This window comes from Klebsiella sp. DY2415, assembly GCF_026314315.1.
Lineage (GTDB): Bacteria > Pseudomonadota > Gammaproteobacteria > Enterobacterales > Enterobacteriaceae > Klebsiella > Klebsiella ornithinolytica.
This window is the reverse complement of the sequence record NZ_CP111115.1, coordinates 856784-914454: the sequence shown is the minus strand read 5'-3', so window position 1 is coordinate 914454 and position 57671 is coordinate 856784. Positions and strand designations below refer to the sequence as shown.

Annotated in this window: 54 protein-coding genes, 1 tRNA gene and 1 other RNA gene (1 of these 56 cut by a window edge); 27 read left to right on the top strand and 29 right to left on the bottom strand. The window is 57.5% G+C overall.

Annotation, left to right across the window (positions count from 1 at the left end; genetic code table 11):
* The first annotated feature begins 300 nt into the window (after positions 1-300).
* From fimA to OQV00_RS04345, 8 genes are all read left to right on the top strand, one after another.
* Entirely contained in the window at positions 301-849 is a 549-nt protein-coding gene (gene fimA, locus OQV00_RS04380; RefSeq protein WP_004867288.1) for a type 1 fimbrial major subunit FimA, read from the top strand.
* Positions 850-921: 72 nt separating this feature from the next.
* Positions 922-1461, top strand: a complete 540-nt coding sequence (gene fimI, locus OQV00_RS04375; RefSeq protein WP_032718216.1) for a type 1 fimbrial minor subunit FimI — start codon at positions 922-924, stop codon at positions 1459-1461.
* Positions 1462-1481: 20 nt separating this feature from the next.
* Positions 1482-2222: a fimbria/pilus periplasmic chaperone gene (locus tag OQV00_RS04370; protein WP_004867293.1), complete on the top strand. Its 741-nt coding sequence runs from the start codon at positions 1482-1484 to the stop codon at positions 2220-2222.
* 73 nt (positions 2223-2295) lie between these two features.
* On the top strand, positions 2296-4923 hold the full coding sequence (locus OQV00_RS04365) for a fimbrial biogenesis usher protein (RefSeq protein WP_015585805.1): 2628 nt from the start codon (positions 2296-2298) through the stop codon (positions 4921-4923).
* A gap of 10 nt (positions 4924-4933) precedes the next feature.
* Positions 4934-5464, top strand: a complete 531-nt coding sequence (gene fimF, locus OQV00_RS04360; RefSeq protein WP_015585804.1) for a type 1 fimbrial adaptor subunit FimF — start codon at positions 4934-4936, stop codon at positions 5462-5464.
* A gap of 12 nt (positions 5465-5476) precedes the next feature.
* Complete coding sequence (gene fimG / locus OQV00_RS04355; protein ID WP_015585803.1) at positions 5477-5980, top strand: type 1 fimbrial minor subunit FimG; 504 nt, start codon at positions 5477-5479, stop codon at positions 5978-5980.
* A 26-nt stretch (positions 5981-6006) separates the two neighbouring features.
* Positions 6007-6903: a fimbrial protein gene (locus tag OQV00_RS04350; RefSeq protein WP_054829215.1), complete on the top strand. Its 897-nt coding sequence runs from the start codon at positions 6007-6009 to the stop codon at positions 6901-6903.
* 28 nt (positions 6904-6931) lie between these two features.
* On the top strand, positions 6932-8380 hold the full coding sequence (locus OQV00_RS04345; protein ID WP_004867305.1) for an EAL domain-containing protein: 1449 nt from the start codon (positions 6932-6934) through the stop codon (positions 8378-8380).
* Positions 8381-8778: 398 nt separating this feature from the next.
* Here OQV00_RS04345 and OQV00_RS04340 read toward each other — a convergent pair whose 3' ends face one another.
* Positions 8779-9552 (bottom strand): LEM-3-like GIY-YIG domain-containing protein, encoded by a 774-nt coding sequence (locus OQV00_RS04340; RefSeq protein ID WP_044347349.1) that lies wholly within the window; start codon positions 9550-9552, stop codon positions 8779-8781.
* 553 nt (positions 9553-10105) lie between these two features.
* On the opposite strand from OQV00_RS04340, the gene OQV00_RS04335 reads away from it, so the two are divergent.
* Entirely contained in the window at positions 10106-11344 is a 1239-nt protein-coding gene (locus tag OQV00_RS04335) for an MFS transporter (protein ID WP_163980379.1), read from the top strand.
* Between the two features lie 163 nt (positions 11345-11507).
* On the opposite strand, the gene OQV00_RS04330 is transcribed toward OQV00_RS04335, so the two are convergent.
* Positions 11508-11780 carry a GNAT family N-acetyltransferase gene (locus OQV00_RS04330; RefSeq protein ID WP_004867312.1) on the bottom strand — a complete coding sequence of 91 codons (273 nt, stop codon included), beginning with the start codon at positions 11778-11780 and terminating at the stop codon, positions 11508-11510.
* An 11-nt stretch (positions 11781-11791) separates the two neighbouring features.
* Complete coding sequence (yjdI, locus tag OQV00_RS04325; protein ID WP_015585797.1) at positions 11792-12022, bottom strand: 4Fe-4S mono-cluster protein YjdI; 231 nt, start codon at positions 12020-12022, stop codon at positions 11792-11794.
* Positions 12023-12333: 311 nt separating this feature from the next.
* Between yjdI and OQV00_RS04320 the strand changes: the two genes are divergently transcribed.
* The 4 genes from OQV00_RS04320 to OQV00_RS04305 are packed head-to-tail and all read left to right on the top strand — an operon-like array spanning position 12334 to position 17024.
* Complete coding sequence (locus tag OQV00_RS04320) at positions 12334-12564, top strand: YtcA family lipoprotein (protein ID WP_369974010.1); 231 nt, start codon at positions 12334-12336, stop codon at positions 12562-12564.
* 6 nt (positions 12565-12570) lie between these two features.
* A complete protein-coding gene (gene mdtN, locus OQV00_RS04315; RefSeq protein ID WP_015585795.1) occupies positions 12571-13599 on the top strand; it encodes a multidrug transporter subunit MdtN in 1029 nt (342 codons plus the stop codon).
* A 9-nt stretch (positions 13600-13608) separates the two neighbouring features.
* Complete coding sequence (locus OQV00_RS04310; protein WP_266279887.1) at positions 13609-15546, top strand: FUSC family protein; 1938 nt, start codon at positions 13609-13611, stop codon at positions 15544-15546.
* A 5-nt stretch (positions 15547-15551) separates the two neighbouring features.
* Positions 15552-17024, top strand: a complete 1473-nt coding sequence (locus OQV00_RS04305) for an MdtP family multidrug efflux transporter outer membrane subunit (RefSeq protein ID WP_266280599.1) — start codon at positions 15552-15554, stop codon at positions 17022-17024.
* A gap of 29 nt (positions 17025-17053) precedes the next feature.
* Here the strand turns inward: OQV00_RS04305 and OQV00_RS04300 are convergent, their stop codons facing one another.
* A complete protein-coding gene (locus tag OQV00_RS04300; RefSeq protein WP_266279885.1) occupies positions 17054-19783 on the bottom strand; it encodes a LuxR C-terminal-related transcriptional regulator in 2730 nt (909 codons plus the stop codon).
* 197 nt (positions 19784-19980) lie between these two features.
* On the opposite strand from OQV00_RS04300, the gene OQV00_RS04295 reads away from it, so the two are divergent.
* On the top strand, positions 19981-20760 hold the full coding sequence (locus tag OQV00_RS04295; protein ID WP_004867328.1) for an acetoin reductase: 780 nt from the start codon (positions 19981-19983) through the stop codon (positions 20758-20760).
* 274 nt (positions 20761-21034) lie between these two features.
* Here the strand turns inward: OQV00_RS04295 and OQV00_RS04290 are convergent, their stop codons facing one another.
* From OQV00_RS04290 to actS, 5 genes are all read right to left on the bottom strand, one after another.
* Positions 21035-22588: a peptide MFS transporter gene (locus tag OQV00_RS04290; protein WP_104896459.1), complete on the bottom strand. Its 1554-nt coding sequence runs from the start codon at positions 22586-22588 to the stop codon at positions 21035-21037.
* A 571-nt stretch (positions 22589-23159) separates the two neighbouring features.
* Entirely contained in the window at positions 23160-23654 is a 495-nt protein-coding gene (locus OQV00_RS04285) for an HNH endonuclease (protein ID WP_266279882.1), read from the bottom strand.
* 121 nt (positions 23655-23775) lie between these two features.
* Positions 23776-24162: a VOC family protein gene (locus tag OQV00_RS04280; protein ID WP_004867336.1), complete on the bottom strand. Its 387-nt coding sequence runs from the start codon at positions 24160-24162 to the stop codon at positions 23776-23778.
* Positions 24163-24504: 342 nt separating this feature from the next.
* Positions 24505-24578 (bottom strand) — tRNA-Gly (locus OQV00_RS04275).
* A gap of 80 nt (positions 24579-24658) precedes the next feature.
* On the bottom strand, positions 24659-25381 hold the full coding sequence (gene actS, locus OQV00_RS04270) for an amidase activator ActS (RefSeq protein WP_064356672.1): 723 nt from the start codon (positions 25379-25381) through the stop codon (positions 24659-24661).
* Positions 25382-25612: 231 nt separating this feature from the next.
* On the opposite strand from actS, the gene idi reads away from it, so the two are divergent.
* Entirely contained in the window at positions 25613-26167 is a 555-nt protein-coding gene (idi, locus tag OQV00_RS04265) for an isopentenyl-diphosphate Delta-isomerase (protein WP_015585787.1), read from the top strand.
* A 116-nt stretch (positions 26168-26283) separates the two neighbouring features.
* Here idi and lysS read toward each other — a convergent pair whose 3' ends face one another.
* The 5 genes from lysS to xerD all read right to left on the bottom strand — a co-directional run bounded on the left by lysS (position 26284) and on the right by xerD (position 32403).
* On the bottom strand, positions 26284-27801 hold the full coding sequence (lysS, locus tag OQV00_RS04260) for a lysine--tRNA ligase (RefSeq protein ID WP_004867343.1): 1518 nt from the start codon (positions 27799-27801) through the stop codon (positions 26284-26286).
* A 9-nt stretch (positions 27802-27810) separates the two neighbouring features.
* A protein-coding gene (prfB, locus tag OQV00_RS04255; protein ID WP_099001586.1) for a peptide chain release factor 2 occupies positions 27811-28909 on the bottom strand; the annotation gives its coding sequence in 2 pieces (ribosomal slippage) (positions 27811-28833 and positions 28835-28909; 1098 coding nt in all).
* 122 nt (positions 28910-29031) lie between these two features.
* Entirely contained in the window at positions 29032-30765 is a 1734-nt protein-coding gene (gene recJ, locus OQV00_RS04250; RefSeq protein ID WP_015585785.1) for a single-stranded-DNA-specific exonuclease RecJ, read from the bottom strand.
* A 5-nt stretch (positions 30766-30770) separates the two neighbouring features.
* Entirely contained in the window at positions 30771-31484 is a 714-nt protein-coding gene (gene dsbC, locus OQV00_RS04245) for a bifunctional protein-disulfide isomerase/oxidoreductase DsbC (RefSeq protein WP_004867349.1), read from the bottom strand.
* Between the two features lie 22 nt (positions 31485-31506).
* Positions 31507-32403 carry a site-specific tyrosine recombinase XerD gene (xerD, locus tag OQV00_RS04240; protein ID WP_032718225.1) on the bottom strand — a complete coding sequence of 299 codons (897 nt, stop codon included), beginning with the start codon at positions 32401-32403 and terminating at the stop codon, positions 31507-31509.
* A gap of 177 nt (positions 32404-32580) precedes the next feature.
* Between xerD and fldB the strand changes: the two genes are divergently transcribed.
* Positions 32581-33102: a flavodoxin FldB gene (gene fldB / locus OQV00_RS04235; RefSeq protein ID WP_004867353.1), complete on the top strand. Its 522-nt coding sequence runs from the start codon at positions 32581-32583 to the stop codon at positions 33100-33102.
* A 7-nt stretch (positions 33103-33109) separates the two neighbouring features.
* On the opposite strand, the gene OQV00_RS04230 is transcribed toward fldB, so the two are convergent.
* Together OQV00_RS04230 and sdhE are read right to left on the bottom strand one after the other, a co-directional pair.
* Entirely contained in the window at positions 33110-33520 is a 411-nt protein-coding gene (locus OQV00_RS04230) for a protein YgfX (RefSeq protein WP_004867355.1), read from the bottom strand.
* Positions 33501-33767: an FAD assembly factor SdhE gene (gene sdhE / locus OQV00_RS04225; protein WP_004867358.1), complete on the bottom strand. Its 267-nt coding sequence runs from the start codon at positions 33765-33767 to the stop codon at positions 33501-33503. The genes OQV00_RS04230 and sdhE overlap by 20 nt, the downstream gene beginning before the upstream one ends.
* A gap of 296 nt (positions 33768-34063) precedes the next feature.
* Here sdhE and ygfZ point away from each other — a divergent pair, with 296 nt between their 5' ends.
* Positions 34064-35047: a tRNA-modifying protein YgfZ gene (gene ygfZ / locus OQV00_RS04220; protein WP_015585783.1), complete on the top strand. Its 984-nt coding sequence runs from the start codon at positions 34064-34066 to the stop codon at positions 35045-35047.
* A 121-nt stretch (positions 35048-35168) separates the two neighbouring features.
* Here ygfZ and trhA read toward each other — a convergent pair whose 3' ends face one another.
* Both trhA and yqfB read right to left on the bottom strand, forming a co-directional pair.
* Positions 35169-35828, bottom strand: coding sequence for a PAQR family membrane homeostasis protein TrhA (trhA, locus tag OQV00_RS04215; RefSeq protein WP_004867362.1), 660 nt, complete (start codon positions 35826-35828; stop codon positions 35169-35171).
* A gap of 161 nt (positions 35829-35989) precedes the next feature.
* Positions 35990-36301 (bottom strand): N(4)-acetylcytidine aminohydrolase, encoded by a 312-nt coding sequence (yqfB, locus tag OQV00_RS04210; RefSeq protein ID WP_004867365.1) that lies wholly within the window; start codon positions 36299-36301, stop codon positions 35990-35992.
* Between the two features lie 49 nt (positions 36302-36350).
* Between yqfB and OQV00_RS04205 the strand changes: the two genes are divergently transcribed.
* The 6 genes from OQV00_RS04205 to OQV00_RS04180 all read left to right on the top strand — a co-directional run bounded on the left by OQV00_RS04205 (position 36351) and on the right by OQV00_RS04180 (position 42288).
* A complete protein-coding gene (locus OQV00_RS04205; RefSeq protein ID WP_004867368.1) occupies positions 36351-37079 on the top strand; it encodes a MurR/RpiR family transcriptional regulator in 729 nt (242 codons plus the stop codon).
* Between the two features lie 119 nt (positions 37080-37198).
* Positions 37199-38632 (top strand): 6-phospho-beta-glucosidase, encoded by a 1434-nt coding sequence (locus OQV00_RS04200; RefSeq protein WP_004867372.1) that lies wholly within the window; start codon positions 37199-37201, stop codon positions 38630-38632.
* 134 nt (positions 38633-38766) lie between these two features.
* On the top strand, positions 38767-39126 hold the full coding sequence (locus OQV00_RS04195) for a hypothetical protein (protein WP_004867377.1): 360 nt from the start codon (positions 38767-38769) through the stop codon (positions 39124-39126).
* Between the two features lie 48 nt (positions 39127-39174).
* Entirely contained in the window at positions 39175-41184 is a 2010-nt protein-coding gene (locus OQV00_RS04190) for a protein-disulfide reductase DsbD family protein (protein WP_266279879.1), read from the top strand.
* Between the two features lie 2 nt (positions 41185-41186).
* Entirely contained in the window at positions 41187-41798 is a 612-nt protein-coding gene (locus tag OQV00_RS04185; protein ID WP_048024954.1) for a DsbA family protein, read from the top strand.
* Positions 41788-42288: a protein disulfide oxidoreductase gene (locus OQV00_RS04180; protein WP_266279877.1), complete on the top strand. Its 501-nt coding sequence runs from the start codon at positions 41788-41790 to the stop codon at positions 42286-42288. Before OQV00_RS04185 ends, OQV00_RS04180 begins: the two co-directional genes overlap by 11 nt.
* Positions 42289-42354: 66 nt before the next feature.
* On the opposite strand, the gene OQV00_RS04175 is transcribed toward OQV00_RS04180, so the two are convergent.
* The 8 genes from OQV00_RS04175 to OQV00_RS04140 all read right to left on the bottom strand — a co-directional run bounded on the left by OQV00_RS04175 (position 42355) and on the right by OQV00_RS04140 (position 52396).
* Positions 42355-43098 (bottom strand): SDR family oxidoreductase, encoded by a 744-nt coding sequence (locus OQV00_RS04175; RefSeq protein WP_044347388.1) that lies wholly within the window; start codon positions 43096-43098, stop codon positions 42355-42357.
* 59 nt (positions 43099-43157) lie between these two features.
* Positions 43158-46031 carry an aminomethyl-transferring glycine dehydrogenase gene (gene gcvP, locus OQV00_RS04170; protein WP_015585776.1) on the bottom strand — a complete coding sequence of 958 codons (2874 nt, stop codon included), beginning with the start codon at positions 46029-46031 and terminating at the stop codon, positions 43158-43160.
* A gap of 114 nt (positions 46032-46145) precedes the next feature.
* On the bottom strand, positions 46146-46535 hold the full coding sequence (gene gcvH, locus OQV00_RS04165; RefSeq protein ID WP_004867393.1) for a glycine cleavage system protein GcvH: 390 nt from the start codon (positions 46533-46535) through the stop codon (positions 46146-46148).
* A 24-nt stretch (positions 46536-46559) separates the two neighbouring features.
* The gene (gene gcvT, locus OQV00_RS04160) at positions 46560-47654 is read right to left on the bottom strand and encodes a glycine cleavage system aminomethyltransferase GcvT (RefSeq protein ID WP_015585775.1); all 1095 of its coding nucleotides are present in this window, start codon (positions 47652-47654) and stop codon (positions 46560-46562) included.
* 435 nt (positions 47655-48089) lie between these two features.
* Complete coding sequence (gene ubiI, locus OQV00_RS04155; RefSeq protein ID WP_004867398.1) at positions 48090-49292, bottom strand: FAD-dependent 2-octaprenylphenol hydroxylase; 1203 nt, start codon at positions 49290-49292, stop codon at positions 48090-48092.
* Positions 49293-49302: 10 nt separating this feature from the next.
* Positions 49303-50481, bottom strand: a complete 1179-nt coding sequence (gene ubiH, locus OQV00_RS04150) for a 2-octaprenyl-6-methoxyphenyl hydroxylase (protein ID WP_004867400.1) — start codon at positions 50479-50481, stop codon at positions 49303-49305.
* The gene (gene pepP / locus OQV00_RS04145; protein WP_015585773.1) at positions 50478-51794 is read right to left on the bottom strand and encodes a Xaa-Pro aminopeptidase; all 1317 of its coding nucleotides are present in this window, start codon (positions 51792-51794) and stop codon (positions 50478-50480) included. The genes ubiH and pepP overlap by 4 nt, the downstream gene beginning before the upstream one ends.
* Positions 51795-51817: 23 nt before the next feature.
* On the bottom strand, positions 51818-52396 hold the full coding sequence (locus tag OQV00_RS04140) for a YecA/YgfB family protein (RefSeq protein WP_015585772.1): 579 nt from the start codon (positions 52394-52396) through the stop codon (positions 51818-51820).
* Between the two features lie 166 nt (positions 52397-52562).
* On the opposite strand from OQV00_RS04140, the gene zapA reads away from it, so the two are divergent.
* The 3 genes from zapA to OQV00_RS04125 all read left to right on the top strand — a co-directional run bounded on the left by zapA (position 52563) and on the right by OQV00_RS04125 (position 53839).
* Entirely contained in the window at positions 52563-52892 is a 330-nt protein-coding gene (zapA, locus tag OQV00_RS04135; RefSeq protein WP_004867406.1) for a cell division protein ZapA, read from the top strand.
* Positions 52893-52933: 41 nt separating this feature from the next.
* Positions 52934-53117, top strand: a non-coding RNA gene (gene ssrS / locus OQV00_RS04130) — 6S RNA.
* Between the two features lie 122 nt (positions 53118-53239).
* Complete coding sequence (locus tag OQV00_RS04125) at positions 53240-53839, top strand: 5-formyltetrahydrofolate cyclo-ligase (RefSeq protein ID WP_015585771.1); 600 nt, start codon at positions 53240-53242, stop codon at positions 53837-53839.
* 1 nt (position 53840) lies between these two features.
* On the opposite strand, the gene OQV00_RS04120 is transcribed toward OQV00_RS04125, so the two are convergent.
* The 3 genes from OQV00_RS04120 to rpiA all read right to left on the bottom strand — a co-directional run bounded on the left by OQV00_RS04120 (position 53841) and on the right by rpiA (position 56648).
* Entirely contained in the window at positions 53841-54455 is a 615-nt protein-coding gene (locus tag OQV00_RS04120; RefSeq protein WP_032690801.1) for a DUF2238 domain-containing protein, read from the bottom strand.
* A 33-nt stretch (positions 54456-54488) separates the two neighbouring features.
* Positions 54489-55721 (bottom strand): phosphoglycerate dehydrogenase, encoded by a 1233-nt coding sequence (serA, locus tag OQV00_RS04115; protein ID WP_004867414.1) that lies wholly within the window; start codon positions 55719-55721, stop codon positions 54489-54491.
* Positions 55722-55988: 267 nt separating this feature from the next.
* Complete coding sequence (gene rpiA / locus OQV00_RS04110; RefSeq protein WP_004867416.1) at positions 55989-56648, bottom strand: ribose-5-phosphate isomerase RpiA; 660 nt, start codon at positions 56646-56648, stop codon at positions 55989-55991.
* 167 nt (positions 56649-56815) lie between these two features.
* Between rpiA and argP the strand changes: the two genes are divergently transcribed.
* Positions 56816-57671, top strand: the 5' portion of a protein-coding gene (gene argP, locus OQV00_RS04105) for a DNA-binding transcriptional regulator ArgP (protein ID WP_004867418.1). Its footprint extends 38 nt past the window's final position; only the first 856 of its 894 coding nucleotides appear in the window; the start codon lies at positions 56816-56818; its stop codon lies beyond the right edge, outside the window.

The window sequence follows — 57671 nt, the reverse complement described above, 5'->3', positions numbered from 1 at the left end:
TACCCGTCATCTCATCCGCCCTGACCTCGCCCGATGACCGACCTTCTTCAAAACAAAAAAACAGAAAATAAAACCAACAAACAATAAATAAAAAGAATAATAACCTAACAACAATCTAAAAAAACCAAAAAACCAGGTGTTTATCTCAATGAGTCAAAATGGCCCCAATTGACTCATCAGTTGGGCGAAAACTGCGCAGAGCCGGCAGTCGAACCATTCGGCTGATACATGGAATGCCTGGAAGGCACGACGACTGCCAATTTCGGTTCGTAATATCGACATTGTTTAAAGGAAAACAGCATGAAAATCAAAACACTGGCTATCGTTGTTCTGTCAGCCCTGTCTCTGAGTTCCGCGGCGGCCCTGGCTGACACCACCACGGTTAATGGCGGCACAGTGCATTTTAAAGGGGAAGTGGTCAACGCGGCCTGTGCCGTTGATGCTGGCTCTATCGATCAGACCGTTCAACTGGGCCAGGTTCGTTCAGCCAAACTCGCTACTGCAGGCAGCACCAGCTCTGCGGTCGGTTTTAACATCCAGCTGGATGATTGCGATACTACCGTCGCAACCAAAGCTTCCGTTGCATTCTCCGGTACTGCCGTAGACAGCAGCAACACCACCGTTCTGGCACTGCAGAACTCTGCAGCCGGTGGCGCGACGAACGTTGGCGTACAGATCCTCGACAGCACCGGTACTCCGCTGGCGCTGGACGGCGCAACCTTCGGTGCAGCAACCACGCTGAACGACGGCACCAACATCATTCCTTTCCAGGCTCGCTACTACGCGACTGGCGCGGCAACCGCAGGTACTGCTAACGCCGACGCAACCTTCAAAGTGCAGTACGAATAATTCACTCATCACGCAAGGACGCTGCTCGGGCCAGGATGGCCCGTTATCCACAACAGGACTGGGGTGATAACGATGCAAGGAATGAAATCTGGCCTGCTGTTTTTTTTACTGTCGCCGCTCGCGCTGGCCGGAAACCAGTGGAATGTGACGTTACCCGGCGGAAATATGCGCTTTCAGGGCGTCATTATTGCCGAATCCTGCCGCGTTGAAGCAGGAGACCAGCAGTTGACGGTCAACATGGGACAGATCAGCAGCAATCGGTTTCATTCGCCAGGGGAAGATACTGACCCTGTTCCTTTCGATATTCATCTCCAGGATTGCAGCACCGCCGTCAGTCAACGGGTTGGTGTCGCCTTTCATGGCGTCGCTGATGGCAAAAATCCGGACGTGCTCTCGGTTGGCGAAGGCCCCGGCATCGCAACCGGTATCGGCGTCGCGCTGTTCGACAAAGAAGATCGCCTGATTCCGCTCAACAGCCCACCGGGCGCCTGGTCACGACTGTATACCGGCCCCACCACGCTCCATTTTGTCGCTAAATATCGGGCGACCGGACATCAGGTTACCGGCGGAGCCGCAAATGCTCAGGCCTGGTTCTCTCTGACCTATCAGTAATTAACCAGCAGGCATACCGGATGCAGGACATAACGGCGAGTATAAAAGGGGAAAACGTGAGAAAAACACTGGGGATGACACGCTGCTTACTGGCGGGCTTATTGATGATAACGACCGCCGGTTTCGCTGCGCGTGCCGAAGCGGGCGTGGCGCTGGGAGCCACCCGCGTTATTTATCCCGCCGGACAAAAGCAGGTTCAGCTGGCGGTGACCAACAATGACGACAACAGCACCTATCTGATTCAGTCGTGGGTCGAAAACGCCGACGGACAAAAAGACGGGCGCTTTGTGATCACCCCACCGCTGTTCGCTATGCAGGGCAAAAAAGAGAATACGCTGCGCATAATCGATGCGACCAACGACAAGCTACCGCAGGATCGGGAAAGTTTGTTCTGGATGAACGTGAAAGCCATCCCCTCCATGGATAAATCAAAGCTTAGCGATAACACGCTGCAGCTGGCGATTATCAGCCGCATCAAGCTCTATTACCGCCCGGGGAAACTCGCGCTGTCGCCGGATCAGGCGGCAGAGAAGCTGACGTTTCGCCGTAGCGCCAACACGTTGACGCTGATCAATCCCACGCCCTACTACCTGACGGTGACCGAACTCAATGCCGGCACCCGGGTGCTGGAAAATGCGCTGGTTCCGCCGATGGGGGAAGCCTCGGTAAAAATCCCGTCCGACGCCGGACGCGACATCACCTACCGGACGATTAACGACTACGGCGCACTGACCCCACGGATGAAGGGCGCACTGCAATAACCACGGGGAAATAGCGTTCTCCCCTGAAATATAAAAAGAACTGACAGCCGGGCGACTTCGGACCGGAGGGACTATGTCACATCTGAAATATGGATCGGACCGCCTGGGTGCGCGGCGCCGCGCGTCGGGATCGGCTCGCGTCTTTGCCCGGTTCCCTTTTGCCCTTTTGCTTGCCATGCAGGCCTTTTCCGCGCAGGCGGAACTTTACTTTAACCCGCGTTTCCTCGCCGATGATCCTGCCGCAGTGGCGGATCTGTCGAATTTCGAAAAGGGTCAAGAGGTGCCACCGGGCACCTATCGCGTCGATATCTATCTGAATAACGGCTTTATGACGACTCGCGATGTCACCTTTAAGAGCGGAGAGAACCACCACGGTCTGGCTCCCTGCCTGACCCGCGGCCAGTTGGCCAGCATGGGCGTCAACACCGCCGCCGTTTCCGGTATGAATGCCCTCGCGGCCGATGCCTGCGTGCCGATGGCGGAGATGATCAAAGAGTCGACCAGCCGTTTTGACGTGGGCCAACAGCGCCTGTATCTGACCGTGCCACAGGCTTTTATGGGCAATCGTGCGCGCGGATATATCCCGCCCGAACTGTGGGATGACGGCATCACCGCCGGGCTGCTGAACTACAACTTTACCGGCAACAATGTCCATAACGATATCGGCGGCAGCAGCAACTATGCCTATTTGAATCTGCAAAGTGGCCTCAACCTCGGCGCCTGGCGCCTGCGCGATAACACCACCTGGAGCTACAGCAGCGGCGGCAGTTCATCGAGCAACGAGAATAAGTGGCAGCACGTCAACAGCTGGCTGGAGAGGGATATTGTTCCCCTACGCTCGCGCCTGACGCTCGGCGACAGCTATACCAACGGCGACGTGTTCGATGGCATCAACTTCCGCGGCGCCCAGCTGGCCTCTGACGACAATATGCTGCCGGACAGCCAGAAAGGTTTCGCCCCGGTCATTCACGGGATTGCCCGCGGGACGGCACAGGTCTCGATCAGGCAAAACGGCTATGAGATCTATCAGAGCACGGTGCCGCCGGGACCGTTTACGATCGACGACCTCTATGCCGCCGGGAACGGCGGCGATCTGCAGGTCACCATCAAAGAGACCGACGGTACCCGCCAGGTCTTTACCGTGCCGTGGTCAACGGTGCCGGTGCTGCAACGTGAGGGCCATTCGCGCTTCGCCCTGACGGCGGGGGAATATCGCAGCGGTAACGACCAGCAGGAGAAGCCGAAATTCTTCCAGGGGACATTGCTGCACGGCCTGGCGGCGGGCTGGACGCTGTACGGCGGCTCCCAGCTTGCCGACCGCTACCGTGCCTTTAACCTCGGCGTCGGCAAAAACATGGGCGAGTTCGGCGCCGTATCGCTGGACGTGACCCAGGCCAACGCCACGCTACCTGATGACAGCAAGCATCAGGGGCAGTCGCTGCGTTTTCTCTATAACAAATCGCTTAACGAAGTCGGCACCAATATTCAGCTGGTCGGCTACCGCTACTCCACGCGGGGCTATTACAGCTTTGCCGATACCACCTATAGCCGGATGAGCGGCTACGACGTCGAGACCCAGGATGGCGTTATCCAGGTGAAGCCTAAATTCACCGACTACTACAACCTCGCCTACAGCAAACGCGGCAAGGTGCAGGTCAGCGTCACCCAGCAGCTGGGACGCACCGCCACGCTCTACCTGAGCGGCAGCCATCAGACCTACTGGTCAACCGGCAAAGCGGACCAGCAGCTGCAGGCCGGACTGAACACTGCGGTTGACGACATCAACTGGACGCTGAGCTACAGCCTGACCAAAAACGCCTGGCAGCAGGGGCGCGACCAGATGCTGGCGGTCAACGTCAACATTCCGTTCAGCCACTGGCTGCGCTCGGACAGCAAATCAGTATGGCGCCATGCCAGCGCCAGCTACAGCATGTCGCACGACCTCGATGGCCGGATGACCAACCTCGCCGGGCTGTACGGCACGCTGCTGGAGGACAATAACCTGAGCTACAGCGTGCAGACCGGCTATGCCGGCGGCGGCAACGGCGGGAGCGGCGGTACCGGATACGCGGCGCTGAACTATCGCGGCGGCTACGGTAACGCCAACGTCGGCTACAGCCGAAGCGATGGCCTGAAACAGCTGTACTACGGCGTAAGCGGCGGCGTGCTTGCCCACGGCAACGGCGTCACCTTGAGCCAGCCGTTGAACGATACGGTGGTGCTGGTTAAGGCTCCGGGGGCCGACAACGTGAAAGTGGAAAACCAGACCGGGGTGCGTACCGACTGGCGTGGCTATGCGGTGTTGCCGTACGCCACCGAATATCGTGAAAACCGCGTGGCGCTGGACACCAACACGCTGGCTGACAACGTCGACCTGGATGATGCGGTGGTCAGCGTGGTGCCCACGCACGGCGCCATCGTGCGCGCAGATTTCAAAGCGCACGTCGGCATGAAGCTGCTGATGACGCTAACCCGTAATGGCAAGCCGGTTCCGTTTGGCGCCATGGTGACCTCAGCCAATAACCAGAGCGGCAGTATCGTGGCCGATAACGGGCAGGTTTATCTGAGCGGTATGCCGCTGGCCGGCAAAGTGCAGGTGACATGGGGTGAAGGCCCCGATGCCAGCTGCGTGGCCGAGTATCAGCTGCCGCAAGAGAGCCAGCAGCAGGCGTTGAGCCAGCTGTCTGCCGTCTGTCGCTAAGGAAGAAATGATGATGACCAAATCGCTGTATCTGCTGGGAGCCGTGCTGTCGCTGGCCATCGCCAACGCTTTCGCGGCCGACAGTACCATTACCATCAGCGGATATGTCCGGGATAACGCCTGCGCGGTGGCGGGTGAGTCAAAAGACTTTACCGTCGACCTGATGGATAACGCCGCTAAACAGTTCAACACCATCGGCGCGACAACGCCGGTGGTGCCGTTTCGTATCGTGCTGTCGCCCTGCGGCAGTTCGGTGACCGCGGTCAAAGTGGGCTTCATCGGCGTGGCGGATAACGACAACACCAGCTTACTGAAGCTGGACAGCGGCGCGTCGGCCGCGGCGGGCATGGGGGTGCAGATTCTCAATGGTCAGCAGACGATGCTGCCGCTGAACGCCCCCTCAACGGCGATCGCCTGGACGACGCTGACGCCCGGGCAGACCAATACCCTGAACTTTTATGCGCGGTTGATGGCCACCCAGGTGCCGGTTACCGCCGGGCACGTCAACGCGACAGCGACATTCACGCTGGAATTTCAGTAACCGGAGGTTGAGATGAAATGCATTCCCCGAGAATGGCTTCTGGCGGGCGCGCTGGCACTGGCCTGCTCTCCCCTACAGGCGGCCGATATCACGATCACCGTTAACGGCAAAGTGGTCGCCAAACCCTGTACGGTCTCGACCACGAATGCCACCGTCGAGCTCGGCGACCTGTATACCTTCAGTCTGGTCTCGGCAGGCGCCGCTTCGGCCTGGCACGGCGTGTCGCTCGATCTGAGCAACTGCCCCATCGGCACCTCGCGCGTCACCGCCAGCTTTAGCGGTACCGCGGACGCCACCGGGTATTACAAAAACCAGGGTACCGCCGGCAATATCCAGCTGGAGCTGCAGGATGACGGCGGAACCACGTTGAACAACGGCGCCACTAAAGCAGTCCAGGTCGATGACTCAACGCAGTCCGCCCGCTTCCCGCTGCAGGTCAGAGCATTGACGGTTAACGGCGGCGCCACCCAGGGAACCATTCAGGCGGTGATTAGCGTCACCTACACCTACGCCTGAATCAGGAGAGTAAGTTGATGAAAAAAATGATGACCCTGTTGACCACGCTGCTGCTGTTGGGCTGGTCGGTTAATGCCTGGTCCTTTGCCTGCAAAACCGCTACCGGGGCGACGATCCCCATCGGCGGCGGCAGCGCGAACGTCTACGTCAACCTGACGCCGGCGGTGAACGTCGGGCAGAACCTGGTGGTCGATCTCTCCACGCAAATCTTCTGCCATAACGACTATCCGCAAACCATTACCGACTACGTGACCCTGCAACGAGGCTCCGCCTATGGCGGGGTGCTGTCGAGTTTTTCCGGCACCGTAAAGTACAACGGTACCTCCTATCCCTTCCCCACCACCACGGAAACCGCGCGGGTCATCTATGATTCAACCACCGATAAACCGTGGCCTACCGTGCTCTATCTGACGCCGGTCAGCACCGCTGGCGGGGTGGCGATCACCTCCGGTTCCCTGATCGCGGTGCTCATTCTTCACCAGACCAACAACTATAACAGCGACTCCTATCAGTTTGTCTGGAACATTTACGCCAACAATGATGTGGTGGTGCCGACCGGCGGCTGCGATGTCTCCGCTCGCGATGTGACGGTAACGCTTCCGGATTATCCTGGCTCAATGGCCGTTCCGGTGACGGTTCATTGCGCGCAAAACCAGAATCTCGGCTACTACCTTTCCGGCACCACCGCCGATACCGCCAATTCGATCTTCAGCAATACCGCTTCGACGTCGGCGGCGCAGGGGATTGGCGTACAGATGACGCGTAACGGCAGCATCGTGCCCGCCAACAGCACGGTGTCGCTGGGTACGGTCGGCACTTCGCCGGTCAATCTGGGGCTCACCGCGACCTATGCGCGAACCACGGGTCAGGTGACGGCAGGTAATGTGCAGTCCATTATTGGGGTGACGTTTGTCTACCAGTAAGGGCTGCGCGACGCAGGCCTCCCCGCCGGTGGACTATATTCTTTCGCCCTGCGCGATAGCCGCCGAGGGGCTGTCTTCCCTGATGGACGACGGCGGCCTGCTGCGGCCCAGGCGCCTGTTCCCTCAGCTTCATGAGGCGCTGTTAATCCCCGATATTGTGACCGTCAGGCGTATCGTGGTTTTTTTACCCGACGATCCGTTCTGGCTGCTGCTCACTCTGCGGCAGGCGGGGCTGCTGCTGAAACACAGCGCCGTTCCGCTGCCGATGCTGATCCTCAGCCGCAGCCCGGCCAACTGGCTGTGGCAGACGCTGTTACATCAGGTCGGCAAGCCGCGCCATCTGGCCAGGGTACGGGCCGTCGCCTCTGATTTACCCTGTCGACAGCTGGCGGCGCTGCTCAGACCCGACGGCGGACAACGCTATCCCCTACTGGCGCAGCTGGCGTCTCAGGAGATGATTATCTGCGCTAAACCGGCCGCCGGCGTGACCAAACCGGAACTGAGCACCGCGCTGGACTGGCTGCGGGGATTCAGCATCAATCATCAGGCACAACGTCGGGGGCTTAGTCACAAAACCCTCTACACCCAGAGAAGCTCAGGACTGAAAAAGATGGTTGAACATCATCCCCATCTGGCCAACCGTTTTCCCGGTAGCCAGACCAAAGGACAGAAAACGAGCGCGGTTACCGCGCTCTCCGCTTTTGAACGCGAGTTCATCCATGCCATTCACTGCCGGCAAGTGTTTCCTGTGTTTCAGCCCATCACCGATGGCCGCCTGATGTTGCAGGGCATCGAAATGCTGTCGCGCTGGCGACGCAATGGCGATGTACTGTTGCCAGCCGAGTTTCTGCCGCAGATACGCTCGGAATATGCCTGGCTGCTGCTCACGGCATTCGTCCTGCAGGAGGCCGTGCAGAATATCAATCAATACCCGGGCGACTATTATTTCGCGGTTAACATCCCGCCGGTCATCGCCAACAACAGCAACATTATCCGGATGATGGAGGCGGCCCGTCAGCAGCTGCAGGAACCGCAGCAGGGTGAGAGGCTGGTACTGGAATTTGCCGAAACTGTCGATCTCAATCGTCACAGTAAAACGGGCGATACGATCGCCCGCTTACAGCAGCAGGGCTTTCGCATCATGCTTGACGACTGCTTTTCGCGCAGCAGCGTCCTGTTTCCAGTCCGCACCGTGCGCTTTAATGAGTACAAGCTGGATATCAGTATCGTCAACGATCTGCAGCGGGATCCCCACGCCCTGGCGCTGATCAAAAGCCTGATCTATTACTGCCAGCTTTCCGGTAGCCGCTGCATTGCCGAAGGGGTCGATAGCCTGGAAAAATTTAATATGCTGAAGGCGTTGGGCATCGATCGCTTTCAGGGCTATCTGATCTCACCGCCGGTCACTGGCGATAATCTGGAGGATCTTATTCAGCGTTTTTCGCCGGGACGCTATCCCACCAGCATTGCCGGGTAAATCCCATCCATTTTCAGCTCCGTCCAGCATGAAAAACCCGACCATCCGGGTCGGGATTCTCCATTAAACTTCAGCCCTGATATCAATTCAGATGGCTATGGCGAATCAGGGGTAAAACCCCTGGCTCCGGGTTCGGCTTCGCGGCGGGACTAACGGGCGTAATCCACCGGCTCTCGATGAGCAGCAGCGGGCCGTTGGCAGCGGGCTGGACTGCTCAGCCGTCTCCATTTCCCAGTATGGTTACCTGTCAGGCCGTTCAGCTGGTGAGATCGGCGGCACATCTCAAAGAGGCATTTGACGGTAGAGAGGATGAATCTGAGGGTTGGGTTGGTTTGAGCGACCAAAGGCCGCCCATGGGCGAAAAGTGACTATGAATAGAAATCAGCCCCATTCAGAAATCAAAAGCCAGGAGAATATTTCACAGGAGACATCGCACCTTTCTTTCTCAGATCATCCGGAATTTTTTTACCTAGGTAATGCTGTAATATATCTGGGGATGCTACTCTTCCTCGGAACCCAAAGCGGGATTTTTGAGTAGATTCAAACTCATCGTCTGCATCCCATGAAGGCATCTCAGGGAAATTCTCACGGGTAGATTTGAGCCACTCATCAGCCACATACACCCCCCTTACGATTCCTCTAACTGTAGCCAGTATAACTTCAGCCTTACGAGCACGCTCAACACTGACACGCCAGCTAAAACGAACAGCATCATAGAGGTCTACATCCTTTGAACTTCTGTTCACGGATATCATCAGGACTTTATGTTGAAACACGACTGTTTCAGGTTGGTATGTTGCGATTAACTCTTTGATGTGTGCAGCGCCATATTCATTGCTGCCAGCACCGTTCATGATGTTAGTTAAACCGGGGTAGGCGTCTATAAGTGCGGCTTCAACCTCGTAAGCAGTCTTTTCATCAGCCATACCGTGTCGGTGGATGACATGGATGACATCAAGACCAGCCAATCTTATCTCTCGAAGTTGCTTGAGTTTGTTGCTAAGTAATTCATCATCATCAGCCGCGGCGACCTCACCACGCATATGAGCAAAAACACGATTCCCTTTCCCTTTACCCACGTAGAAGGTACTTCCATCCCTTGGATCAATTAGTCGGTATACATACCAGCCAAGATGTTCCATTACTCCCGGTGGAAACTCATTGATATCCATGTCATAACTCCTGTCACTTGATTCATGAAGCATAAGCAAAACATAGTAATGTCGATTAACAACTAATAGTACCCATTAATCTCCCCTATGATTGATCTAGCGAGAACAAAGCAAACGTCCCCTCCTGGCACAAACCAGCCACTCAGTCCCCCAACGACATTGGCTTACTGCCCCCGGCGGCAGGCCGAATAATTTACGCACCCGGTTAAGAAACGCGCCAGAAGGGCGGCCCGGCAAAAGCATCATCAAGGCGGCGCAGCCGCACATCGGCGAGATAGTCTGCGGTTCTCATTGCCGGCCTCTTACCCTCTGCCACGGCCGGCGGCGCATCACTGCCGCCCTCAAATAACGCGCCTGCGACCAGGGGGATGCATATAATCAATCCCATTGACGCTAAGCGCCAGGTAGCAAAGCGCACGCCTTGCCACTGCCCGAACTCACAAGATATCGCACCTTGTCAGGTGGTAAAAAATAATAAAAGTCCCTGACGGACTTCGCACCAGGCCGGTACGACGATGCTGGCCGGAATATTGGCTTTAAATGGGATAAGACTATGGGTTCACAGGTATCCGCAGCGGAAGATTCACTGCTGCGGCACAGGTCGTTCGTCACCTTTTGGCTGGCGCGCACCTGCTCATCATTCGGTTTTCAAATGTTTTCGGTTGCCGTTAGCTGGCAAATTTATGCCATCACCCATAGCGCGATGGCGCTCGGGATGATCGGCCTGATGCAATTCTTACCCTCGGTCCTGCTGGCGCTCCCTGCGGGACACCTTGCGGATCAGTTCGATCGGCGACGGATTGTACTGCTTGGCCAGTTCATTGAATGGATAGCGTTACTCGGGCTGGTTGCGCTGACGCTGCTGCATTGGGCGGACAAGATTGAGATTTGGGGGCTGGTCTTTTTAATCTCGGTGGCAAAAGCGCTGGAGTGGCCGGCAATCACCTCTATGCTGCCGGCGCTGGTACCGCCGCCGATCCTCGCGCGCGCGATGGCGGCCAGTTCCGTCGGAGGACAGGCGGCGGTCATTATCGGCCCAACGCTTGGCGGTCTGCTGTACGTGGCGGGTCCGGAAGTGGTGTACGGCGTATCGGCGCTGTTCTATCTGTTCTCTCTTGTACTGGTAAGCCGACTGCGCTACGAGCGGCCGCCGCAAACCCGTCTGCCGATGAACCTCAAAAACCTGTTTGCCGGGGTGCATTTTATCCGCGAGCGAAAAGATGTGCTGGGCGTGATTTCGCTCGATCTGTTTGCCGTCCTCCTCGGAGGCGCGACGGCGCTATTACCGATCTTCGCCCAGGATATTCTCCATACCGGCCCATGGGGGCTGGGGATGCTGCGCGGCGCCCCTTCGGTTGGCGCGCTGCTGGTGGGCGTCTGGCTCAGTCGCCACAAGCTGGAGAAAAACGTGGGTCTGATCATGTTCGCCTCGGTGGCCGGCTTTGGCCTGGCGACGCTGGTGTTTGCGCTTTCTGCTCAGCTGTGGATTTCCCTGCTGGCGTTAGCCGCGCTGGGTGGGTTTGATATGGTGAGCATGGTGATTCGCGGCGCGCTGGTACAGCTGGATACGCCGGATGATATGCGCGGCCGGGTCAATGCGGTGAACGCTATCTTCATTAATACCTCAAACCAGCTTGGGGAGTTTGAGTCTGGCCTGCTGGCAGCGTGGATGGGTGCCGTACCGGCCGCGGCGCTTGGCGGGATTGGCACGCTGGTGGTGGTCGCGATATGGATGACCATTTTCCCGCACCTGCGCAAAAGGCAGAAGCTGGAAAACGAGGGCCCGGGCTGACGACAGAAGCGCTTCCCGGTCGCTACGCCGGAAGTCAGGCGACAGGCCGGAACCATGCTGGCGCCAGAATATTATTCGCCATCATCGCCAATAACAGGCATCCCGGATGCAAAAGCCCTTCATCATCTAAAACTGAGCACCGGCTGAGACCGGTGCTTTTATTTCAGGCCCGGATATCATCGTACTCGCGGGTATTATCAAACTCATGTTTCGCAAAGGGACATAGCGGGATAATTTTACGCTGTTCTCCGCGCATCTTTTCCACCACTTTCGCCACCAGCTGTTTGCCTACCCCCTGCCCTTTCAGGCTCTCGTCGACATCGGTATGCTCAATAATGCTGAGATGTTCGCCGGTGGGAACAAAAACAATTTCCGCGACCTGATTCCCTGCCGCATCGTTGACGTAAAACTTGTTATGGCCTTCCAGTATTTCCATCATTTCCTCACTTATTTCTGGCGATACTTCAGGGCGCCGCTCGGGCAGGTGTCGATCACACGCACGACGGTGGCGACATCCACTTCATCCGGGATGATCCACGGCTTACGCTTCAGGTTGAAGAGTTTTGCGCTACCGCGAACGCAGTTCCCCGAGTGCTGGCAGATGTCCGTGTTGAAGTAGACATCAATCTTCTCGCCGGTGTATGCCCGGTAGCCCGCCTCCAGTAATTCCTTATCCATGACATTGCCTCAATTATTTTTCTTGTTCAGGAGCTAAGCATAGCCCCGCCGCGGAACGCCAGCTATGGTGAAATCAAAAATCACCTTCATATATGTCATAAGATTTATCGCATTAATGCGAAATAAACGCCTTTATATTCACTTTTCCTGCAGGAGCGGCGCTGACGCCCCCCATAAAATAGACAGCCCGTCTCTTCCCTTTGCTTTTATTTCCCCGTGAGGGCGATTAAACTCACTCCACAATGGTATGAGCGCTCAGGAACTATCCTTTGAATTATCGAGTGAAGCTGGCACGTCCGGCGCTATTATTCATGTTCTTATTTCTCTCTGGTTGTTCATTATCACCAGCGATTCCGGTATTAGGCGCCGCATTTCCTGGCTGGTTTTTCTGTTTATTGGGCGGCGTGCTGTTACTCATTCCCTGTCATATCCTGATCGTCCGCAAAGGCTGGCAATCACGTTTTTCTCCGCTGGTATTCAGCTACCTGGCTCTGATGTTCCTGTTCGCCACGCTCCTGTGGTTCCTTTTCTTTGTTTACTAAGCCCCTATGACAAACTCCAGCCCAAGCGTATTACGGAAAAAGTGGCCTCTGCTGGCCCTCGTCCTCGCCGCGATCGTGGCGCTTATCCTGGTTATCTGGCAGCTTCAGACCTCGCCGGAAACCAATGATGCTTACGTCTATACCGATACCATCGACGTGGTGCCGGAAGTGAGCGGCCGGATCGTGGAGATGCCCATCCGCGACAACCAGCGGGTGAAAAAAGGCGATCTGCTGTTTCGTCTCGATCCGCGCCCCTATCAGGCGATGCTCGATGACGCCCGGGCCAGGCTGACCACGCTGGATGCGCAAATCATGCTGACCCGGCGCACAATTAAGGCCCAGGAGTACAACGCCCAGTCCGTCGCCGCCGCGGTAGAACGGGCGAAGGCGCTGGTAAAACAGACCACTTCGTCACGCACGCGTCTTGAACCATTAGTCCCGCAGGGCTTTGCTTCACAAGAGGATCTCGACCAGGCGCGAACCGCCGAAAAAGCCGCACGCGCAGAACTCGACGCCACGCTGCTGCAAGCGAAACAGGCTTCGGCCGCTGTGACCGGCGTTGACGCCATGGTTGCCCAGCGGGCGGGGATTCTGGCGCAGATCGCGCTGGCGGAACTGCACCTGGAATTTACCGAAGTCCGGGCGCCTTTTAACGGCGTGGTGGTGGCGCTGAAAACCACCGTCGGCCAGTACGCCTCGGCGTTAAAACCGGTATTTACCTTAATGGATGACGACCGCTGGTATGTCATCGCCAACTTCCGCGAAACCGATCTTAAAAACGTCCGCCCCGGCGTAGCGGCCAGAGTCACCATCATGACCAATCATGATAAATCGTTCGCCGGCGTGGTCGATTCCGTCGGCTCCGGCGTGCTGCCTGAAGGCGGGAGCGTGATTGAAGGTCTGCCGATTATTCAGAAGAGCATCAACTGGGTTCATGTTTCGCAGCGTTTCCCGGTGAAGATCGCGGTGAAAGATCCTGACCCCGAACTCTTCCGTATGGGCGCCTCTGCCAGCGCCGTTCTTCAGCCTCAGTAAGGAGGCGCTATGCAGAACGTCTGGTCATTTCTGCACCGGGAACTCCGCGACGCGCCGGGGAGGGCAAACTACACCCTGCGCCTGACCCTGAGCTGCGCGGTGCTGATCGTCCTGTTTATGACCCTGCAGATCCCTTTTTTGGCCGTGGCGCTGATCGTGGTGTTTTACGTCAGCCAGCCTAACGTGCTGATGATAAAGCTGGTGAGCGTGGTCTTTTTCCTCACCGTCAGCGTGGCGCTGGGCTGTGTGCTGCTGATCATCAAATGGACTTATGACTATCCGCTGATCCGCCTGGTCGCCTCGGTAGCGCTGTTTTTCGGCGCCATCTATCTGATGCGGGTGCTGGGCAAGCTGGGGCTGGCCTTTTTCGTCGTCGCGCTGGTCGTTATCTACGCGCAGACTTTCCCCTCGATGACCAGCCAGAGTGAGATTCTGGTGCGTCTGCTGCTCTGGCTATGGGTCGTCATCAACCTCGCCATCGTGGTCACGCTGCTGGTCAACGCCGGTTTTCAGCAGGCTTTTCCCGGCTACCAGTTCAAAGCGAGAATGGTGTTCTTGCTTCGCCGGGTGGCGGCGCTTCTCGCCGGGCCGGACGCCGGTTCTCCGCCAACTTTCAAAGAAATTGCCGAACAGTTCGCCCAGCTTCAGTCTCTGTATCAGCAGGCGACCCGCTCCAGCCCAGAGATAGCCGATAACCCGCAGGCGTGGCAATCCCTGATGGCCGCCACCCTTCACTGCTATCATCTGGCCGCGCTGCTTCAGCCGGAAGAGTCCCCTTCCGCCGGGCGTCTGCAGCTTGCCGCCGCGCTCTCGACGCTGGCGCACAATCTGGACCTCAGCACGCGTCCGGCAACCCTGCCGGAGGCCAGCGCGCGGGATACGGCGAACGGCGTCATTTTGCAAGAGATGGCCGCGACGCTGAGCCAGCTGGCGCGCGGCGAACCGGTGCCGGTGCCGGCTGGCGAAGAGGAAAAAGCGCCCCTGCTGCTGCCTGACGCCTGGTCGAACCCCGCGTATCTGCACTTCGCGCTTAAAACGCTGCTGGCAACGCTGCTGTGCTACGTTTTTTATACCGCCGCCGACTGGCAGGGTATCCATACGATTATGCTCAGCTGTGTCATTGTCGCCCAGCCGGGGCTCGGCGCGACGCTGCAGAAAACCTGGCTGCGAACAGGCGGTGCCCTGCTCGCGACCCTGCTGGCGCTGTTAATGATCGTCTTTATTCAGCCGCATACCGAATCTATCGTCGGCCTGCTGGCGATGACCCTGCCGGTGATGGCGCTGTCGGCCTGGATAGCAGCGGGGTCTGAACGCATCGCCTACGCCGGGATTCAGATCGGCTTTACCTTCTCACTGGCGTTTCTCAGCTGGTTTGGCCCGCTGACCAATTTGACCGAGCTGCGCGATCGCGTCATCGGTATTTTGCTCGGCGTGCTGGTCTCTTCGATTGTCCACCTCTACCTGTGGCCGGATAGCGAGGCCCCGCAGCTCAAATCGCGGCTGGCCGATCTCTACCGGCGGATTGCCGATGACCTGCGCGCCAGTCGCGATGAGGTGCAGTTAGTGCCGCTGTTTCACGCCCTCAACAGCGCCGAAACGCTGATGCATCGGGTGGCGGCTGAACCGCTGAATGCTTATGCTCACCCGCATCCCGAGGCAAAAACCTGGCCGGTGAAGGCCACCTGGACGCAGGCCCTCGAAATCGTACGCTTCAGCGAAGGGTACCGGCTGTACGCCGCGCCGGGAGATACCTTTCTGCGCCACTGCGCCGGGTCGCTCGAGGCCTATGCCGATGATATCGACCGGCAGCAGGCGCCCGTGCCGTTCGGCGAGCTTCGGCCCGACCCCGGTAATCCTTTTGGCCGCCCGCTGATCACTCTGCTGACGACATTACCGAGCTGGTCGTCCGCACCTTTACCGCTTTCGCGACAGGCAGATAAGTCATGAGAAAAATGGACACCGCAGCCCGCTTCCTGCGCTACTCACCGCTCGCCTTCCTTCTGACGCTGGTCACCGGCTGCGCGTTAATTCAGGACGATCCGGGCCAGGTCACCATCGTGAACCCGCAGCAGGCTGAACTCGCGCAGGTGATTCACCTTGCCAACAGCGGCTGGCCAGCGGCCAGATGGTGGGAGGGCTATCACGATGCCCAGCTTAATATGCTGGTCAACCGCGCGCTGCAAAACTCCCCGACCATGCAGGCCGCCCGGCTGCGGATTGCGCAATCGCAGTCCACCGTAGAGCTGGCGCAGTCGGCAATGGGCGTCCAGGCCACCGCCGTGGCGGCTCAGAACCGACTGCGGGTTACCAACAAACAGTTCACCTGGCCCTACTCTTACTCGCTGCCGGTCGATAAAAATGGTCCGTGGTACACCCTGAATACCGTCGGCGTCGGTGCCACGCTGAATATTGATTTATGGGGAGCCGATCGCGCCCGCGTTGCCGCCGCCATTGGCGAGAAAAATGCGCGTCAGGCGGAAACGGCGGGAATCGAGCTGGATCTCGCCAGCAGCGTGGCGCAGCTGTACTTTGCCATGCAGGCCACCTTCCAGAAGATGACGTTGTTGCATCAGCTGGAAGAGATTGCCCGTCTCTCGGTGCAGGCGCATGAGCACCGTACCCAGCGCGGCGTTGAGGATAGCGTGGATATCGCCAATGCCCAGGCCGAGCTGCTGGCGGCGCAGCAGCAGATCATTACGGCAAACGGGACGCTGACGCAGTATCGGGAAACATTGCGGGCGCTGATCGGCGCCGATGCGCGCAGCATGCCGGAGATCCATCCGGTCCCCCTGCCGACGCTACAGGAAACGCTGCCCGACTCGCTCTCCTTTGAACTGCTGGCCCGCCGCCCGGATCTCCAGGCGCTGCGCGGCTACGTCACGGCGTCATTAAGCCAGGTCGATGCGGCGAAGGCGGCGTTTTACCCGCACTTTGATATCAAGGCCTTCTGGGGATACAACGCCCTGAGCGTCGGGGATCTGTTTAAATCGTCCTTCCAGCAGATCAACCTGCTGCCGGGGCTGTATCTGCCGATCTTCGACGGCGGCCGGCTGAATGCCAATCTGCAATCGGTCCGCACCGCCAGCAATATTCTGATCAAACAGTACAACCAGGCGGTACTGGATGCCGTGCGCGATGTGGCGATCGGCTCCAGCGAGCTGAACGATCTTAATCAGCAGGTGGTGCTGCAGAAGCTGAAGGTGACGGCCGCCATGGCTACCTCCCGCAGCGCCAGCGCCCACTATCAGCGGGGGCTGGTCAGCTACTATGCGGCTCAGGAAGCGCGTCGTCCCGTTATCGCCCAGCAATTGCTCCTGCTGGATATCGAGGCGCAGCGGTTGAGCAGCGACATTACGCTGATTAAGGCATTAGGCGGAGATTACCGCGGCCCGGCGCTGGATAATCTGGGCAAACAGGCGCGCTGAGGCGCCCCTTGCGTGCCGGCGAGCGGGCGTCAGCGGAATAACTGCCACTCGCGCGCCTGATTCACCGCCTGAATCCGACCATTGACCTGCAGCTTGTCGTACAGCTGCTTGAGATGCCACTTCACGGTTTCGGCCGTAATTCCCAGGGCCCGCGCGATCTCTTTGTTGGAGTAGCCTTCGGCGATCAGCTCCAGCGTCTGCTGCTCCCGCTCGGTCAGGCGAAGCTGCGCGGGCGCCCGACGGCTGACGGTCGGCAAGATCCCGGCAGCGTTGAATCTGGCGAGGTGCTGCGTCAGCGCATCGCTGAAGACCTCGTCGTGCCCCCCACGCTGCCGGGTAGCCGCCAGTAATGAGGCCATCTCTTCTCCGCCATCAAGCAGGCTGCGCCACAGTTTTTGCTGAAAGGCGCGATGCAGCGTCGGGATCCCCACCGTTATCGCCCGCTCCCGTTCCCCGGCGCGCCACAGGGCGACGGCCTGAATAAGCCGCAGGCGTACGGCAAACAGCCACTCGCCGCCGCGCTCCTGCTCAGCGGCCAGCGTATCGAGCTGCCGCGCCGCCGCCAGCGGTTGTCCGTCGGCCATCAGCATCCGGCTCTGACTGAGGGTTAAACAGGCGCTCACCACATCATTTTTCTCCGCGCCGAGAGACAGTCCCTGAAGGCGACGAAGCAAACTGTCAGCCGCCGCGCGATCGCCGGCGTGGAGCGCATTGGCAATACGCTCAGCCAGCAGCGGCGCCTGCGCCCGCAGCCATCCACGCTGAACCGCCAGGCCTTCGGCATGCAGCAGCAGCGATGTCATCTCATCCGTCCGGCCATCACGTTGCGCCAGCTTCGCCAGCACGATATAGCAGCGGCTAAACCCATCCGGCGGGCAAAAGTCATCGATCATCTCAAGACGGAGCGTCAGCAGAGTGGGGATGCGCTGTACCTCCCCCTGCTCCCAGGCGATTTCGGCCAGAATCGGCGCCAGGGTGGCGCCGCTGCTGGAGTGAGGACCGGTCTGCTGTTCGGCATACTGTAGCGCCCGCCCCGCCTGCCGCTGCGCTTCGGCCAGATTGCCCTGGCGCAGGTATCCCTGGGCCATCACAAACGCCCGGTAGACCTCGACGAACAGATTGCGGTTCGCCACCCGCATACCCGCTACCCGCTGCTGGACATCCAGCGCCTGTTGCGGCCGGGCGTTCGCCAGATGGCAGTAGCTGAGAATATTGCACACCAGGCCATCCACCCAGATATCGCCGCAGGGCACCTCGTGCAGCAGAGGTTCCACGATAGCAATACTCTGGGCAATATTGTCGGCGAAAGCTTCGCAGATCGCCCGAACCACGCGGAGCTTCACCCACGAACTGTGGGCCATCGCGCTGCGGTTGGCGACCGCCAGCGACTCAATGGCGTCCAGCAGCTGGCGGGCATCGTGGAAACGAAAACGGTGTGCGAGCGCCCAGGCGAGGTTCGTTTGCAGCTCGATGCGGGAAGGGTCCAGATTTGCCGGCAGATAGCGGATCCAGCGCACCATCGTCTCGATATCGCCCTCTTCCGCCAGCGACTGCACGCCGGCTTCCGCGTGTCCGGCCCCCGTTTTCCCGGCGGCCAGCGCATGGCGAATCGCCTCGGCCCACAGCTGCTGTCCGGCAAACCAGTTGCTGGCCTGTTCATGCAGTACGCGGATATCCACCTGCGCACTGTGCTGCAGACGATACAGCAGCGCTTCGCGCATCAGCGGGTGGTAGCGGAACCAGAACCCGTCCGCATCCAGGGCCGAGAGAAACAGATTGTGCCGGGCTACCCACGCCAGCATCGCCTCTCCGTTGCCTTTCCCGGTCACGGCATCGCACAGCGACGGATGCAGGCGGTTGAGTATTGCGGTTCGCAGAAGAAAGTCCAACACCCCGGCGGGCAATGGCGCAAAGATCACCTCTTCCAGGTAGCGAGAGAGGGCGCGGGAAGCGGTATTCAGCTTGCCGTCGGTCGGGCAACAATGGGCGCTGCCGCTTGCTAAAGCCGCCATTTTCATACCGGCAACCCACCCCTCCGTGCGGGCAATCAGGCGCGGAATCTCCTGCGGATCCGGTGCCGGGGAGATCGACGTGGCAAAATAGGTTCTGGCCTCCTCAGCATTAAACCGCAGAGCACGATCATCGATCTCCACCAGCCGATCCTCCATGTGCAGGCGACTCAGCGCCAGGGGCGGCTGGCTGCGACTGGCAATAATCAGATGCAGAGACGGCGGCGCGTGGTTCAGCAGCCAGTTCAAACCATCATGAATCTCCGGGTGAGCAATATTCTGGTAATCATCGAGGATCAGAGACAGCGAAATCGGATAGCTGTGCAGCTGGTTGACGAGCCCGGCGAGAAACAGCCGAAAGTCGTCTCCGGGGGCGCTTTCCGGCAGAGCATTCGCCGCTTGCCAGAGCGGCCGCAGCGCCGCCTGCAGATAGCGCATAAACAGGAAGGGCGTGTTGTCATCTTCATCAATGCTCAGCCAGGCCAGCGTACTCCCCTGCTGCTGCCGATGCTGATACCACTGGGCCAGCAGCGTGGTTTTGCCGAACCCGGCGGGGGCGCATACCAGCGTTAGCGTGCTGGTGAGCGCGGCGTCCAGCCGCTGCAGCAGACGATCGCGCGACTGCAATACCCCCGGTGTGCGCGGCGGCGTAAAGCGCGTCGCGATAAGCGGCAAGGTGCGCGCAAGGCGAAACGGTTCCTGATGAACAAACTCGCTTAATGCGTCATCCGTCGGGGGTAACAATTCCATAGCGCCATAACCTCCTCATCCCGTGCATACGCCATTATCCCCCCCAACCGGGGGGTAGGCCACGTTTATCCATACCTATAGAGTAGTTTTATCCTTTGCCGCCGATGGGCAGTACGCCAGGCCTGCGCCTTCGTACAGCGAATCTTTTCTCCATCAGGCATCCATCGTTTCTTAATCAGTACAAGGTGTGTACAGAAATGGCTATCGAAAATAAAGTTGCATTAGTCACCGGTGCCGGTCAGGGCATCGGCCGCGGTATTGCTTTACGTCTGGCCAAAGAGGGTGCGTCGTTGATGCTTGTCGACGTGAACCCGGAAGGGATTGCGGCGGTCGCCGCCGAAGTTGAAGCGCTGGGCCGTAAGGCCGCCACCTTCGTGGCGAATATTGCTGAACGTGACCAGGTGTATGCCGCCATTGATCGGGCGGAAAAGGAGCTGGGCGGCTTTGATATCATCGTGAACAACGCGGGGATTGCTCAGGTACAGGCGCTCGCCGACGTGACCCCTGAAGAGGTCGATCGCATCATGCGTATCAACGTTCAGGGGACGCTATGGGGCATTCAGGCCGCGGCGAAAAAATTTATCGACCGCAAGCAAAACGGCAAAATCATTAACGCCTGCTCCATTGCCGGGCACGACGGTTTTGCCCTGCTGGGGATCTATTCCGCCACTAAATTTGCCGTTCGCGCCCTGACCCAGGCGGCAGCGAAAGAGTACGCCAGCCGCGGGATCACCGTGAACGCCTACTGCCCGGGGATTGTCGGGACCGGCATGTGGACCGAAATCGATAAGCGCTTTGCCGAAATTACCGGTGCGCCGGTCGGTGAGACCTATAAAAAATATGTAGAAGGGATTGCGCTTGGCCGTGCGGAAACGCCGGACGATGTGGCGAGCCTGGTCGCCTATCTGGCCGGCCCGGATTCCGACTATATGACCGGTCAGTCGATCCTGATCGATGGCGGGATTGTTTACCGTTAATACCCGAAGCGGGTCGTCTCCGACAGACGGCCCGCGCTGATCCCGCCAGCCTCATTTTCTTACGGTTTCCCCTGCCCCGCCATAGCGCTGATGTTCACTGCCTCCAGCCCGTTCGCTGGTCATTCATAATATGCCCGGGAAAAAGTCGCGGACTCACCCAAGGGGATATCTCGCTGGCGATGGTGTGGCCGACGGATATTTCCCGTTAAATTTCAGACGAAAAAAAAGCTGGCGCTTTACGCGCCAGCTTACCGACTGTCAGTTTCCGTTGCCGTCAGGCGTGGGTAGCCGGTTTTTGTGCGGTTTTGTTCTGCGTATTTTCCAGCATCCGGCGCACCGGAACGATCAGCACGCAGAGTACGGCGGCGCAGATCAGCAGCGCAATCGAACAACGTGCAAAGAGATCTGGCAGCATATCCAGCTGATCAGCTTTCACATGGCCGCCGATCAGGCCGGCCGCCAGGTTACCCAGCGCACTGGCGCAGAACCACAGCCCCATCATCTGGCCGCGCATTCTTTCCGGCGCCAGCAGCGTCATGGTTGCCAGGCCAATCGGGCTCAGGCACAGCTCGCCCAGGGTCAGCATCAGAATACTGCCTACCAGCCAGAACGGTGATACGCCGGCCCCGCCGTTGTTCAGCACATTCTGTGCCGCCAGCATCATCAGGCCAAAGCCCGCAGCGGCGCAGAGAATGCCGATGACGAATTTGGTGATGCTGCTCGGACGGACGCCATTACGCGCCATGGCCGGCCATGCCCAGCTAAAGACCGGCGCCAACAGAATAATAAACAGCGCGTTGATTGACTGGAACCAGACCGCCGGGATCTCAAAGCTGCCGATCATACGGTTGGTATAATCATTGGCGAACAGGTTGAAGGAGGTCGGCTTCTGCTCAAATGCCGACCAGAAGAAGGCGGCGGAAACCAGCAGAATAAAGCACACCAGCAGACGGGCGCGCTCTTTGCGGCTCAGTCCGGCGAAGGCAAACAGATAGATGAAATAGAGAACGACCGAAGCGGCAATCACGTATACCAGCATACTGGCAACGGCAACAGGGTTAACCACAATCACGCCCTGCGCAATCAGCGTGATAATCACCGCGGCACCTACGGCCAGCGCCAGCAGCCAGGCGCCCACGCCGTTCTTCTTCGCCACCGGGCTATTCCAGGTTGAATCGAGGCCCACTTCGCTGTCGTAGCGCTTCATCGCCGGTACCGCAAAGACCCGGAAGATCACCAGCGCCACCAGCATCCCGATGCCACCGATGCCAAAGCCCCAGTGCCAGCCGTGTGATTTAATCAACCAGCCGGAAATCAGCGGCGCGATGAACGACCCCATATTGATGCCCATGTAGAACAGCGAGAATCCACCGTCACGACGCGCATCCCCTTTCTTGTACAGCGTGCCAACCATAACCGAGATGCAGGTTTTGAACAGACCCGATCCCAGTACGATAAGCATCAGCCCGATAAAGAACAGGTTGTCACCCAGCACCGCTGACAGAGCAATCGACAGATGACCCAACGCGATGAGAATCGATCCGTACCAGACCGCCTTTTGCTGGCCCAGCCAGTTATCCGCCAGCCAGCCGCCCGGTAACGCCGCAAGGTACATACTGCCGGCGAAGATACCGACGATCGCCGAGGCATTTTCACGCGCCAGCCCCATACCGCCGTCGTAAACCGTGGCGGCCATAAACAGAATCAATAAGGGGCGAATGCCGTAAAACGAGAATCGCTCCCACATTTCGGTAAAGAACAACGAACCTAGCGGATATGGATGACCAAAGAAGGTCCGGCTTTCATTTTTATTCACAGAGGAATGCATAACTTCTCCAGATAAGATGCACCGCAGCGCAGAGAGACCGCGGAAAGCGTGTTAGCCATGTTTACACTGGCCAATCATTTACATGAGGCACGATATTTTTTAACTATTTGATAACCAGCTTCTGGTTTTGTCTAGCCCCTCACCCCCATCTTTTAGATGAAAAGTCGACAAACGTCTACTTTTATAGATTTAAAGTTGGCTGACAACAAAATGTGATTGACATCTCAAATGATAACAATGAATGCAATTATATGTTTATAAACAACAAGTTGAACAAACAGATATTCATACTCAAGGCTGAGGCGCGCTGCGAATAAAACGCGATAAAAAGTAGGGTAAATACGAGGTTGGTCTTCGCGACAGGGGAAAGTATCGATAAGTCACACTCTTGATTATTTAGTCACAGAGTGACGTTCACATATGCAACCGACGCCAGGCCGGACAGAAACCGGTATGACGCAACGACTGCATCAAACACGACGCTTTGCGCGCATTTTTAGGGTATTTTTCCTGCGATTCGCAGAGCCCTGACTCCGAACCAGGGGATAAAAAAGCGCACCCAGACCGGCTGCTAACGCCATTTAATTTCGTCGCGGTTGCCTTTTGCAAGATTACATTCGTGGCATAACAGCTGGAGGTTATCCAGGCGCAGCGCCAGATGCGGGTATTTACTGCGGGGCCGAATATGATCGACATGGATGACCACCCCATGTTTTGCCGCCGAACGCCCGCAGGCACTACAGGCACCGCCATATTTTTTGAGTGCCTGATAGCGAAGCGCGCGCCACTCTCTGGACTGGTAGAACGCAGCAGAGGCGTTCACGTCTTTTTCCTCTGTCCTGGCCTGTTGCCGCCGGTTGACCGACTGAAACAATCCCTCATCATCTTCATCTTTCGTTGCGCGATTGACGCGACGGTACAGCGGACCTTCACCTTCCCAGCACCCCCAGACATCGCGCTCTGGTTTGGCGTTTATGGGTTCCGTTTTATACAGAGTCCGGGTCAGCATTTTCACGCCTAGATACAAAAGCCATATGACACAGACGACGACGATAAACGACCCCATTTCTCAATCTCTTCAATAACCTGACGTGATGCAGAATAGCAAATATCCGCACTCAACGCCTGGAGTTCTGCCGCCGACAGGGCCACCTGAACCGCCGCTCTGTTCCACGAGAGCCCTCAATCTATGGCCAGTCGCGGTTCTGAAGCACCACCCGATAACCGTCATCATCGACAAATGTTTTGCCGTTGGTATCCCAGTAGGGATTAAACGACCTCATCGTACGAAAGCCCGCCGCCGTCATTCTGGCGCACGCCTGCTGCCAGGCTGCTTTATCGGGGTAATAGAGCACGAGCAGATCTTCATCGGTCGGTGCAGGCTGACGCGGATGATCGTGACAGTGGGTGAACTCAATATGCCAGGCCAGCTCCGGACGGCCCACCATTATCCCACTAAAGCCGGCATGGTCGGTAAAATCCGCAATTCGTTGGAGTTCTAATCCCTGGCTGTACATGGTGCAAGCGCGCGCCAGGTCGGTGACGGGTCTGGCAATACGCATATGGCTGAACATGATAACGGGCTCCCGCGGGTCAAATTAAGTTTCCGGAATGGACAACACCGACCCTACTGTACCCGGATTTCAGATGGCTATTTGTCGAGAAAAGCCGTTGTTTTAATAGGAGGGGATGAAATGACAATGCCCGGTCAGGCTTTTTCGTTTGCGTTTTGCTATCGCGGCGTCAATCTGGAACCGTCGCCGAGTTGAGTTAAACGTTCATCTAACCGTAACTTTCCGTGACAACTGCCGGTGTATTTTTGAGCGCTAAAACGAGAGGCTGATATGCAATACAATTTCAGAAACTTGTTTCAAAAACAGTATGTTATCTAAGATATGTTATCACAGGAGAAATTCTGGAGCGGGCGAAGGGAATCGAACCCTCGTATAGAGCTTGGGAAGCTCTCGTTCTACCATTGAACTACGCCCGCGTTGAGGTGCGAGGGCCATTATAGACCTTACGCACCGTCTTACAAGACTGAATCACGCTAACTGCTGATAAAATAACCTCTTAGCACTTTGGCTTACTGCCCTGCGGCGGTAAATAGCGCTGTGGATCGATAGCCGTCGCCCGGTAGCGAATCTGGAAATGCAGGCGCACGGAATCGGCGTCGCTACTTCCCATCGTGGCTATCTGCTGACCAATCTTCACGTTCTGACCGTTATTGACCATCATTTTGTCATTATGGGCATAGGCGCTGATGTAATCCTCACCATGTTTAATCATGATCAGATTACCGTAACCGCGGAGCTGATTACCGACGTACACCACTTTACCCGCCCCTGCCGCATAGACCGGCTGGCCGCGCGTGCCGGCAATATCAATCCCCTTATTACCACCATCATTTGATGAATAAGGCAGGATAACTTTACCGCTGGTCGGCCAGCGCCAGCACCGTTGCCCCACCGGTGGCCAGGAGACCGGCGGCAGCGTGGCCGGCGGCTTGCTGGCCGCGGTGCGCTTACCGGCGCTGCTCTTCCCGGATGAACCGCCCTTTGTGGCGCCCGAGGCCGGATTCAGCTTCAGACGCTGTCCAACCTCAATAGTATACGGTGGGGAGATATTATTCAGTCGGGCCAGATCTTTAATGCTGGTACCAGTTGTCCGGGAAATACGGTACAACGTATCGCCGCGTTTCACGGTGTAGACGGAACCGGAATCAGATGAACTGGAACATCCTGCAATCACCAGGCTGCTGACCAACATCATCATGATAAAAAAGCGTTTTCTCATCAGGCGTCCTGCACTCAGCACAGCTCTCATCTCGTCACAACGGACAACTATCATACCAGCCCGCAGGCAGATCCCCAATCGATACGCTTGCGTTGTCGGATTCGTGTTTCCCCGTCTGCAGCGCCCGAAGCGTGTTTTGGTAATGCCTTTCGAGCGGTTATCGGCTACCCTAGTGCCGAGTGTGTGACCAGGCGAGCGTATGCCGGGTCATTTTTATTATCAGGAGTTGTCATGACCGGGGAACATGTCATTTTGCTCGATGAGCAAGATAAGCCTGTTGGCAGGCTGGAAAAATATGCCGCCCATACCCTTAATACCCCTTTGCACCTCGCCTTTTCCTGCTGGTTGTTTAATGACCACGGCCAGCTGCTGGTGACGCGCCGTTCACTGGGTAAAAAAGCCTGGCCCGGGGTCTGGACCAACTCCGTCTGCGGACATCCCCAGAGCGGAGAGACGTTTGAACAGGCCGTGACGCGGCGCAGCCGTTTTGAACTGGGCGTTAACATTGCCAACATCGCCTCCGTTCATCCGGCGTTTCGTTACCGGGCGGTGGCCCCAAACGGAATTGTCGAAAACGAAGTCTGCCCGGTTTACGCCGCACGCATTATCAGTCCGGTGCTGGCCAATAGCGACGAGGTCATGGACTATCAGTGGTGTGAGCTGGAAGATTTACTGCAAGCGCTGGCGCTCACCCCGTGGGCCTACAGTCCGTGGATGGTGCTCGAAGCGGCTGACGATAATGCCCGGCAGGCGTTGAGAAACTATGTCGCGCAGCTGCGCTATTAACGGTCTTGCCGGATAGCGGTTTTTCGCCGCCTGTCCGCATCCTCCCGCGACTCGCGCAGCGGGGCACAAAAAAAAACCCCGGCCTGTAGCCGGGGTTATGTTTTTGACGGTCGCTCTTATTTAACCGGGCGCATTGCCGGGAACAGGATGACGTCGCGGATGGTATGGCTGTTGGTAAACAGCATCACCATACGGTCAATACCGATACCCAGACCGGCGGTCGGCGGCAGGCCGTGTTCCAGCGCGGTCACGTAGTCTTCATCGTAGAACATAGCTTCATCGTCACCAGCGGCTTTCGCATTCACCTGGTCCTGGAAGCGCTGCGCCTGATCTTCCGCGTCGTTGAGCTCGCTGAAGCCGTTACCGATTTCACGGCCGCCGATAAAGAACTCAAAGCGGTCGGTAATTTCCGGGTTCTGGTCATTACGACGCGCCAGCGGAGAGACTTCCGCCGGGTATTCGGTGATAAAGGTCGGCTGAATCAGGTGCGCTTCCGCCACTTCTTCAAAGATCTCCGTCACGATACGGCCCAGACCCCAGCTCTTCTCAACGTGAATGCCGATAGACTCTGCAATCGCTTTTGCGGAATCGAAGTTATCCAGATCCGCCATCTCGGTTTCCGGACGGTATTTCTTGATAGCTTCACGCATGGTCAGTTTTTCAAACGGCTTACCGAAGTCGAAGGTCTGATCGCCATAAGGAACCGCGGTGTTGCCCAGAATATCCTGCGCCAGGGTACGGAACAGGGATTCGGTCAGCTCGATCAGATCTTTATAGTCCGCGTACGCCATGTAGAGTTCCATCATGGTGAACTCTGGGTTATGACGCACGGAGATGCCTTCGTTACGGAAGTTACGGTTGATTTCGAATACGCGTTCGAAGCCGCCCACAACCAGACGCTTCAGATACAGTTCCGGCGCGATACGCAGGTACATGTCCATATCCAGCGCGTTGTGATGGGTGATGAACGGACGGGCAGACGCGCCGCCAGGGATCACCTGCATCATCGGGGTTTCGACTTCCATAAAGCCGCGACCGACCATGAACTGGCGGATACCGGCCAGAATCTGGGAGCGAACCTTAAAGGTCTTGCGGGATTCGTCGTTGGAGATCAGATCCAGGTAGCGCTGACGGTAGCGCGCTTCCTGATCCTGCAGGCCGTGGAATTTGTCCGGCAGCGGGCGCAGGGCTTTGGTCAGCAGACGCAGTTCGGTGCAGTGGATAGACAGCTCGCCGGTTTTGGTTTTAAACAGCTTACCGCGCGCCGCGATGATATCGCCGAGGTCCCATTTTTTGAACTGCTCGTTGTAGACGCCTTCCGGCAGATCGTCACGCGCGACGTACAGCTGAATGCGGCCGCCGACATCCTGCAGAGTGACGAAAGAGGCTTTACCCATAATACGGCGGGTCATCATACGACCAGCAACGGAGACTTCAACGTTCAGTGCTTCCAGCTCTTCGTTTTCTTTCGCATCGAAGTCAGCGTGCAGTTGGTCAGAGGTATGGTCACGACGGAAATCGTTCGGGAACGGGATACCCTGCTCACGAAGCTGAGCCAGCTTTTCACGACGGGCTTTCAGTTCATTATTAAGGTCAATTGCCGCGTCAGCGCCCTGTGCTTGTTGTTCAGACATGTTGGTTCCTCATAACCCTGCTTTCAAACTTGCTTCGATAAATTGATCCAGGCTGCCGTCAAGCACGGCCTGAGTATTGCGGGTTTCCACCCCGGTGCGCAGATCTTTAATGCGGGAGTCATCCAGCACGTAAGAACGGATCTGGCTGCCCCAGCCGATGTCGGATTTGGTATCTTCCATCGCCTGCTTCTCGGCATTTTTCTTCTGCATTTCCAGCTCATAAAGCTTGGCTTTCATCTGCTTCATGGCCTGGTCTTTGTTCTTGTGCTGTGAACGGTCGTTCTGGCACTGCGTCACTAAGCCGGTCGGAATGTGGGTGATACGCACCGCGGATTCCGTACGGTTAACGTGCTGACCACCCGCACCGGAGGCGCGGTAAACGTCAATGCGCAGGTCCGCCGGGTTGATTTCGATATCAATATCGTCATCCACTTCCGGATAGACAAATGCGGAGCTGAAGGAGGTGTGGCGACGGCCGCCGGAATCGAACGGGCTCTTGCGCACCAGGCGGTGGACGCCGGTTTCGGTACGCAGCCAGCCGTAGGCGTAATCGCCGATAATCTTGATGGTCACGGACTTAATGCCCGCCACTTCACCTTCTGACTCTTCAATAATCTCGGTCTTGAAGCCGCGCGCTTCGGCCCAGCGCAGATACATACGTGTCAGCATGCTGGCCCAGTCCTGGGCTTCCGTACCGCCGGAACCGGCCTGAATATCGAGATAGCAATCGGCGCTGTCATACTCGCCGGAGAACATGCGGCGGAACTCAAGCTGCGCCAGTTTCTCTTCCAGCACGTCAAGTTCGGCAACGGCTTCGTTGAAGGTCTCTTCGTCTTCGGCTTCGACAGCCAGCTCCAGTAGTCCGGAAACATCTTCCAGCCCCTGGGACATTTGATCCAACGTCTCGACGATGGCTTCCAGTGAAGAACGCTCTTTACCCAACGCCTGTGCGCGCTCAGGTTCGTTCCACACGTCCGGCTGTTCCAGCTCGGCGTTTACTTCTTCCAGACGCTCTTTCTTAGCATCGTAGTCAAAGATACCCCCTAAGAACGTCAGAGCGCTCCGTGAGGTCCTGAATGCGGTTTTTTACCGGATTTATTTCAAACATGATCGATTTTCTTTTAATGGATTCGACAAAATGCGGTGATAAGAGCGGAATTGTACCGGATCCCCGCTCTCTTTTATATATACTTCGGCTTTCCGTCAGCCTGTTTGTTGACGGCTTTTTCGTCAGACCGGCCAGAGATGGTCAATGATAAGCTGCAGGCTGCGGTTGCCTCGGAACTCATTAATATCGAGCTTATAGGCCAGAGTGACTTCGCGTACGCCGTTATCCGGCCAAATCGAAGTATCAACGTTGAAGGCAATCCCGTCCAGCAGCGGGCCGCCGCCAACCGGTTCGACCATCACTTTAAGATGTCGCTCGCCCACCAGGCGCTGCTGTAACAGGCGGAAACGACCGTCAAACAGCGGCTCCGGGAACATCTGTCCCCAGGGTCCCGCCTCACGAAGCAGATGCGCAACTTCCATGCTCATCTCAGCCGTTTCCAGCGGGCCGTCAGAGATCACTTCTCCCTGCAACAGCGCCGGATCCAGCCACTCGGTGACCAGTTCGCCGAAACGCAGCTGAAACTCCTCAAAACGCGCCTCTTCCAGCGACAGCCCCGCCGCCATCGCATGGCCGCCGAACTTGAGAATCAGCCCCGGATGCAGCGTATCAAGGCGCTCAAGCGCATCGCGCATGTGCAACCCCTGGATAGAGCGCCCGGAGCCTTTTAACAGCCCGTCGCCGGTTGGGGCGAAGGCGATAACCGGGCGATGGAAACGCTCTTTAATCCGCGACGCCAGAATCCCCACCACGCCCTGGTGCCACTGCGGATGATACATCGCCAGCCCCCCGGGCAGCGTGTCGCCGCTGCGTTCCAGCTGCTGGCACAGCGTGAGCGCCTCCGCCTGCATCCCTTGCTCAATCTCTTTGCGCGTCTGGTTCAGCGCATCCAGTTCATTAGCCAGCATCCGCGCTTCGCCGACGTTATCACACAACAGCAGCGCCACGCCGACCGACATATCATCCAGCCGGCCTGCCGCATTCAGCCGCGGTCCCAGGGCAAACCCCAGGTCGCTGGCGGCCAGCTTTTGCGGATCGCGGTTGGCAATCTCCAGCAGCGCTTTGATCCCCGGACGGCACTTACCGGCACGGATACGGCTCAGCCCTTGCCAGGTGAGAATGCGGTTATTAGCATCCAGCGGCACAACGTCAGCCACCGTCCCGAGCGCGACCAGATCCAGCAGTTCGGCAAGATTCGGCGGCGTGATGCCCCGTTCTTCAAACCAATTTTTATCACGCAGGAACGTGCGCAGCGCCAGCATCAAATAGAACGCTACCCCGACGCCGGCCAGCGATTTCGAGGGGAAATCGCAGTCGCGCAGATTGGGGTTCACAATGGCTTCCGCTGCCGGCAGCGTCTCACCCGGTAGATGGTGATCGGTCACGACCACCGGGATCCCCAATGCGTGGGCACGATCGACGCCGGCATGGGAAGAGATGCCGTTATCCACGGTCATAATCATCTGCGCCCCGCGGGCGTGGGCCTGATCGACTACTTCGGGGCTTAACCCGTAGCCATCTTCAAAACGATTTGGCACCAGATAGGAGACATTGCTGTAGCCCAGCGCGCGCAGCGCCAGCACGCTCAGCGCGGTACTGGTGGCGCCATCGGCGTCAAAATCACCGACCACGACGATATGCCGCTCTTGCCTGAATGCGTCGTAGAGCATCTCAACGGCTTTTTCGATGCCGTTCAGCTGCGTCCACGGCAGCATGCCTTTGACGCTGCGTTCGAGCTCCTGGGCATGCAGGACGCCGCGGCTGGCGTACAGCCGCTGCAGCAGCGGCGGCAGGTCGGCGGGGAGCTCAGCCCCTTCAACCACCTCACGGCGGCGTAGTTGTATCTGTTGTTTCACGCGAATTATTTACCGCTTGTCTGTTTTTGATGCTCATCAAGGAAGGCTTTCAGCTCTTTCGGCCCCTGATAACCCGGAAGCACGTAGCCGTTGCTCAGCACCATCGCCGGCGTGCCGTTAACGCCGAACTGCACGCCAAGCGTGTAGTGTTTGCTGATATCGACCTGGCAGCTCGCCGGCTGAATACCTTTACCGCTCATCGCGTCATCCAGCGCTTTGTTACGATCTTTGGCGCACCAGATGGCTTTCATATCCTGCTCGGTCTGGCTTTGCAGGCCCTGGCGCGGGAAGGCCAGGTAGCGAACGGTAATTCCCAGCGCGTTATAGTCGCTCATCTCTTCGTGCAGCTTGTGGCAGTAGCCGCAGGTGATGTCGGTGAAAACGGTGATAACGTGTTTTTCCTGCGGCGCTTTATAGATAATCATCTCTTTTTCCAGCGCGTTCAGCTTGCCCACCAGCAGCGCGTTGGTGACGTTTACCGGCTGTGCGCCGCCGACATCATACATCGGCCCCTGGATGACGTGTTTACCGTCATCGGTCACATACAGCACGCCGCTGTCGGTCAGTACGGTGCTCATTCCGGCAACCGGCGATGGCTGAATATCCGTATTCTGTACGCCCAGTTTAGCCAGCGACTGTTTGATAGCCGCGTTATCCGCATGGGCCGCACCGGACAGCGTCGCCGCCAGCAGCGTAAACATCAATAAACCTTTTTTCATACTCAGTCCTTTTATTCAGCACTCACGCCCGCGGGTGGTGCTGTTGATGAAGTTGTCTCAGACGCTCGGTCGCGACATGGGTGTAGATCTGCGTCGTTGAGAGATCGCTGTGTCCCAACAGCATCTGTACCACGCGTAAATCTGCGCCATGGTTAAGTAAATGCGTGGCAAACGCATGGCGTAAAACGTGCGGGGAGAGCTTCGCGCTATCTATTCCGGCCAGCACGGCATAGTGCTTAATCCGATGCCAGAAGGTCTGGCGCGTCATTTGCTGCGCGCGCTGACTTGGAAAAAGCACATCAGATGCCACGCCGTTCAGCAGCCAGGGGCGCCCGTACTCCAGGTAGTTCTCAACCCACAGCACCGCCTCTTCGCCAAGCGGGACCAGCCGTTCTTTGTTCCCTTTACCCACCACCCGCAGGACGCCCTGACGCAGGCTGATGTCGCTCATCGTCAGGCCCACCAGTTCCGACACGCGCAGGCCGGTCGCGTACAGCACCTCAAGCATCGCTTTATCGCGGAGTTCCAGAGGCTGCTCGACCAGCGGCGCCTGCAGCAGACGTTCGACCTGAGCCTCACTCAGATCTTTCGGCAGCCGCTGCGGCAGTTTCGGTGACGCCAGCAGCGCGCTGGGGTCATCCGGACGAATTTTCTCCCGATAGAGGTGCTGGAAGAAACGGCGCACGGCGCTCAACAGCCGCGCGGTACTGGTGGCTTTATAGCCGCCCGTTTGTCTCTCGGCCAGCAGCGCCTGAAGATCCTCGCCGCTGGCGCTAACCAGCGATAACTCGCGATGATGCAGCCATTCCAATACCATCGTCAGATCCCGACGGTAGGCGCTCAGCGTATTTTCCGCCAGATTGCGCTCCAGCCACAAGGCATCAAGAAACTGTTCGATTCGTGCGAGATCCTCTTTCACATCGCCCTCTTTGCTCGTTAAAACGGCTTCAGTATACCCAAATAAGTGGCCCGGCTGGCAAAAACGGCGGCGCTGTTTTTTCCCGGCCAGCTGGCGGAACAGCTTAAGTATGCGGCTGACGACGGCTTTCTGATAAACTAGCCGCAAAATCACCGCATGAATTGAGATGTTTACGCCATGAACATAGGTCTTTTTTACGGCTCCAGTACCTGCTACACCGAGATGGCAGCGGAGAAGATCCGCGATATCATCGGCCCGGAATTAGTGACGCTGCATAATCTGAAAGATGATTCCCCTTCCCTGATGACACAGTATGACGTGTTGATTCTCGGTATCCCGACGTGGGATTTCGGCGAAATTCAGGAAGACTGGGAAGCCGTCTGGCAACAGCTGGACGCACTGGATCTGCAGGATAAAATTGTGGCGCTGTATGGCATGGGTGACCAGTTGGGTTACGGCGAATGGTTCCTTGACGCACTGGGAATGCTGCACGACAAACTGAGCGCCAAAGGCGTTAAGTTTATCGGTTACTGGCCGACGGAAGGTTACGAATTCACCAGCCAGAAACCGATTATCGCCGATGGCCAGCTGTTTGTTGGCCTGGCGCTCGATGAGACGAATCAGTATGACCTGAGCGACGATCGCATCCAGAACTGGTGCGAGCAAATCCTCGGCGAAATGGCTGAGCAGTTCGCCTGACAGGCTTTTACTCCTGTGCCGGTTTTTGTAACACCAACCGGCGCAGATCTCGCCACTCTTTGGCGTCCATACTGTCTGCAGCGATCCACAGATGCTGGCGGCGACGCGTTTGCATATCCTGCAGACGCAGCAACATCCCGCTATTAATCACCCACGGCGTGCCGACAATCTCCCATTCCGCTTTTTGCCAACGCAAACGCGAATCGGTCATCAGCTTTATTTCCCCCCGACAGGCGTGGATCCGCCGCTGGCTGCGCACGCTGTCGAACACCACCAGCGACAGCAGCAATAGCCATAGCGGCGTGTAGCTCAGCGGCCAGGGCATCAGCAGCACAATAGCCGCCACAATGCCGTGCAGCAGCAGCGAGAACCACTGTGAGCGCCAGGAGATGCGTAAATCAGATTGCCACAGGACCACGTTCCCGATTCCGAGTCTGGATTAATTTTACCATCCGTTGCAGTTGCGCATCAGCCGGTTCGCCATGATTCATCAGCCAGTTAAACAGATCCGGATCGTCGTTTTCTAACAGACGGATAAACAGCTGTTTGTCTTCATCGCTGAGCGTATCGTACTCATACTCGAAAAACGGCATGATGGAGATATCAAGTTCACGCATACCCCTGCGGCATGCCCAGTGGATGCGGGCTTTATTCGTAATGTCCATGTTGTCCTTCCAGCATAAAGAGAGTCTTACGCGCCCTTCAGGTCGCCGAAGCGCTGCCTGACAAGACGTTGTTGATAGGTTAGTTTAACCCGTTTTTTGCACTTACTTTACAGCAATATCGAGAACAGAGAACGCCATTCCACAAAAACCACATTTAAAATATGGCTTTATCTTTCTCCTTTGTTTCCCCGTTTGTGCTTTCAGGGCACAAATGGCCTGCCAAAAGCACTTGCATTGCACCATAGCTCTTTTACCATTAGCTATTCACTCTGCGTTAAGCTATTCAGGACATGACTATGGCTTTTACACCTTTTCCTCCGCGTCAGCCTTCTTCTTCCTCTCGTCTGCCGTTAACGCTGATGACGCTGGATGACTGGGCGCTGGCAACGATTACCGGTCAGGATGGCGAGAAGTATCTGCAGGGGCAGATTACCGCCGATGTCAGCGCATTAACCGACGATCGGCATCTGCTTGCCGCGCACTGCGATGCCAAGGGCAAGATGTGGAGCAACCTGCGGGTTTTCCGCCGCGACGGTGGTTTTACCTGGATTGAACGCCGCAGCCTGCGCGATTCCCAGCTCGCTGAACTGAAGAAATATGCGGTGTTCTCTAAAGTGACCATTGCCGCCGATGATGAACACGTCCTGCTGGGCGTTGCCGGTTTCCAGGCCCGCGCCGCGCTGGCGCCGCTGTTCAGCGAACTTCCGGGCAGCGACAAACCGCTCGTCAGCGACGGCGTGACCAGCCTGCTGTGGTTTGAACATCCGGCGGAGCGCTTTCTGCTGGTGACCGATGTGGCAACCGCCACCCGCGTAACCGACGCGTTGCGCAGCGATGCGCAGTTGAACAACAGCCAGCAGTGGCTGGCGCTCAACATCGAAGCCGGCCTGCCGGTCATAGACAGCGCCAACAGCGCGCAGTTCATCCCGCAGGCGACAAACCTGCAGGCATTGGGCGGCATCAGCTTTAAGAAAGGCTGCTATACCGGTCAGGAAATGGTCGCCCGGGCGAAATTCCGCGGTGCGAACAAACGCGCCCTGTGGTATCTGGCCGGGAAAGCGAGCCGCGTCCCGGAAGCCGGAGAAGACCTTGAGCTGAAGATGGGTGAGAACTGGCGCCGGACCGGCACCGTGCTGGCAGCTGTGCTGCTGGATGATGGTCAACTGCTGGTGCAGGTCGTGATGAATAACGATATGGAACCAGACAGCGTCTTCCGCGTGCGCGATGATGCCGGTACATTAAGCATCGTTCCGCTGCCCTATTCACTGGAAGAGAGTTAAAGCGCGAAGATCGCCTTAACGCTGCCAGGCTCTTCAGGCGGCAACATCCCGGACTGTGCGGTGCTGTCGTTTCGGCAAGCGCCGCACCGCCGGGAAATTCCCCGCCGATGCGGCCTCTTATTTATACCTGACCGACGTACAAATAAATGGCCAGGAAGTGACATACGCTGCCGCCCAGCACAAAACCGTGCCAGATTGCATGGTTATAAGGAATGCGCTTGCAGACGTAGAAGATAACCCCCAGCGAATACACCACGCCCCCGACCGCCAGCAGCGTTACCCCCCCAGCCGCCAGTTTGATCGCCAGCTGATAAACCACGATCAGCGACAGCCAGCCCATCGTCAGATAGGTCACCAGTGAGAGGACCTTAAAGCGGTGCGCAATGGTGAGCTTAAACAAGATCCCCAGCAGCGCCAGGCTCCAGATGACCACCATCAGGCCGCGCGCAAGCGGTGAATTGAGCCCTACCAGTAGAAAAGGCGTATAGGTTCCCGCTATCAGCAGATAGATGGCGCAGTGATCGAATTTTTTCAGCCACAGCTTGGCTCGCTGATGGGGAATAGCATGATAGAGGGTAGAGGCGAGGAACAGCATAATCATGCTGCCGCCGTACAGGCTATAGCTGGTAATCGCCGTTGCGCTGGCGTTGCTGTCGACCGCCTGCACCAGCAGGAGGACGAGGCCAACGATGCCAAATACCAGCCCGATACCGTGACTGATGCTGTTGGCGACTTCCTCTGCCAAAGAATAACCCTGTGTGATTAATGGTTTGCGAACCATATTTGACTCCGAAAACAAGAACGCTTTCAATGCTCACCTAGGGTAACTGAGAATGATTCCAGTGAACACCTGTTAGCTAAAATAAAAAGATTAATATTTGTAAACACTATAAAATCATAATGTTACATTAAAATTTCAACTAACAGTCGTTCGCTGTTTTATCAAAGCCTTTTGAATTCAATAACATAAAACTGGTCTTCGCCTGGATAGATCTCCGCAATGACCTGACGCAGCTGCGCGAGGGTCATATTCTCCTGTTCGGCGTGACGTTCCGTGAGCGTATCGAGCGTTACCGTGGACGTCGCCACCACGCTTATCGTGCAAAAATAGCCGTCATCTTCATAGCGGCCAACGCGCAGCACGTCGCCGGTTTTAAAATGCGACTCGGCGGCATTACGAATGGTGATGGTTTTGCGCCCGGCGAGGATGTCGTCCTGAAAGCGCTGAAAAAAGGTTATGTCATTCGGCTGCATGATATAATTCCATCCTGGTCATTATGAATTGTGAGTTATTACTGTGAGTATGTTCTCCCACGCCGCGATCGCCAGTCTCAATAATCTTGAGATGATGGTCTACCACTACGTCATTAAGAATCGTGACAAAGTGATGTATATGACCATCCGCGAGCTAGCAGAAGCCGCCGGGGTCTCCACGACCACCGTCCTGCGCTTTTGTCGCAAACTGCAGTGCGAAGGCTACTCGGAGTTTCGCGTCCGCTTTAAATTATATCTCGAGCAGAACCAGCCACAACAGGCAAATATCGGTGCCAGTGAAATAATGAGTTTTTTTAAAAGCGTCAACAATGACGAATTTGATAATTTACTCGATCGTGCCGTCGATATTATTCTCGCGTCAGAACGTATTATATTTGTTGGCGCCGGTACCTCCGGCGCGTTGGCAAAATATGGCGCACGCTTTTTCTCCAACGTCGGGAAATTCAGCAATCATATCGACGATCCTTATTTCCCGGTCACCAACGACATGGCGCGTAACGCGCTGGCGATCGTTCTTTCCGTTTCCGGGGAGACTGAAGAGATTCTCCGCTTCGCCAGCCAGTTCAGCCTGCACAACTGCAAAGTAATGTCGGTGACCAGCCATGAACACTCCCGACTGGCGAAGCTGGCAGACTTCAACCTCTCCTGGCACGTCCCGCAAACGCGCATCGGCGGCGTATATGATATTACCACCCAAATTCCGGTTATTTATATTCTGGAGTCCCTGGGGCGTAAATTAGCACGTAAACTCGCCTGAAAATAACACCCTGTTTTTTCGATGTAACATATTCCAGCTGAGGGAAATTGTTATATCGTGACATTTATATTCCCTTTGTTAGACTCGTAAACAGATGCTATTTGATGAGACGAGCAAAGATGAAAAAAATCACCTTACCGAAAGACTTTTTATGGGGCGGTGCGGTCGCGGCGCACCAGGTGGAAGGCGGCTGGAATAAAGACGGCAAAGGCCCGAGTATTTGCGACGTGCTGACCGGCGGCGCCCACGGCGTACCGCGCGAGATTACCCACCAGGTAGAGCCGGGTAAATATTACCCGAACCACGAAGCCATTGATTTCCACGGCCGCTACAAAGAAGACATCAAGCTGTTCGCCGAGATGGGCTTCAAATGTTTCCGCACCTCCATCGCCTGGACCCGCATCTTCCCGCTCGGCGACGAAACTCAGCCGAACGAAGAGGGGCTGAAGTTCTATGACGACATGTTCGATGAGCTGTTGAAGTACAACATCGAGCCGGTGATCACCCTCTCCCACTTCGAAATGCCGCTGCATCTGGTGCAGCAGTACGGTGGCTGGACCAACCGCAAAGTGGTCGATTTCTTTGTGCGCTTCGCCGAAGTGGTCTTCGAGCGCTATAAGCACAAAGTAAAATACTGGATGACCTTCAACGAGATCAATAACCAGCGCAACTGGCGCGCCCCGCTGTTCGGCTACTGCTGTTCCGGCGTGGTCTATACCGACTACGAAAACCCGGAAGAGACCATGTACCAGGTGCTGCATCACCAGTTCGTTGCCAGCGCGCTGGCGGTGAAAGCGGCGCGACGCATCAATCCGCAGATGCAGGTTGGTTGCATGCTGGCAATGGTGGCGCTCTATCCGTTCTCCTGTAAGCCGGAAGACGTGATGTTCGCCCAGGAGTCGATGCGTGAACGCTACGTCTTTACCGACGTGCAGCTGCGCGGCTACTACCCGACCTATGTTCTCAACGAGTGGGAGCGCCGCGGTTTTAACATCGTGATGGAAGCGGGCGATGAACAGATCCTGCGTGAAGGCACCTGCGATTACCTCGGTTTCAGCTACTACATGACCAACGCGGTCAAAGCGGAAGGCGGCAGCGGCGATGCCATCTCCGGCTTCGAAGGCAGCGTGCCGAACCCGCATGTCAAAGCCTCCGACTGGGGCTGGCAGATTGACCCGGTGGGCCTGCGCTACTCGCTGTGCGAACTGTACGAACGCTATCAGAAACCGCTGTTTATCGTTGAAAACGGCTTCGGCGCCTACGACAAAGTTGAAGAAGACGGCAGCATCAACGACGACTACCGTATCGACTACCTGCGTGCGCATGTGGAAGAGATGATCAAAGCGGTGACTTACGATGGCGTCGAACTGATGGGCTATACCCCGTGGGGCTGTATCGACTGCGTCTCCTTTACCACCGGCCAGTACAGCAAACGCTACGGCTTTATCTACGTGAACAAACATGACGATGGCACCGGCGACATGTCCCGCTCGCGTAAGAAAAGTTTCAACTGGTATAAAGAGGTCATTGCCAGCAACGGCGAAAATCTCTGATTCCCTCTCAGTCGCGCCCTCGCCTCGCCAGAGGAGAGGGCGCTTGCCGGTCTTACAGACACTTCTTTACAGCTTTAACATTGCTAAAACGCGTTCGCCCGATAAGATAAGCCTCGTGAATCACAGAGGCGAAAATGATTAAGCGACAGCGAAAAGCCATTCTTCTTGTAGCCCTTGCCTGTCTGGTGGTGCTGGTATGCACCGCGCAGCGTATGGCCGGGCTGCACGCGCTGGTCATGAATGCTACCGCCGTGACGCAATCGATCCAGCAGGGTGAGGATACGGCCGAAGCGCCGGTAACTCCCTGCGAGCTGAGTGCGAAATCACTGCTCGCCGCCCCGCCGGTGCTGTTTGAAGGCGCGCTGTTTGCCGTCGCGCTACTGCTCACGCTGCTGGCGGCAATACCGCCGCGCATTGTCCGCCTCTGGCCTCCCCGCGTTATTTCCCCTCCCCGGCTACGGGTGCATTTGCGATTGTGCGTCTTCCGTGAATGAGGATTTCCCTGACAGTTCAGGTTAATCAATCATTTACGGAGAAAATTTATGCTTATGGTATTCAGGCGACTGCTGGTCTGCCTGCTTTGGCTATGGCTGCCCGTCAGCCAGGCCGCCGACAGCGGCTGGCTACGCGCCGCTGAGAATCAACACGCCAGCGTCCGGCTGCGCGCACAAAACGACGATAGCGGCACAACGCGCCTGCTGCTTGATGTGGCGCTGGAAAAAGGCTGGAAAACCTACTGGCGCTCCCCGGGGGAAGGCGGCATCGCGCCCGCTATCGCCTGGAAAACGCCGCTGGATGTCACCTGGCACTGGCCAACGCCGCAGCGATTTGACGTCGCGGGAATCACCACCCAGGGCTACCACGGTAACGTCAGCTTTCCGCTGGAAATCCACGGACCGGTGCCGCAGATCTTAAGCGGCGTGCTGACACTTTCCACCTGTAGCAATGTCTGCATTCTGACCGACTATCCCTTTGCGCTGGATATGACCACCGCTGCGGGAGATGGCTTTGGCTATGATTTTACCCGCGCACTGGGCACGCTCCCGCGCCCGGACGGCCTGACGTCCCGGCTGACCTCGGCCTATGGCGGCGGAAAGCTCACGGTTACCGCCGTTCGCGAAGCCGGCTGGCGGCAGCCGTCGCTGTTTATCGACAGCATGGAGAATGTCGATTTCGGCAAACCCACCTTCTCACTGAACGGCGAGACGCTGGTCGCGCAGATCCCGGTCACCGACAGCTGGGGTGAGGCGGCACCTGACCTCAGCGGCAAACGTCTGTCGCTGGTCCTTGCCGACAACGGTCTGGCGCAGGAGAGCACGTCGATCGTTAGCGAAGGCCTCCCGGCGCAGGCGCCGGCTTTATGGTGGGTCTTGCTGATGGCCCTTGCCGGCGGGCTGATTCTGAATGTTATGCCCTGCGTCCTGCCGGTACTGGCCATGAAGCTCGGTTCGCTGGTGCAGACCAGGACGCGCGAGCGCGCAACCGTACGCCGGCAGTTTCTGGCCTCGGTTTGCGGCATCGTCGCGTCCTTTCTGGCGCTGGCGTTGATGATGACTCTGCTTCGCCTGGGGAATCAGGCGCTGGGCTGGGGCATTCAGTTTCAGAACCCATGGTTTATCGGCGCGATGGCGCTGGTGATGGTGCTGTTCAGCGCCAGCCTGCTGGGGCTGTTTGAGATTCGCCTCTCCTCCGGCACCAGTACATTTCTGGCGACCCGCGGCGGCAAGGGTCTGATGGGCCATTTCTGCCAGGGCGCTTTCGCAACGCTACTGGCCACGCCGTGCACGGCGCCGTTTCTCGGTACCGCTGTCTCGGTCGCGCTGGTCGCGCCGCTGCCGCTGCTGTGGGGCATTTTCCTCGCCATGGGGGTCGGCATGAGTCTGCCGTGGCTGCTGGTTGCCGCCTGGCCAGGTCTCGCCCGGCATCTGCCGCGCCCCGGACGCTGGATGAACGTCCTGCGCGTGATACTCGGATTGATGATGCTGGGATCATCCGTATGGCTGCTCAGCCTGCTGACGGCGCATATCGGTCGGATGCCGGTTATCGCCCTGACGGCGCTGCTGGCCCTCGCGCTGCTGCTGGCGACGCTCTGGCGCTATCGCTGGCGCACGACGCTGAAGGCTGGCGTGCTGACGTTAGCTGTCGCCGGGGTCGTCGCTTTTCTGTCACCGCCTGACGGCCAGACATCGCGACGCGACCGCGTGAACTGGCAGCCGCTCAGCGAACAGGCGATTAGCGATGCGCTGGCAAGCAATAAGCGACTGTTTATTGACGTCACCGCCGACTGGTGCGTCACCTGCAAAGCCAATAAATACAACGTATTGTTGCGCGATGACGTTCAGAACGCCCTCTCTGAACCAGACGTGGTGGCCCTGCGCGGCGACTGGAGTCGCCCGTCGGCGGCGATCGGCCGCTTTCTGACCACTCGCGGCAGCGCCGCCGTTCCCTTCAATCAAATTTACGGACCGGGATTAGCCCAGGGCCGCGTGCTGTCTCCGCTGCTCAGCCGCGACGAACTCCTCGCCACTCTGTCCGATGCAAAAGGTCAATAATCATGAGAATCATCGCTGCACTCCTTCTGCTGTGCGTTTCAACCTTCAGCCTTGCCGCCCCGGCAGAACCCGCGGATGCCTCCGCCAACGACCAGCTGGCAAAGCTGCTGTTTAACGATCCCGACAGCCCGCGGCTGGGCGCCAAAGCGCCGCGCCTGACTATCGTCTCGTTTACCGATTACAACTGCCCGTATTGTAAGCAGTTCGATCCGATGCTGGAGAAGATCGTTCACGATAACCCTGATGTCCTGCTGATTGTAAAACTGCTGCCGTTTAAGGGGCAAAGTTCGGTTAACGCCGCCAAAGCCGCGCTCTCCACATGGCGCCAGCAGCCGGATAAATTCTGGGCGCTGCATCAGCGGCTGATGGCCAAAAAGGGCTACCACGACAATGCGAGTATTCTCGCCGCGCAGCAAAAAACCGCGACCGATGGGGTGAAAACCGATGATAAAACAATGGACTCGCTGAAGATGAACCTGATTTTGTCTCAGGTGCTGAATATTCAGGGCACCCCGGCGACGATTATCGGCGATCAAATGGTCGCCGGCGCGATTCCTTATCAGGAGCTGGAGGGGCTGGTGAAAGAACAGCTGGCAAAAGCCGATGGTCAGTAAATTACGCCGCTGGCTGCGCGAGCTGATGATCCTGCTGCTGCTGGCCGGCGCGCTCATCGTGGGGATGGATTATCTGCGTCGACCTGCGCTGCCGCCGAATCTGACGACTACACCGCTGCAGACGCTGGAGGGTAACGTGGTCGATCTGCACGCCATGAGCCAGCAGCGCCCGCTGCTGATCTACGTCTGGGCGACCTGGTGCGGAGTGTGCCGTTACACGACGCCATCCGTAGCGGCGCTGGCGAGCAACGGCGGCAATGTCATGACCGTCGCGCTCCGTTCCGGGGATGATGCCATGCTGTCCAACTGGCTGGCGCATAAGAAAATGGCGCTGCCCACGGTTAACGACCCCGACGGCGGACTTTCTCGCCAGTGGGGCGTTCAGGTCACGCCAACGCTTATCGTCATCTCTCGCGGCGAGGTTAAGTCGATCACCACCGGCTGGACCAGCGGTTGGGGAATGCGCCTGCGGCGGTGGCTGGCGTCATAACATCAGCTCGCAAAACGGCTGACCGGGAAGGGCGCACGTCGCCGCCCGGGACTCTCCGGCAGCGGACTATTTCCCACCGGCCAGTTCGAGAAAGCTTCCGGTCACATAGGAGGCTTTCTCGCTCAGTAGCCAGGCGATGGCCTGTGCGACCTCCTCCGGCTGCCCGCCGCGTTGCATCGGCAGCCCCGCTTTTACCCGATCCACGCGCCCAGGCTCGCCGCCGGAGGCGTGCATCTCAGTATAGATAAAGCCGGGACGCACGCCGTTAACGCGAATCCCCTGCGCCGCCACTTCCAGCGACAGTCCGGTGGTCAGCGTATCCACGGCCCCTTTCGAGGCGGCATAATCCACATATTCCCCCGGCGCCCCCAGACGCGATGCCGCCGATGAAACATTGACGATCGCCCCGCCTTTTCCGCCGTGCCGATATGACATCCGCTTCACCGCCTCCCGGCAACAGAGGAAATAGCCGGTGACATTAGTACTCAGCACCTGATTAATCCGCCTGGCGGTCAGGTTTTCCACGGTGCTTTGCGCAAACAGGATACCGGCGTTGTTAACCAACGCGGTCAGCGGCTCCTCAAGACGGTCGATCCCATCAAACATCGCCATGACCTGCGCCTCGTCGCTGATATCGGCCCCCAGCGCAACGGCTTTGCCGCCGAGGACGACAATCTCGTTGACCACCGCCATCGCCGCGCTAATGTTGTGATGATAGTTAACCACCACGGTATACCCTTCCTGTGCCAGCAGCAGCGCCGTCGCCTTACCTATTCCGCGGCTGGCGCCGGTAATCAGTGCTATCGCCATCCTCTCCCCCAAAAAATAAAGGCGCCGAAGCGCCTTTAAAAGATAGTCCAGTCAGTGAATTACTGGTATTCGCTCATCGGTACGCAGGAGCAGAACAGATTACGGTCACCGTAGACATCGTCCAGACGCTTCACCGTCGGCCAGTATTTATTCGCCAGACCGGCCGGGAATACCGCCAGCTCACGGGTATACGGATGATGCCATTCCGCCACCAGCTCTCCCTGGGTATGCGGGGCGTTCACCAGCGGGTTATCTTCCAGCGGCCACTCGCCCGCTTTCACGCGGTCGATTTCCCCACGAATCGCCAGCATCGCGTCGATGAAGCGGTCCAGCTCGACTTTGCTTTCTGATTCCGTCGGCTCAACCATCAGCGTACCGGCCACCGGGAAGGACATCGTCGGTGCGTGGAAGCCGAAGTCGATCAGACGCTTGGCAATATCCAGCTCGCTGATGCCGGTCTCTTCTTTCAGAGGACGAATATCCAGAATACATTCGTGCGCCACGCGACCGTCGCGACCGGTGTAAAGCACCGGGAACGCCTCTTTCAGACGAGTAGCGATGTAGTTGGCATTGAGGATGGCCACCTGGCTCGCCTGTTTCAGCCCTTCGGCGCCCATCATGCGGATATACATCCAGCTGATTGGCAGAATGGAAGCGCTGCCGAACGGTGCGGCAGAAACCGCGCCCTGACGGGTCAACATCCCTTCGATCTGTACCACGCTATGGCCCGGAACAAACGGCGCCAGATGCGCTTTGACGCCGATCGGCCCCATACCCGGACCGCCGCCGCCATGCGGGATGCAGAAGGTTTTGTGCAGGTTAAGGTGCGAGACGTCCGCGCCGATAAAGCCCGGAGAAGTAATACCAACCTGGGCGTTCATGTTAGCGCCGTCGAGGTAAACCTGACCGCCGAACTGATGCACGATTTCGCACACTTCGCGGATCGTCTCTTCATACACGCCGTGCGTTGACGGGTAGGTCACCATGATGCAGGAGAGGTTCTCACCCGCCTGCTCCGCCTTGAGACGCAGATCCGCGAGATCGATGTTGCCGTTTTTATCACAGGCCACGACCACCACCTGCATGCCGGCCATCTGTGCCGACGCCGGGTTGGTGCCGTGCGCAGAACTTGGGATCAGGCAGATATCACGATGGCCTTCATTGCGGCTTTCGTGGTAATGGCGAATAGCCAGCAGGCCCGCGTACTCGCCCTGTGCGCCGGAGTTTGGCTGCATGCAGACGGCGTCGTAACCGGTCAGTTTTACCAGCCAGTCGGAGAGCTGGGCGATCATCTGATGATAACCTTCCGCCTGCTCTGCCGGGCAGAACGGGTGCAGCTCGGCAAACTCAGGCCAGGTGATCGGGATCATTTCCGCCGCGGCGTTGAGCTTCATGGTGCAGGATCCCAGCGGGATCATCGCCTGATTCAGCGCCAGATCTTTACGCTCCAGCGAGTGCATGTAGCGCATCATCTCGGTTTCGCTGTGGTAGCGATTGAACACCGGGTGCGTCAGGATCGCATCGTTACGCAGCATGCTTTCCGGGATCGAGCGGCTGTCGAGGGCCACGTCTTTATCCAGGGCATCGATATCCAGGCCGTGGTCGTCGCCAATAATAGCGCGGAACAGGTTCAGCACATCTTCGCGGGTTGTCGCTTCGTCAAGAGTGATGCCAACGGCGTTATGGATGTCGCTGCGCAGGTTAATTTCCAGCGCTTCGGCGCGTGCCAGCACCGCCGCTTTGTCGACCACGTCCACACACAGGGTGTCGAAGTAGTGAGCGTGGCGCAGCTTGAGCCCTTTTTTCTGCAGCCCGTCGGCCAGAATATCGGTCAGTCGGTGGATGCGGCTGGCGATGCGCTTCAGGCCCTCTGGCCCGTGGAACACCGCGTACAGGCTGGCGATATTTGCCAGCAGTACCTGGGAAGTACAAATATTGGAGTTCGCTTTCTCGCGACGGATATGCTGTTCGCGGGTCTGCATCGCCATACGCAGCGCGGTGTTACCGGCGGCATCTTTTGATACGCCGATAATACGGCCCGGCATCGAGCGTTTAAATTCATCTTTTGCGGCAAAGAAGGCCGCATGCGGACCGCCGTAGCCCATCGGCACGCCAAAACGCTGGGCGGAGCCGAAGACGATATCAGCCCCCTGTTTGCCCGGTGCGGTCAACAGAACCAGCGTCATGAAGTCCGCGGCGACGCTGACCACGACTTTGCGTGCTTTCAGATCGGCGATCAGCTTGCTGTAGTCATGAATTTCGCCGGTGGTACCCACCTGCTGCAGCAGCACGCCGAAAACGTCCTGATGGTCGAGCGCTTTTTCCGCCTCATCAACGATGACGTCAAAGCCAAAGGTTGCGGCGCGGGTGCGCACCACATCCAGGGTCTGCGGATGTACATCGGCGGCAACGAAGAAGCGGTTCGCATTCTTCAGTTTGCTGACGCGTTTGGCCATCGCCATCGCTTCAGCGCCGGCGGTCGCCTCATCCAGCAGTGACGCGGAAGCGATATCCAGCCCGGTCAGATCGAGGGTCACCTGCTGGAAATTCAACAGTGATTCCAGGCGGCCCTGGGAAACTTCCGGCTGGTAAGGGGTGTAAGCGGTATACCAACCCGGATTTTCCAGCATATTGCGCTGAATAACCGGCGGCAGCTGCACGGCGGTGTAACCCATGCCGATGTAAGACTTGAAGCGCTTGTTGCGACCGGCGATCGCCTTCAGTTCCGCCAGCGCGGCGAATTCGGTAGTCGCGTCACCCACCTGCGGGGGTGTCGCCAGCTGAATATCCTGCGGCACAATCTGGCCAATCAGGGCGTTAAGCGAATCGGCGCCGACGGTGTTCAGCATCTCCTGCTGTTGCTGAGCATCCGGACCGATGTGACGTTCAATAAAGGCGCCGCGGTTTTCAAGCTGACCTAAAGTCTGAGTCATGAGCGATGGTTCCTGAAACGTGCAGTGAATCGTATGTGTCTTTACTTACCTGAACAGGCAAAAATCATTCACGCTGCCGGCAGCAGATGCCCGCAGCGTGAAGGGGCAAGATATTTACTCGTTTTCCAGCAGCGCCGCATAGGCGTCCGCGTCAAGCAGAGCCGCAACCTGCGCTTCATCGCTGGCCTTAATTTTAAAGATCCAGCCGTCCGCGTACGGGTCGCTGTTCACCAGCTCCGGAGAGTCGTTGAGCTCTTCGTTCACCGCCACAATCTCGCCGCTAATCGGGGCATAAATATCCGAAGCAGCTTTCACCGACTCGGCAACCGCGCAGTCGTCACCCGCTTCAACGGTTGCGCCAACGTCCGGCAGATCGACGAAAACCATATCGCCAAGCAGTTCCTGGGCATGTTCGGTGATCCCGACGGTGTAGGTGCCGTCAGCTTCTTTGCGCAGCCATTCGTGTTCTTTACTGTATTTCAGTTCTGCTGGTACGTTGCTCATCAATTAATCTCCAAAAAGGGGGAATCACACCACGGCTTTGCCGTTGCGTACAAAAACAGGTTTAGTCACTTTTACCGGCATTTCGCGGTTGCGAATCTGCACAATGGCCGTCTCGCCGATACCGGCCGGTACGCGCGCCAGCGCGATACTGTAGCCCAGCGTCGGGGAGAAGGTGCCGCTGGTGATAATACCTTCTTTCTGATTACCGTCTGCATCGCTAAAGCGCACCGGCAAACCGCCGCGCAGGACGCCTTTCTCGGTCATCACCAGACCCACCAGCTGCTCAGTACCTTTTTCACGCTGCAGCTCCAGCGCTTCGCGGCCGATGAACGCGCGATCTGCCGGTTCCCAGGCAATGGTCCAGCCCATATTTGCAGCCAGCGGAGAGATGCTTTCATCCATCTCCTGGCCATACAGGTTCATCCCCGCTTCCAGACGCAAGGTATCGCGAGCGCCCAGACCGCACGGCTTCACGCCTGCGTCCAGCAGGCCACGCCAGAAATCAGCAGCCTGCTCATTCGGCATGGCGATTTCGTACCCGGCTTCACCGGTATAACCGGTGGTCGCAATAAACAGATCGCCGGCCTGCACGCCAAAGAACGGTTTCATCCCTTCTACGGCCTGACGCTGTGCGTCGGTGAACAGGGTTGCCGCTTTCGCTTTCGCCTGTGGCCCCTGTACGGCAATCAGCGAAAGATCGTCACGGACGGTCATTTCAAGACCATAGGGTTCAGCCTGTTGAGTAATCCAGGCGAGGTCTTTTTCACGGGTGGCGGAGTTAACAACGAGGCGGAAATAATCTTCGGTAAGGAAATAGACAATCAGGTCATCGATGACGCCGGCTGATGCGGTAAGCATACCGGTATACAGCGCTTTGCCGGGTACCGTCAGCTTCGCGACATCGTTAGCCAGCAGATAGCGCAGAAACTCCCGGATGCGGCTGCCGTGGAAGTCGACGATGGTCATGTGCGAGACATCGAACATACCGGCGTCGCCCCGCACCGCGTGGTGCTCATCAATCTGGGAACCGTAATGTAGCGGCATCATCCAGCCATGGAAGTCCACCATGCGAGCGCCGCACAGCGTGTGTTGTTCATACAACGGAGTCTGTTGAGCCATCTTTTCCTCATCGAATAAAACGGAACCCGCTACTGGGTTGGGCGATGTCATTGGGGCGATTTCGCACCACGAAATCCGCCGTCGGCGCCATGTCCGGGCACCGACGCAAACGTTCTCTTTTGCCTGAACTTACCACCGAACCCGGCGCTAAACCATAAGCTAAATCAGGACATCACATTAGCTTATGACTAAAAGTCGCCAAAAAGACTACAGAGTTATTGACTGGAAAAAAGCGATTTATGCCACATAAAATTAACATCATGGCCTGATATTACCGAGCATGATGGTATTTTATGCGAAAAAAGAGGCCTGTTTTCTGTTGCAAAAAAAGAGAGGCATTAATAAAACTAATGCGAAAAAATGGGTGAGATTAGATTATTTCAAATGAGAGGAGAAAACCCGGCGCCGGGGCCGGGAGAGAGAAGTGTGACGCGCTTAACGTAACCAGGCAGGAAGATCGTTTAAGCCCATGGCCTGGCGAATCAACTGCGGTTTGACGCCCGGTAGCGTATCCGCCAGTTTGAGGCCAATATCGCGCAGCAGTTTCTTCGCCGGGTGGCTGCCAGAGAACATTTCGCGGAAGCCCTGCATCCCCGCCAGCATCAGCGCGGCACTGTGCTTACGGCTACGTTCATAGCGACGTAGATACAGGTACTGACCAATATCCTTGCCCTGCGCATGCAGACGACGGAGTTCATCGATCAGTTCCGCTGCATCCATAAAGCCCAGATTTACCCCCTGGCCGGCCAGCGGGTGGATAGTGTGCGCGGCATCGCCAACCAGCGCCAGACGATGCGCGGCGAACTGGCGCGCGTAGCGACCGGTCAACGGGAAAGTCTGACGCTCGCTTGCAAGCTGGCACAGGCCAAGCCGGTTATCGAAGGCAATATTCAGCGCCTGATTAAACACCGCCTCGTCGGCCAGCTGCATCCGCTGTGCTTCCTGCGGCGACAGCGACCAGACGATCGAACACAGATGCGGATCGTTCAGCGGCAGAAACGCCAGAATGCCATCGCCGTGAAACGCCTGACGGGCAATCGCCTGATGCGGTTCTTCGGTTCGGATAGTGGCAACCAGCGCATGATGGCGGTAGTCCCAGAACGTCAGCGGTATATCCGCTTTGTTGCGCAACCAGGAGTTTGCTCCGTCGGCGCCGACCACCAGCCTGGCGGTCAGCATCTTGCCATCCTGCAAGCTGAGAAATGCTTCGTTTTCTCCCCACGCCACCTGCTGCAGCTGAGCCGGGGCCAGCAGCGTGACGTCGGCGCAACGCTGCGCCTTTTGCCACAGCGCATGATGAACGATCGCATTTTCAATAATATGGCCAAGGTGGCTGAAGCCCATACTCTGGTCATCAAAGCTGATGTGGCCAAAGCTGTCCTTATCCCACACTTCCATACCGTGATAACAGCTGGCGCGCCGGGCGATAATCTCCGGCCAGACATCCAGCCGGGTCAGCAGTTTTTCGCTGGCGGCGTTAATGGCTGATACCCGCAGCGCCGGCGGCGCATCGGCGTTTAACGGCTGCGGCTCGGCTTGTTCCAGCACCGCAACCCGCAGCCCGCTCCCCTGCAAACCGCAGGCTACCGCCAGGCCCACCATGCCACCGCCAACAATGGCAACATCAACACTTTGCACGTTCAACTCCTTAACGAGGAACCCAACCAAGGGTACGCTGCGCCAGCGCGTCACGCGCCGGGGTAAATAATTCCATCGCCATCAGACCCACGTTACGCCCCGCCACCAGCGGCGCCCAACGATTAGCAAACAGATGCACCAGCCCATCGGTCACGCCGATAGTCGCGGCCTTATCATCCGCTCGCCGCGCCTGATAGTGACAAAGAAGTGAGTAATCGCCGGGGTCCTGCCCGTTAGCGCAGGCCTGCGCCAGCGTTTCCGCCAGGCTCATCACATCCCGCAGACCGAGATTAAAGCCCTGCCCGGCGATGGGATGCAGCGTCTGCGCCGCATTACCGACCAGCGCCAGGCGATGGGAAACCGGGCGCATAGCGGTGGTCAACGTCAAGGGATAAACGCTGCGCTTCCCGGCATGCGTGATGCGCCCCAGCCGCCAGCCAAATGCCTGCTGCAGCTGCTCGCAAAATTGCGCATCGGACCAACCCAGGACCTCATCGCGCCGCGACTGCGGGTGACACCATACCAACGAACAGCGTCCGTGTGACATCGGCAGCATGGCCAGCGGACCATGTTCGGTGAAGCGTTCAAAGGCACGCCCTTCATGGGGCAACGCCGTGCTGACGTTGGCAATAATCGCCAGCTGCTCGTAAGGCTGCTGCTGCCAGCTCATGCCGCAGCGGGCGCCCAGCGTGGAGCGCGAACCATCGGCGGCAACCAGCAGCCGGCCTTCGATCGTCTCGCCGCTATCCAGGGTGATGCTGACTCCCTCCTGCCACCGGGTGACGTCTTCGACTTTCGCCGGGCAGTGTAAGGTAATGCCCGGCGCTTCGCGCAGTTGCGCAAACAATCGCTGGCCGATATCGTGCAATTCCACCACCTGGCCAAGCGCCGCCAGGCCGTAATCCTGCGCATCAAGGGTCACGAATCCCGCATGTCCGCGGTCGCTGACGTGAACACGCTGAATCGGCGTCGCGCAATCGGCAATGCCTTGCCAGATGCCGGTACGCGCCAGCTGCTGGCAGGTCCCCGCCGCCAGCGCAATCGCGCGGGCATCAAACCCCGGATGCTGCGACGAATCCGGCTGCGCCGCCTCGACCAGATGTACCGGCAGCGCGCCGTGGGTTAAGCGCGAGATTGCTAACGCCAGGGTTGCCCCGGTCATCCCCCCGCCAACGATCAGGATGCTCATGACCGCCGCGCCGCCGCCATCAGCGCCTCAATATCGTCGGCTTTTTTCACCACGCCGGCGGTGAGGTTTTCGTTGCCGTCTTCGGTAATGACGATATCGTCTTCAATACGCACGCCGATGCCGCGATACTGTGGCGGCACGTCGGCGTCGGCGGCAATATAGAGACCCGGTTCAACGGTCAATACCATGCCCGGCTCAAGGAGACGCGAGCGATCGACATCGTAGCGGCCAACATCATGGACATCGAGTCCCAGCCAGTGGCTCAGACCATGCATAAAGTATGGACGGTGGGCGTTGTTCTCCATCAGCTCGTCAACATCCCCTTTCAGGATGCCGAGGCGCACCAGACCGGTGATCATAATGCGCACCACCTGCTGGTTAACCTGCTGAATGGAGGTGCCAGGACGGTAAAGCTCCAGCGCGGTTTCCAGCGACGCGAGGACAATATCGTAAATCTCGCGCTGCGCCGGGCTGAATTTCCCGTTTACCGGGAAGGTGCGGGTGATATCGCCCGCATAGCCGCGGTATTCACAGCCGGCGTCAATCAGCACCAAATCGCCATCGCGCAGCTCGGATTCGTTTTCCGTGTAATGGAGAATACAGCCGTTTTCCCCACCGCCCACGATGGTGTTATAGGAGGGGAAACGGGCGCCGTGGCGGTTGAATTCATGCAGAATTTCCCCTTCCAGCTGGTATTCGAACATGCCCGGACGGCATTTCTGCATTGCGCGGGTATGAGCCAGCGCGGAAATTTCACCAGCGCGGCGCATCACCTCCAGCTCTTCCGGCGATTTAAACAGGCGCATCTCATGCACCATCGGCCGCCAGTCAATCACAGAGCCGGGCGCCTGCAGATTCTGGCGCCCGCCTTTACGCAGTTTTTCCAGCGCGTTGAAGACGATTTTGTCAGCGTAGGCATATTCGCCCTGGGCAAAATAGATCGCATCGAGGCCGTTAAGCAGCTGGAACAGCTGCTGGTTAATTTCGCTGAACGCCAGAGCGCGGTCGACGCCCAGCTTCGATGGCGCGGCCTCCTGTCCCAGACGACGGCCGAACCAGATCTCTGCGGTCAGATCGCGGACGCGGTTAAACAGCACGCTATGGTTGTGGGTGTCGTCGCTTTTAATCAACACCAGCAGGGCTTCCGGCTCATTAAATCCCGTGAAGTACCAAAAATCGCTGTTCTGCCGGTAGGGGTATTCTGAATCTGCGCTGCGGACCGCTTCCGGTGCGGCGAAAATCAGCGCGGCGCTGCCTGGCTGCATCTGCGCCAGCAATGCCTGGCGACGAGAAAGAAATTCCTGCTGTGTCATGACGCCCCCTCAACAAATTATCATTAGTGTAATGTTGGCTTGCGAACTTCCGGTGCGGTTGGCTGCTGGCGAGAAAAGGTTTCGTGGCACAGCAGCGCAGCGACGCGCACGTACTCGATAATCTCTTCCAACGACATCTCCAGCTCTTCCTGATCTTCGTCTTCGTCGTACCCCAGTTGCGCAATGTTACGCAGGTCGTCGATAGCTTCGCCGGTTTCGTCTTTGATTTTATCCAGTTTAGGCTGCGTGACGCCCAGACCGAGCAGGAAATGGTTAACCCAACCGGCCAGCGCGTCGGCGCGTTCAAACACGCTTACCGCGTCACCTTCCGGTAAATAGAGCTGAAACAAGAAACCGTCGTCTTCCAGCGAGTCGCTGGTCACGGAATGTATGGTGCGCAGAGACTCGGCCAGCTCGTGACCAAATGCGAGGCCTTCGTTAGTCAGGTCGTGCACCAGCGGTTGCCAGCTGCTGTCTTTATTGCCGCCGCACAGGATCCCACTGATCAAACCGTGCATTTCGGCCGGGGTTAAGCCCACGCCCTGTTGGTTCAGTAACTGGTCTACGGCGTTGTAACCAGGCATTTCGTTCTGTATAGACATGCGCATTCGTCATCGTTGGGAGGAATATTCATGGTATGCTACCACTTTGGACCCTGGTGAACCAGAATAGGGCTTGTACCTTCGCACCAGGGTAGCTATAGTGTCGCCCCTTTGCAGTCCCGGATTCGGGCGTGAAGGCCGCGCAGTCAATCAGCAGGAAGGTGGCATGTCTGCACAACCCGTCGATCTCCAAATTTTTGGCCGTTCACTCCGCGTGAATTGCCCGCCTGAACAAAGGGATGCCTTGAATCAGGCAGCTGATGACCTGAATCAGCGGTTGCAAGATTTAAAAGAACGCACTAGAGTCACAAATACTGAGCAGCTGGTCTTCATCGCCGCGTTGAACATCAGCTATGAGTTGACTCAGGAAAAAGCGAAAACCCGCGATTACGCCTCCAGCATGGAACAGCGTATTCGGATGCTTCAGCAGACCATCGAACAAGCGTTGCTTGAGCAAGGTCGCATAAGCGAAAGAACCGGGCCGAAGTTTGAATAACACTTTGCAATTAACTGTGTTAGAGTAAGCGCAAGAACAAAATTTCTCTGAGATGTTTGCAAGCGGGCCAGTCCCCTGAGCCGATATTTCATACCACAAGAATGTGGCGCTCCATGGTTGGTGAGCATGCTCGGTCCGTCCGAGAAGCCTTAAAACTGTGACGACGCATTCACCTTGAACCAAGGGTTCAAGGGTTACAGCCTGCGGCGGCATCTCGGAGATTCCCTTCTTTTCAGTTCCATCCCTCGTGGCTTCCTTTTCGGTTTTTATCACCTTGTGTATTACACTACGCCAACATGCAACTGACCCACGTATTACCGTGCTCATGCTAAATCAGGCGACCCGTCATGACTCAACTTTCTGACACGCAAACTACCCGACAGCGGATTCGTCAACAGATTCGCCAGCAACGCCGTGCGCTGACGGCAGAACAGCAGGCGCAGTTCGCCCGACAGGGTGCCGATCGCGTGATGGCATACCCGCCCGTCGCACAGGCGCAAACCGTCGCTCTGTTTCTGTCATTTGATGGCGAACTCGATACCCGACCGCTGATCGATCGGCTGTGGCAGGCCGGCAAGCAGGTTTATCTGCCCGTACTCCACCCGTTCAGCCCGGGAAATCTGCTGTTTTTGCACTATCACCCGCGCAGTGAACTGGTGACCAACCGGCTTAAAATCGACGAGCCGAAGCTCGATGTACGCGACGTCCTGCCGCTAAGCCAGCTCGATGTACTGATAGTCCCGCTGGTTGCCTTTGATGTCGCCGGACAGCGGCTGGGAATGGGAGGCGGCTTCTACGACAGAACATTGCAGAACTGGCAGGATTATTCCCTGCAGCCTGTTGGCTATGCCCACGATTGCCAGCAGGTCGACGCGCTGCCAACCGAGCACTGGGATATTCCGCTGCCCGCGGTGATTACTCCCTCGGCGCTGTGGCAGTGGCCGTAAGCTAAGGCGTCCCGAGCTTCTTCAGTTGCCGGTTATGCCATCCGCTCAGTAACAAGATCGTCGTCAGCGCCCCCAGCAGCGCGCAGAACATATCCGACTGCGTGTCCCACGGATCGCCCTGGGTGCCGAGAAAATCATCCGCCCCTTGCCCCATCGCCAGTGCCGCCCACCATTCGATAAGCTCGTAGGTGGCGCTGATCGCCAGCGCAATGCAGCACACCAGAAATGAAAGCATCTTGCGCCCGCGCACATAGCCGCCGCGCAGTAGAATTTCCCGCGCCGCCAGCGCCGGAACCAACCCCTGGAAAAAGTGGCCAAGCTTATCGTACGGGTTACGACTTAAATTCAGCCACGCCTGCACATCAAATCCAATCGGTACTTTCGCATACGTATACATTCCCCCTACCATCAAAATAATGGCGTGGAAGAAGATAAGCGTGTAGAGAAGCGGCGTGAGCGGGTAGCGTGAACGCGTCACAAGCAGCAGCGGAACGATGATAATGACCGGCGTCACTTCCATCAGCCAGGTGAGGCTATCGTGGGTGCCCAACCCCGTCCATGCCAGGATCAGCAGCAGCAGGAAGACACCGGTATTCTGTAGCGATGTGCTCATCATTTAAAGGGATCCCCGCAGGGATCCTTTCGTCAATCAGAACAGCAGACGAGCGCGGATGGTGCCCGGGATCGCCTTCATGGCCTGCAGCGCCTGCTGGGCCACATCTTCTTCGGCCTCAATATCAATAACCACGTAGCCCATCTGCGGCGTGGTTTGCAGATACTGTGCAGCAATGTTGATGCTCTGTGCGGCAAAGATCTGGTTGATAGCGGTCAGCACGCCCGGGCGGTTTTCGTGGATGTGCAGCAAACGACGACCGCCGTGCAGCGGCAGCGACACTTCCGGGAAGTTCACCGCAGAGAGGGTCGAACCGTTATCGGAATACTTCGCCAGCTTACCGGCCACTTCCAGACCGATATTCTCCTGCGCTTCCTGAGTGGAACCGCCGATGTGCGGCGTCAGGATCACGTTGTCAAACTCACACAGCGGTGAGCTGAACGGATCGCTGTTGGTCGCTGGTTCGGTCGGGAAGACGTCAATCGCGGCCCCTGCCAGGTGCTTACGCGCCAGCGCATCGCACAGCGCCGGGATATCCACGACCGTACCGCGCGAGGCGTTGATCAGCAGCGCGCCTGGCTTCATCAGCGCCAGCTCTTCTACGCCCATCATATTTTTGGTGGAGGCGTTTTCCGGCACATGCAGACTGACCACATCGCTCATATTCAGCAGGTCAGAGAGGTGCTGGACCTGAGTAGCATTGCCCAGCGGCAGTTTGCTTTCGATATCATAGAAATAGACGTGCATCCCCAGAGATTCAGCCAGAATACCCAGCTGCGTGCCGATGTGCCCGTAGCCGATAATCCCCAGTTTTTTACCACGCGCTTCAAAACTGCCGACCGCCAGCTTGTTCCACACGCCGCGGTGCGCTTTCGCGTTGGCTTCCGGTACGCCGCGCAGCATCAGCAGCAGTTCGCCAATGACCAGCTCGGCAACGGAACGGGTATTTGAGAATGGCGCGTTGAAAACGGGAATCCCGCGTTTCGCTGCGGCGTCTAAATCAACCTGGTTGGTGCCGATACAGAAACAGCCGACCGCCACCAGTTTTTCCGCAGCGGCGAAGATCTCTTCAGTCAGATGAGTACGGGAACGCAGGCCAATGAAATGGGCATCACGGATCGACGCTTTCAGCTCTTCGCTGTCCAGCGCGCCTTTATGAAATTCGATGTTGGTGTAACCTGCCGCGCGAAGATTCTCCACCGCTTTTTGATGCACACCTTCAACCAGCAGAAACTTAATTTTGTCTTTTTCCAGTGATACCTTAGCCATTTCCCCGTCCTGTTTTGTCTTATCTGATGTCGTGCCGAACGAAAGTTCTTCTCAGCAACATATCAAAAAAAACTATCGCGGCAATATGAACGTTTGCGTCGACGACCTGAAGAAATATCACACAGAGGGAAATGGCAGGACAAAACACCAGAAAGAAAAGAAAAGGTAGATTGTTACTAAGGCTGACCGCATAAATGTGACAGAAGTCACCAAATTTGGCCTGGAGAAAAAATATTTGCGAGGGAGCCATTCGCTCCCCCGATAATATTATTTTACGATGGTTTTTACGCCATCGGCGGTTCCAATCAGTGCCACATCCGCGCCGCGGTTGGCAAACAGGCCGACGGTGACGACGCCAGGAATACCGTTAATTTTGTTTTCCAGCGCGATGGCATCAAGAATTTCCAGGCCGAACACGTCAAGAATCACGTTACCGTTATCGGTCACCACCCCCTGGCGATACTCCGGACGGCCGCCCAGCTTCACCAGCTCGCGCGCGACGGCGCTACGCGCCATCGGAATGACTTCAACCGGCAGCGGGAATTTGCCCAGAATATCCACCTGCTTGGAGGCATCGGCGATGCAGATAAACTTGTCTGCTACCGAGGCGATAATCTTTTCACGTGTTAACGCCGCCCCACCGCCTTTGATCATCTGCATATGGCCGTTAATCTCGTCGGCGCCATCAACATAGATCCCCAGGCGGTCCACGCTGTTCAGATCGAAAACCGGAATGCCGAGGCTTTTCAGTTTTTCGGTGGAGGCATCAGAGCTGGAAACAGCGCCTTCAATCTGCCCTTTCATGGTGCCCAGCGCATCGATAAAATGCGCGGCCGTGGAACCCGTACCGACACCGACAATGGTGCCCGGTTGTACATACTGCAATGCCGCCCAGCCTACTGCTTTTTTCAGTTCATCTTGCGTCATGATTATGGTCCGAGATGTGAATACCTGTGGCGCATTATAGAACACCGGGGGGGGAATTGTCCCTGCGGCAGGGTCACACAACTGAACAGACCATTTTTCATCTTCATCAAAAACGAATTTATGTCATAGTGCGAGTTAATGAAAAGTGATAGGGGTACGCCAGAATAATGAAACGACCGGACTACAGAACACTACAGGCGCTGGATGCGGTAATAAGAGAACGTGGGTTTGAGCGCGCCGCGCAGAAGCTCTGCATTACACAGTCCGCCGTCTCTCAGCGTATTAAACAGCTGGAAAATATGTTCGGCCAACCGCTGCTGGTCCGTACCGTGCCGCCGCGTCCGACCGAACAAGGACAGAAACTGCTGGCCCTGCTGCGTCAGGTTGAGCTGCTGGAAGAGGAGTGGCTGGGCGATGAACAGACCGGATCGACGCCGCTGCTGCTGTCGCTGGCGGTCAACGCCGACAGTCTGGCCACCTGGCTGCTGCCCGCGCTGTCTAACGTCCTTTCCGACTCCCCTATCCGCCTCAATCTGCAGGTGGAAGATGAAACGCGTACTCAGGAACGCTTACGCCGCGGTGAAGTGGTCGGTGCAGTGAGTATCCAGCCTCAGGCGTTGCCGAGCTGCCTGGTGGATCAACTCGGGGCGCTGGACTATCTGTTCGTCGCCTCGAAAGAGTTTGCGCAACGCTATTTCCCTAATGGCGTAACCCGCTCGGCGCTGCTGAAAGCGCCGGTTGTCGCGTTCGATCATCTGGATGATATGCATCAGGCGTTTTTACAGCAGAACTTCGATTTGCCGCCGGGCAGCGTCCCGTGCCATATCGTTAACTCTTCGGAAGCCTTTGTACAGCTGGCGCGCCAGGGCACGACCTGCTGCATGATCCCGCATCTGCAGATTGAAAAAGAGCTCAACAGCGGCGAGCTTATCGACCTCACGCCGGGACTGTTTCAGCGTCGGATGCTCTACTGGCATCGCTTCGCGCCGGAAAGCCGGATGATGCGCCGGGTCACCGACGCAC

Coding starts and splice junctions, on each gene's coding strand:
- fimA (WP_004867288.1), top strand. CDS start 301: ATGAAAATCAAAACACTGGCTATCGTTGTTCTGTCAGCCCTGTCTCTG.
- fimI (WP_032718216.1), top strand. CDS start 922: ATGCAAGGAATGAAATCTGGCCTGCTGTTTTTTTTACTGTCGCCGCTC.
- OQV00_RS04370 (WP_004867293.1), top strand. CDS start 1,482: ATGCAGGACATAACGGCGAGTATAAAAGGGGAAAACGTGAGAAAAACA.
- OQV00_RS04365 (WP_015585805.1), top strand. CDS start 2,296: ATGTCACATCTGAAATATGGATCGGACCGCCTGGGTGCGCGGCGCCGC.
- fimF (WP_015585804.1), top strand. CDS start 4,934: ATGATGACCAAATCGCTGTATCTGCTGGGAGCCGTGCTGTCGCTGGCC.
- fimG (WP_015585803.1), top strand. CDS start 5,477: ATGAAATGCATTCCCCGAGAATGGCTTCTGGCGGGCGCGCTGGCACTG.
- OQV00_RS04350 (WP_054829215.1), top strand. CDS start 6,007: ATGATGACCCTGTTGACCACGCTGCTGCTGTTGGGCTGGTCGGTTAAT.
- OQV00_RS04340 (WP_044347349.1), bottom strand. CDS start 9,552: ATGGATATCAATGAGTTTCCACCGGGAGTAATGGAACATCTTGGCTGG.
- OQV00_RS04335 (WP_163980379.1), top strand. CDS start 10,106: ATGGGTTCACAGGTATCCGCAGCGGAAGATTCACTGCTGCGGCACAGG.
- OQV00_RS04330 (WP_004867312.1), bottom strand. CDS start 11,780: ATGGAAATACTGGAAGGCCATAACAAGTTTTACGTCAACGATGCGGCA.
- yjdI (WP_015585797.1), bottom strand. CDS start 12,022: ATGGATAAGGAATTACTGGAGGCGGGCTACCGGGCATACACCGGCGAG.
- OQV00_RS04320 (WP_369974010.1), top strand. CDS start 12,334: ATGTTCTTATTTCTCTCTGGTTGTTCATTATCACCAGCGATTCCGGTA.
- mdtN (WP_015585795.1), top strand. CDS start 12,571: ATGACAAACTCCAGCCCAAGCGTATTACGGAAAAAGTGGCCTCTGCTG.
- OQV00_RS04310 (WP_266279887.1), top strand. CDS start 13,609: ATGCAGAACGTCTGGTCATTTCTGCACCGGGAACTCCGCGACGCGCCG.
- OQV00_RS04305 (WP_266280599.1), top strand. CDS start 15,552: ATGGACACCGCAGCCCGCTTCCTGCGCTACTCACCGCTCGCCTTCCTT.
- OQV00_RS04300 (WP_266279885.1), bottom strand. CDS start 19,783: ATGGAATTGTTACCCCCGACGGATGACGCATTAAGCGAGTTTGTTCAT.
- OQV00_RS04295 (WP_004867328.1), top strand. CDS start 19,981: ATGGCTATCGAAAATAAAGTTGCATTAGTCACCGGTGCCGGTCAGGGC.
- OQV00_RS04290 (WP_104896459.1), bottom strand. CDS start 22,588: ATGCATTCCTCTGTGAATAAAAATGAAAGCCGGACCTTCTTTGGTCAT.
- OQV00_RS04285 (WP_266279882.1), bottom strand. CDS start 23,654: ATGGGGTCGTTTATCGTCGTCGTCTGTGTCATATGGCTTTTGTATCTA.
- OQV00_RS04280 (WP_004867336.1), bottom strand. CDS start 24,162: ATGTTCAGCCATATGCGTATTGCCAGACCCGTCACCGACCTGGCGCGC.
- actS (WP_064356672.1), bottom strand. CDS start 25,381: ATGAGAAAACGCTTTTTTATCATGATGATGTTGGTCAGCAGCCTGGTG.
- idi (WP_015585787.1), top strand. CDS start 25,613: ATGACCGGGGAACATGTCATTTTGCTCGATGAGCAAGATAAGCCTGTT.
- lysS (WP_004867343.1), bottom strand. CDS start 27,801: ATGTCTGAACAACAAGCACAGGGCGCTGACGCGGCAATTGACCTTAAT.
- dsbC (WP_004867349.1), bottom strand. CDS start 31,484: ATGAAAAAAGGTTTATTGATGTTTACGCTGCTGGCGGCGACGCTGTCC.
- fldB (WP_004867353.1), top strand. CDS start 32,581: ATGAACATAGGTCTTTTTTACGGCTCCAGTACCTGCTACACCGAGATG.
- sdhE (WP_004867358.1), bottom strand. CDS start 33,767: ATGGACATTACGAATAAAGCCCGCATCCACTGGGCATGCCGCAGGGGT.
- ygfZ (WP_015585783.1), top strand. CDS start 34,064: ATGGCTTTTACACCTTTTCCTCCGCGTCAGCCTTCTTCTTCCTCTCGT.
- trhA (WP_004867362.1), bottom strand. CDS start 35,828: ATGGTTCGCAAACCATTAATCACACAGGGTTATTCTTTGGCAGAGGAA.
- yqfB (WP_004867365.1), bottom strand. CDS start 36,301: ATGCAGCCGAATGACATAACCTTTTTTCAGCGCTTTCAGGACGACATC.
- OQV00_RS04205 (WP_004867368.1), top strand. CDS start 36,351: ATGTTCTCCCACGCCGCGATCGCCAGTCTCAATAATCTTGAGATGATG.
- OQV00_RS04200 (WP_004867372.1), top strand. CDS start 37,199: ATGAAAAAAATCACCTTACCGAAAGACTTTTTATGGGGCGGTGCGGTC.
- OQV00_RS04195 (WP_004867377.1), top strand. CDS start 38,767: ATGATTAAGCGACAGCGAAAAGCCATTCTTCTTGTAGCCCTTGCCTGT.
- OQV00_RS04190 (WP_266279879.1), top strand. CDS start 39,175: ATGCTTATGGTATTCAGGCGACTGCTGGTCTGCCTGCTTTGGCTATGG.
- OQV00_RS04185 (WP_048024954.1), top strand. CDS start 41,187: ATGAGAATCATCGCTGCACTCCTTCTGCTGTGCGTTTCAACCTTCAGC.
- OQV00_RS04180 (WP_266279877.1), top strand. CDS start 41,788: ATGGTCAGTAAATTACGCCGCTGGCTGCGCGAGCTGATGATCCTGCTG.
- OQV00_RS04175 (WP_044347388.1), bottom strand. CDS start 43,098: ATGGCGATAGCACTGATTACCGGCGCCAGCCGCGGAATAGGTAAGGCG.
- gcvP (WP_015585776.1), bottom strand. CDS start 46,031: ATGACTCAGACTTTAGGTCAGCTTGAAAACCGCGGCGCCTTTATTGAA.
- gcvH (WP_004867393.1), bottom strand. CDS start 46,535: ATGAGCAACGTACCAGCAGAACTGAAATACAGTAAAGAACACGAATGG.
- gcvT (WP_015585775.1), bottom strand. CDS start 47,654: ATGGCTCAACAGACTCCGTTGTATGAACAACACACGCTGTGCGGCGCT.
- ubiH (WP_004867400.1), bottom strand. CDS start 50,481: ATGAGCATCCTGATCGTTGGCGGGGGGATGACCGGGGCAACCCTGGCG.
- pepP (WP_015585773.1), bottom strand. CDS start 51,794: ATGACACAGCAGGAATTTCTTTCTCGTCGCCAGGCATTGCTGGCGCAG.
- OQV00_RS04140 (WP_015585772.1), bottom strand. CDS start 52,396: ATGTCTATACAGAACGAAATGCCTGGTTACAACGCCGTAGACCAGTTA.
- zapA (WP_004867406.1), top strand. CDS start 52,563: ATGTCTGCACAACCCGTCGATCTCCAAATTTTTGGCCGTTCACTCCGC.
- OQV00_RS04125 (WP_015585771.1), top strand. CDS start 53,240: ATGACTCAACTTTCTGACACGCAAACTACCCGACAGCGGATTCGTCAA.
- OQV00_RS04120 (WP_032690801.1), bottom strand. CDS start 54,455: ATGATGAGCACATCGCTACAGAATACCGGTGTCTTCCTGCTGCTGCTG.
- serA (WP_004867414.1), bottom strand. CDS start 55,721: ATGGCTAAGGTATCACTGGAAAAAGACAAAATTAAGTTTCTGCTGGTT.
- rpiA (WP_004867416.1), bottom strand. CDS start 56,648: ATGACGCAAGATGAACTGAAAAAAGCAGTAGGCTGGGCGGCATTGCAG.